Genomic DNA, 40,528 nt, shown 5'->3' on the forward strand with positions numbered 1-40,528 from the left:
GGGCGGTGCTCGCCGGGTCGGGGGCGGTGGCGCTGTTCGCGTTCGGCGGTCTGGGGCGCGGGCGGGTCGGCCGGGCCTGGGTGCTCTCGCTGTTCGGGCGGTACCGGGGGAGCGTCCGGCGCACCGGCCTTGTCTGGATCAACCCGCTGCTCAAGCGCCGCCGACTCGATGTGCGGCTGCGGCACTGGCGCAGCGACCCGCTGCCCGCGATGGACGCGAACGGCGCGGAGCTCCAGGTCACGCTCCTTGTCGTGTGGCGGATCGAGGACACCGCGCGCGCCACGTTCGCGGTCGGGGACCACCAGGCGTATCTGCGCCGGTGCGTCGAGGCGGCGATGGCCCGGGTGCTCTCGCAGCTCCCGGCCGACGCCTTCCACGGGGACGGGCCGACCCTGCGCGACGCGGAGGCGGTCGGCGACGCGCTGACCCGGATGCTCGCGGCGGACGTACAGCCCGCGGGTATCGAGGTGTTCTCGGTGCAGCCGACCCGTATCGAGTACGCCCCCGAGGTGGCCCAGCTGATGCGGCATCGCCGGGTCGCGGCCCTGGACGCCCGGCACCGGGACACCGTGCTCACCCAGTTGGTCGACTCAGTGGAGGACACGGTGACCCGGCTGACCGGGCGCGGTCTGGTCGACCTCGACGACTACGAGCGCAAGGCGCTGGTGAAGGATCTGACGGTGGCGTTCTATACGGGCCACGGAGGAGACCGGTGACGGGATGCCGATAGCCGGGGACAGATCACCGATGGCCGACGGAATTCGGTCGACTATTGGTCTGGACATGTTCAACTCTCATCAATAATCTGGGACTTGGTCTAGACCGCATCGCCGCACGTGCTCACGGAATCCCCCACCTCCACTCCAGGAGCACCAGGAGCATCAGCATGCGAACGAAGGTAGGCGCCGCCCTGTTCGGCGCGGCCGTCATAGGCATCTCCGCACTCGCCACCGGCAGCGCCAGCAGCCACGGCTACACCGACTCCCCCCTCAGCCGCCAGAAGCACTGCGCCAACGGCACCGTCACCGGTTGCGGTGGCATCCAGTGGGAGCCTCAGAGCGTCGAGGGCCCCAAGGGCTTCCCCGGCGCGGGCCCCGCCGACGGCCGGATCTGCTCCGGCGCCAACACCCGCTTCGGCGAACTCGACGCACCCAGGACCCCCAGCGGCGGCGAGTGGCCCGCCACCAACGTCACCGGCGGCCAGGGCTACACCTTCCACTGGACGCTCACCGCCGCCCACGCGACGACCGACTTCCGGTACTACATCACCAAGGACGGCTGGAACCAGAACGCGCCCCTGACCAGGGCCTCACTGGAGTCGCAGCCGTTCATGACCGTGCCGTACGGAGGTCAGCGGCCGCCGTACCAGGTGGCGCACCAGGGCACGATCCCGACACAGAAGTCGGGGCGCCACATCATCCTCGCGGTGTGGACGATCGCGGACACCGCGAACGCCTTCTACGCCTGCTCGGACGTGCGCTACTGACGCCGAGCGCCGGCCGGTGGTCAGAAGCACCCCGTGGGACCAGGTACGATTTACGGGTCAGCAGGCGCCGCTAGCTCAGTTGGTTAGAGCAGCTGACTCTTAATCAGCGGGGTCAGCAGGCGCCGCTAGCTCAGTTGGTTAGAGCAGCTGACTCTTAATCAGCGGGGTCAGCAGGCGCCGCTAGCTCAGTTGGTTAGAGCAGCTGACTCTTAATCAGCGGGTCCGGGGTTCGAGTCCCTGGCGGCGCACAGACGCAGCTGACTCTTAATCAGCGGGTCCGGGGTTCGAGTCCCTGGCGGCGCACAGACGCAGCTGACTCTTAATCAGCGGGTCCGGGGTTCGAGTCCCTGGCGGCGCACAGACGGCGAAAGGCCCCTCGCGAGAGCGAGGGGCCTTTCGTGTGCCGAGCCGGTGCTCAGCCGGTGCCCGGCCGTGTGCTCAGCGCAGCAGCTGGCCCCGGATGGCGCCATCGGGGAACTCCTTGTTGTGCAGGTTGAAGTAGAAGTTCTCGGAGTTGGCCGCGATGTGTTTCAGGCCCGCCGGGTCCAGCTTCCCCACGACGCCTGAGACCGCGAAGACGTTCTTGGGTATGGGTTCGGTGAACAGCGGGAACCGCACCTTGCCGTTGACGCCGATCTTGCCCTCGTGGACATGGGCGGCGGCCGGGGCGCCGATGTTCAGCCAGGCCAGCGAGTAGTGCACCTTGCCGTGCCGCGGCTGGATGAAGTTGACGCCGAACCCGTCCAGGTCGCCCACCAGCGGGCGGCCGTCCTCGCTGAACTCCTGGAAGCCGCTGGCCAGCGCGCGCAGCTTGCCCGCCTTGATGATGGCGAGCGGATTGATGTGCTGGGCGGAGCGGTGCAGCTGGCCGCGGACCGCCCCGCCGGGGAACTCCTTGGTGTGCAGGTTCACGTAGAACGCCCCGGGCTCGCTGGTGAGTGCCTTCGCCAGCTGGGCGTCCTCCAGTGTGGTCTGGCCCGCGGCGGCCCGTACCGTCTTGGGCATCGCCGACGTGAACAGCGGCACCTTGACGTCCCCGTTCTCGCCCTTGCCGCCGAGGTGGATATGGGCCGCGGACGGGGGCTTGATGCCGTGCCACTGCAGGGAGAACACGACCCGGCTCCCCTTGACCTTGACCTGTGCGACGGCCTTTCCGTCGGGGTCCCCGACGGCGGCGCCGTCGGTTCCGGGCACCTCCTGAGCGCCTGTGAGGGCGGCGACCAGGGAGGTCGCGCCCCCCTTGGACGGTGGGGTCGCCGTGGCGGGGGCCGCCCCCGCGGCCCCCAGCAGGCCCAGCGCGAGTGCCGTGGCCGACAGGCCCAGAAAACGCCTTCGCATGTGTCCGTCCTTTCACCAGCCATGGATGTCCGGCCGCACCCGGCGGCCGTACCCACATCCACGGGAGCGGGCGACGGATTACTCAGCGGACCCCCGTCTTTGAGGTGTTTGCCTCAACGCTGAGTCGCGGAGAGGGAGTTGTGCGTATCCCTCTGGAGACATCCCGCGACGGAGGACGAGGACGACCATCATGCGCGTACGCATCACCCTGCTCGCCGCACCGCTGGCGCTGGTCCTGGCCGCGTGTGGGGGAGGCGGGTCGGCCGACACGGCCGCGCCCCGGCCCTCACAGACGGCCGCGGAGAGGCCCGGCGCGGAGGCGCCCGCCGCGGAGGGCGGCGGCCCGGCTGCCCAGCCCGACGCCCCGGAGATCGAGGTGCAGGTGGTGAAGTCGAACTTCGGCCCCATCCTGGCCGACCAGGCAGGGCGGACGCTGTACGGATTCACCAAGGACAAGGACGGCGCGAGCAACTGCGACGCCGACTGCATCGCGGTGTGGCCCGCGCTGATCAGCCCGTCGAAGGTCGGCGCGGGGTCAGGAGCGGACGGCGACCTGCTCCGCCAGAGCGAGCAGGGCGAGGGCATCGTCCAGGCGGTGTACGGGGACTGGCCCCTGTACTACTACGTCGGTGACGCCGCGCCGGGTGACATCAACGGCCAGGGGCTGGACGAGGAGTGGTTCGTCGTGGCACCCGACGGAAAGCTGATCAAATAGCCCGGACTCCCGCTGGCCCGGATCCCCGCGAGCCCGGACTCCCGTGAGCCCGGACTCCCGCGGCCGGTTCAGATCGCCAGCGAGAGCAGTACCGGCGCCGCACCCCGGTTCAGCCTGTCCGCCGCCGCGCGCAGCCGGTGGGCGTGCTCGACCGGCAGCGACAGGGCGAGGCAGCCGACCATGGCGCCCGCGGTGATCGGGACGGCCGCGCAGACCGTGCCCACCGCGTACTCCTGCAGGTCGAGCATGGGCACCGACGGCGGCTGGGCGTCCAGCTTGCGGAACAGCAGCCGCTCGTCGGTGATCGTCCGGGAGGTGAGCCGGGCGGGCCTGTGGCGGGAGAGGTGGTCGCGGCGGCCGTTCATGTCGAGCTGGGTGAGCAGGCTCTTGCCGACCGCGCTGGCGTGGGCCGCGGAGCGGAAGTCCACCCACTCGTTCACCTTGGGGGCGCGTGGGCCGTCCGCGTACTGGGTGATCTTGACTTCGCCGTCGATGTACCGGCTGACGTAGACCGCCGCGCCGACCGTGTCGCGCAGCCCGTCCAGGGTCTGCTGGACCTGCTGCCGGATCGCCTGCTCGCGTCCGGCCGCGGAGCCGAGCCGGGTCAGCGCTTCGCCCGTGACGTAGGCCCCGTCGGCGACCTGCTGGACGTACCCCTCGCGGCGCAGCATGAGCAGCAGCGGGGTCAGGTGTCGTGCGGGCAGCCGCGCCTCGCGGGCGATCTGGACATCAGTCACGCCGGTGCTGTGCCGTGCCACGGTTTCGAGCACGCGGAGGGCGTGTTGCACCGAGTGGTTCGATGCGGTCGGCTCTGGTTTCAGCGCCACGTTATCCCCCTGCATGGACCGGTTCCGGACAGCTGGGCTCCGTACCACGATAGCCGCCAAAGGGGCCTTCTGTGGGGGGTGTTGACCAGATTGGTGACGCGTTCCCCGTCTCACGCATGCCGCGTAAGCTGGAACGCGCCACCCTGGCATATGCCACAGTCACACTATGGCGCCCCGAGCTCGGACGTTACCGTCCGTACTCAGAGAACTGCGCTCAGGAAGTCCCGGGTGCGCTGGTGGTCCGGCTCTCCGAAGATCTTCTCCGGAGTGCCCGATTCGAGTACCCGGCCCGAGTCGAACATCAGCACCTGGTCCGAGATGTCGCGGGCGAAGTTCATCTCGTGGGTCACACAGAGCATCGTGATGTCCGTGGTGTGCGCGATGTCCCGGAGTACGTCCAGGACCCCCGCGACCAGCTCCGGGTCGAGCGCGGAGGTGACCTCGTCCAGGAGGAGCACCTGCGGCCGCATGGCCAGCGCCCGCGCGATGGCCACGCGCTGCTGCTGACCACCGGAGAGCTGCGTCGGGTACTTGTCGATGTGCTCGGTCAGACCGACGAGTTCGAGCAGCTCGCGGGCGCGCTGGTCGGCCTCGTCCTTGGACAGGCCGAGCACATGGACCGGCGCCTCGGTGATGTTCCGCAGCACCTTCATGTTCGGGAAGAGGTTGAACTGCTGGAACACCATGCCGATGTTCTTGCGCACCTCTCTGACGTGCTTCTCACTGGCCGGGGCGAGCTTGCCGTCCTTCTCCTCGTGGGTGAGGTACTGGCCGCCGACCTTGATGGTGCCCTCCTCGGGCTTCACCAGGGTCATCAGCAGCCGCAGGATCGTGGTCTTGCCCGATCCGGAGGGGCCGATCAGGGTGACGTGCTTGCCCTTGTCCACGGAGAAGTCGAGCTGGTCCAGGACGACGTGGTCGCCGAAGCGCTTGACCACCTTGTCGAACCGGATCAGTTCGTTGCCGTCGGCCGCCGGGGTGGTGGACTCGTTCGGGGTGCTGCTGTCAGCGGACAAGACGACGCTCCAGGGCTCGGAGGGAGAGGGAAGCTGGGTAGGCGATGACAAGGAAGGCGAGGCCGACGATCGTGTACGCCTCCATGGTGAAGGTGGCGTTGCTGAAGCCCTTGGCCTCGCCGAGCATGTCCAGCGCCCCGATCGCCATGATCATCGGGGAGTCCTTCAGCATCGCCACCACGTAGTTGCCCAGCGCCGGGATCACCCGGCGGATGGCCTGCGGCAGGATGATCGCCCGCCAGGTGTGGCCGCGCGGCAGGCTGAGCGCGGTGGACGCCTCCCACTGGCCGACCGGCACGGCGTCGATGCCCGCGCGGTAGACCTCGGCGGTGTACGTCGAGTAGTGCAGGCCGAGGCCCACGATGCCCGTGGTCAGCGGGGACATCGACGGACCCCACTCCGGAACCACGTAGAACAGGAAGAACAGCTGCACCAGCAGCGGGGTGTTCCGGATGAACTCGGTGAACGCGGTCACCGGCCAGCTGATCCACTTCTGCGGCGACCGCTGCGCGATGGCCCAGACGAGCCCCAGGCTGAAGGCGATCAGCGTGCCCCAGGCCAGTGCCTGGAGCGTGACGAGCAGGCCGTCCCAGAACAGCGGCATGAACTCGTCGACGACGTCCCAGTCCCAGTTCACTTGACACCTCCGGTACCGGTGATGACGTCGGTGGTGGGCTTGGAGCGCAGACCGCTCAGCAGCCCCACCTTCGCGGTCGGCTGGCCGATCCTGGCCTTGGCGTGCCGCTCCAGCAGCCGCATCCCGCGGGTGAGGAGGAACGCGAAGACGAAGTACAGGACGAGCAGCAGCGTGTACATCGGCGCGCTCTCATTCGTGGCGAGCCGCAGCAGGTTGCCCGCGAAGGTCATGTCGGCCACGGTGATCAGCGAGACCAGTGCCGTGCCCTTGAGCAGCTCGATCAGCAGGTTGTTGAAGGCCGGGATCATCTCCGGCCAGGCCTGCGGGAGCTCGATGCGGCGCAGCCGCTGCATCCGGGTGAAGCTGAGCGCGATGCCCGCCTCACGCTGCGCGGGGGCCACGGCCGCCAGCGCGCCTCGTACGATCTCCGAGCCGTACGCGCCGTAGGTGAGCCCCAGCGCCACGATGCCCGCGATCATCGGCGACACGAACTGCCAGCCGAACATCAGGGGCAGCGCGAAGGCGAACCAGAACATCAGGATCAGCGCGGACGTGCCGCGGAAGATCTCGAAGTAGGTTCCGGACAGGAACCGCACCACCCAGAACTGGGACTTGCGCAGGATGCCGACGGGGAACGCGACCAGGAACGCCAGTGCCGAGCTCAGCAAGGTGACCTGCACCGTCACCCAGACGCCCGGCAGGAACCAGGTAGTGAAGAACTCCGATGTCATCATCAGCCGCACAGCTCCTCTGCGGTCAGGTCAGTCATCTCGTCCTTGGTGAACCCGAAGGGCTGGACGATCCGCAGCAGCTGGCCGCTGTCCTTGAGCTTGTGCAGCTCCCTGTTGAACGCGTCGCGCAGGTTCTTCTCGGACTGCCGGAAGGCGAAGCCGCCCGCGCCGTACGCGGGTTCGCCGCCCAGCTCCGGCTGGAAGGCCTCGGTGGCCTCGACCTGGTTGTTGCCCTTGACGACGCCCTGGACCGTGATGTTGGTGCCCGCGAAGGCGTCGACGCGGCCCTGCCGTACGGCGTCGAGACCGGCCACCTGGTCGGGCAGGATCAGGATGTCCTTCACGCCCGCGTCCTTGGCGTAGTCGATCTCGGCGTACGCGGTGCCGCTGGCGAGCTTGAGCCCCTTCTTGGCGATGTCCTCATAGCTCTTGATCCCGTGCGGATTGCCCTTCTTCACGATGAAGGAGTCGAGCATCAGGTAGTCGGGGTCGGAGAACAGCACCTGCGCGCAGCGGGTGGGGTTGATGTACATACCCGCCGACACGACGTCGAACTGCTGCGCCTTCAGTCCGGGGATGAGAGCGCCGAACTCCGTCGGAATGGCTCGGATGTTGTCCACGCCGAGGGACTTGAAGATGACTCGTGCGATCTCCGGCGCCTCCCCCGTGGCGATACCGTCCTCGTCGACGTACCCGAAAGGAGGCTCGCTGGCGATGCCGACCCTGACGGTTCCCCTGTCGCGGAGTCGGTCGAGCAGGCTTCCTCCTTCGATTTCGCCCACGTCCGGTACCCTGCTGCATCCCGCAGCGCCGAGCGCACCCAGCGCCGCTGCACCCGCGAGCAGGGAGCGGCGGCGTAGTGGCCTGCCTGTGAATCCCTCGTTGTTCTCATGTGGTGGAGCCATGGGCGCGCGACTACCCGGGACGGCGCGAGGTATGCGGCTTGATTTCGGCCCGTGATAGGAGTGAGATCTGCCCGGCCGCGGGGGAAGCATGGGGGCATGAGCGATCGCCACATCGAAGTCTCCCTCGACAAGCGGGGCGTCAGCTGCACGGCAAAGCTGCTCGACGACCGCGCGCCGATCACCTGTCAGGCGGTCTGGGACGCCCTGCCGTTGGGCTCGGACGTCTACCACGCCAAGTACGCGCGTAATGAGATCTACGCACTCTTCCCGGCCTTCGCCCCGGAGGAACCTCCCCTGGAGAACCCCACCATCACCCCCATCCCGGGCGACCTCTGCTACTTCACCTTCTCCGGTACGGAGTTGGGCACCAAGTCGTACGGATACGGCACCGAGCAGCGCGGCACGGTCGTCGACCTGGCGTTGTTCTACGAGCGGAACAACCTGCTGATCAACGCGGATGTGGGCTGGGTTCCGGGGATCGTGTGGGGCCAAGTGGTGGACGGCCTCGACCGGATGGCCGAGGCCTGTCACGACCTGTGGCGGGCGGGCGCGCTGGGCGAGTCGCTCAACTTCAGGCGGGCCTAGCCAGTTCAGGACGGGGGATATCGGCGGCCCCGGACTCGTACAGCGCGTGGGCCGCCCGCAGCACGAGCGCGTCCGCGTGCCGGGCGGCCACCAGCTGGACGCCGATCGGGAGCCCGTCCCCGTCGACCCCGCACGGCACGGTCGCCGCGGGCTGCTGGGTCATGTTGAAGGGGTACGAGAACGGGGTCCAGCCCGTCCAGCGGCGGTGGCCGGAGTCCTTCGGCACCTCGACCCCCGCCTCGAACGCGGTGATCGGCAGGGTGGGGGTGACGAGGAGGTCGTAGGTGGAGTGGAAGCGGCCCATACGGCGGCCCAGGTCCATCCGTACGTCCACGGCGGCCAGGTAGTCCAGCGCCGTGTATCGGGCGCCGCGCGCGCAGATCTCCCGCAGGCCGGGGTCCAGGAGTGCCCGCTGCTCGTCGCTGAAGTGCTCCACGACGCGGGCCGCGCCGCTGAACCACAGGGTGTGGAAGGCCTCCAGCGGCTCGCTGAAGTCGGGGTCGGCCTCCTCGACGTACGCGCCGAGGTCGGCCAGCCTCTGCACCGCGCCGCGCACCGCGGCCGCGACCGCGGGCTGCACCGCCACCTGGCCGCCGAGCGTCGGCGAGTACGCGACCCGCAGACCGCGTACGCCGCCCGTGAGGTCCTCGCCGAAGCTGCCCGCTGCCGGGCCGAGGCCCGACCAGTCGCGCGGGTCGGGGCCGCTGATCACGTCCATCACCAGGGCCGCGTCCGCCGCGTCGCGGGTCATCGGGCCCACGTGCGCCAGCGTGCCGAAGGCGCTCGCGGGATACAGCGGCACCCGGCCGTACGTCGGCTTCAGCGCGAAGATCCCGCAGAACGAGCCGGGGATACGGACGCTGCCGCCGCCGTCGGTGCCGAGCGCCACGGGCCCCGCGCCGAGCGCCACGGCCGCGGCGGCGCCGCCGCTGGAGCCGCCCGCGGTGCGCTCCGGGTCGTACGGGTTGCGGGTGATCCCGGACAGCGGGCTGTCCGTCACGCCCTTCCAGCCGAACTCGGGTGTGGTGGTCTTGCCGAGGAACACCGCGCCGTGTTCGCGCAGCCTCGCGACGGAGGGGGCGTCCTCGTCCCAGGGGCCCTCGGTACGGGTCGCGAGGGAGCCGCGTCTGGTGGGGCCGCCGCGCTGCAGCAGGATGTCTTTGACGGTGACGGGTACGCCGTCGACCAGGCCCTGCGGCTCGCCGCGGCGCCAGCGGCGGGCGGCGGCCTCGGCCTGTTCCAGGGCCTGCTCCTCGTCCACGCGCACGAACGCGTTGACGACCGGCTCGGTCTCCTCGATCCGGGCGAGCGCGGCCCGGACCGCGTCCACCGGGCTGAACTCGCCCTTCCGGTACCCGTCGATGAGCTGCACCGCGGTGAGGGTGGCTAGCTCGGTCATCGATCCTCCAGGTGGTTGGGTGGCGCGCGTCCAAGAAGCTCCCCCACCCCGCCCCTTCCCGAAACTGGGGGCAAGCCCCCAGACCCCGAACGCCCTCCGGGCGTGGCCTCAAACGCCGGCCGGGCTGAAAGTTTTCAGCCCGGCACATACCCCCGCGACTTGTCGATCACATTGGGCAGCGGCTTCCCCGCCGCCCACAGCTCGAAGAACTCCACGAACTGCTCCCCGAGAGCGTCCCGCCACCCCACGGTGTCCCCGCTCATATGCGGGGACACCAACAACCCCGGCACCCCCCACAGCGGGCTGTCCGAAGGCAGCGGCTCCTCCTCGAAGACATCGAGCGCCGCCCCCGCGATCGACCGCCGCGACAACGCGTCCACCAGATCCGCCTCCACCACCAGCTGCCCCCGCCCCACATTGATGAAGCGCGCCGACGGCCGCATCAGGTCGAACCGCCGCGCGGAGAACATCCCGCGCGTCGACGACGTCAGCGGCGCCACGGACACCACCCAGTCCGCCCCCGCGAGCAGCCGGTCAAGATCGTCCTGCCCGTGCACCCCCGCCCGCGCCGTACGCCCGACGACGGCCGTGTGCACCCCAAGCGCCGTGAGCGTCGCGGCGATCGCCTGCCCGATCGGCCCCGAGCCGACCACACACGCCCGGGTCCCCGCGACGCGCTCGGTCTCGCGGTGCTTCCAGCGCCGCTCCCGCTGGAGCTCCAGGCTGCCCGGCAGATCCTTTGCGAAGGCGAGGACCAGACCGGCTACGTACTCCGCGATGGGCCGGTCGAAGATGCCTCTGGCATTGGTCACCACTGTGTCGGAGGCGACCAGCTCGGGGCAGAGCAGATGGTCCGCGCCGGCGCTCGCGGTGTGCACCCAGCGCGGCCGGGGTCCCGGGCCGGGCCAGGCGTGCCGTACCGCCTGCGAGGAGAAGTCCCACACGAGCAGCACATCCGCGAGCGGCAGCTGCTCGGCCAGGGTGGAGGCGTCGGCGTGCAGGACTCGGGCGCGCCCGGCGAGCCTGCCGAGCCGCGGTGGAGGATCGGCGTCGAGTACCAGAAGAGTAGGCTCGGACACAGTGGGGAAACCGTTTCGCAATGCGTATCCGCTTCCCTTGGAAGGAATCAGTCAGGGCCGTCTGAGATGTGCGGATTGACCACGCTGGCACCTGAATCTACCTTCGTCAATAAGGGCACTCCACGAGTCCCTGAAGACGTCTCAGGACGTCTGCTCGCTCTTCTGTCCCGACGTCCCGGCGAGTGCCGGATCCACGTACCACCTCCGGCCGCCGGCCGGCCCTCCTTCATACCTGCTGAACCTGCTGGGGCCTGTCATGGACGTCTCTTTCCTGGGTGGTCCACACCCGCAACGCGGTATCGGTGTCGTCGCCCCTTTTGACTTCGCTCTCGATCGAGAGCTGTGGCGCTGGGTCCCCGACGAGATCTCCCTGCATCTGACCCGTACGCCCTTCGTGCCCGTGGAGGTCAGCCTCGACCTCGCGCGCCTGGTCAGCGAGCACGAGACGCTGCGGGACGCGGTACGGGCGCTGAACGCGGCCGAGCCCGAAGTCATCGCCTACGCCTGCACATCGGGCAGCTTCGTGGACGGCATGGTCGGCGAGCGCACCATGAGTGCGGCCATGGAGGCCGCGTCCGAGGTCTCGTCGCTGACCACGTCGGGCGCGCTCCTGGAGGCGCTGACCGAGCTGGGCGCGCAGCGGATCGCACTGGTCACGCCCTATACGGACTCGGTGACCGAGGCCCTGGAGGACTATCTCGGCGAGGCGGGCATCACGGTCGTGAGCCGGACGGGCCTCGGGCTGACCCGGCACATCTGGAAGGTGCCGTACCACGACGTGGTCGCCATGGCCAGGACCGCGGTGCACGAGGACGTGGAGGTGGACGCCCTCTTCATCAGCTGCACCAACCTGCCCACCTACGACGCGATTCCCCAGCTGGAGGCCGAGCTCAGGGTGCCGGTCATCTCGGCCAACCAGGTCACGATGTGGTCAGCGCTGCGCCGACTGGGTACGAGTGCGATGGGGCCCTACCAGGCCCTGATCGACGACTCGGCGCGGCGGATTCTGCGCGGGCCTGCCATCCCGGAGCCGCCGTTGCCGGAGCCGGTACAGGAGCCGCCGCTGCAGGAGCCGCCGGCGTATCCCGAGTACCCGAGCACCGAGTAACGACGAGCACGGAGGCCGCTGATGACCGCACTCGGATTCCTCTACCCGGGCCACTCGGCCGAGGACGACTACCCGCGGATCGAGATGCTGCTCGACAGCGACATCCGGCTGGCGCTGATCCACACGGACATCGGCGAGGACGCCCACCGGGTCGACGCGTTGCTCGAGATGGGTTCGGCCGGCCGGCTCGCGGCCAAGGTGGAGGAGCTGCGGCTGGCCGGGGCCGATGCCGTGGTGTGGGCCTGCACCAGCGGGAGCTTCGTCTTCGGCTGGGAGGGCGCGCACGAACAGGTGCGGAACCTGGCCAGGGCGGCGGGCATGCCGGCCTCCAGTACGTCCTTCGCCTTCGCCCACGCGGTACGGGAGCTGGGCGCGACCCGCGTGTCGATCGCGGCGACCTATCCCGAGGACGTGGCCGAGCACTTCACGGCCTTCCTCAAGGCCTCGGGCACCGAGGTGGTCGGGATGCGCGGCAGCGGGATCATCACGGCCGCCGAGGTCGGCACCTGGGGGAGGGACGAGGTGCTGGCCCTGGCGCGCGGCGGCGACCATCCGGACGCGCAGGCGGTGCTGCTGCCGGACACGGCGCTGCACACGGCGGCGTACATCCGCGACCTGGAGGCGGAACTGGGCAAGCCGGTGCTCACGGCCAACCAGGTCACGGTCTGGGAGGCGCTGCGGCTGGCCGACCGGCGCGCCAACTGCCCGGCGCTCGGACAGCTCTTCACGAGGGAGCCGATTGTCCAGGTGAAGTAGGGGGCTTCGGGGCCAGGAACAGACAGGGCCTGGGAATAAGCGGAGTGTGCCTCCTGTTCGTAGGTCGCAGAGCATCGTGACGTACGTACGTATCCAGGAGGCACACCGGTGAGCGACGAGCAGACGATCCGCGGCGAGGCCCAGGGCGACGCCCCGGTCCCCCTGTCCGTACTCGACCTGGCCACCGTCGGCGCGGGCCGCACCGCCACGCAGGCGCTGCGGACCAGCGTGGAGATCGCCATGCTCGCCGAGCGGCGTGGCTTTCACCGCTACTGGGTCGCCGAGCACCACTCCATGCCCGGTGTGGCCTCCTCGTCCCCCGCCGTCATCCTGGCCCATCTGGCCGCCCACACCCGGCGCATCCGCCTCGGCTCCGGTGGCGTGATGCTCCCCAACCACGCCCCGCTGGTCATCGCGGAACAGTTCGGCACCCTGGAGGCGCTCGCGCCGGGCCGGATCGACCTGGGCCTCGGGCGCGCCCCCGGCACGGACGGTGCGACGGCCGCCGCACTGCGCAGGACCGACCGGCTGAACGAAGGCGCCGACGACTTCCCGCAGCAGCTCGCCGAGCTGACGCACTTCCTGGACGACGACTTCCCCGAGGGGCACCGGTACGGCCGTATCCACGCGGTGCCGGGCCCGGTCCAGGCCACCTCACCCGGTGGCGTCCAGTCGACGGCCCGCCCCTCCCTCTGGCTGCTCGGCTCCTCCGGCTTCAGCGCCCGCCTTGCCGGTCAGCTCGGGCTGCCGTTCGCCTTCGCCCACCACTTCTCCGCGCAGAACACCGTCCCCGCGCTCGACCTGTACCGCGACTCCTTCCGGCCGTCGGCGGTGCTCGACGAGCCGTACGCCCTGATCGGCGTCTCGGCGCTGGCCGCTGACGACGCCCGCGAGGCCCGCCGCCAGGTGCTCACCGGCGCCCTGTCGATGCTGCGGCTGCGCACCGGACGGCCGGGGCTCATCCCGACACCCGAAGAGGCCGAGGCGTACGCCTTCAGCGACCTGGAGCGGGAGTTCGTCGACGGCTGGCTGGGCAACGTCGTGCACGGCACCCCGGACGAGGTCCGCACCGGCCTCGACGACCTGCACAAGCGCACCGGCGCGGCGGAACTGATGATCACGGCCAACGCGCACAGTGGCGAGGCCCGGCTGCGTTCCTACGAACTGATCGCCGACGCCTACGGGTTGCCCACGGCCGATGACGAGCCGAACGACGTCGAGCCGAGCAGTGTGGAGATACGATCCGGCGGCACCGCGCGCGAGTAGAGCCAGCCCTGCCCCGTGTCGCAGCCGATCCGCCGCAGCCGGTCGGCCTGACCCGCCGTCTCCACGCACTCCGCGGTGACGGTCAGGCCGAGCCGGTGCGCGAGCTGGACCAGGGCCTCCACGATGGTCTGGTCGGCGGGGTTGGGCTGCGCACCGCCGTCCGTACCGCCCTCGGCGTCGCCGTCGCCGTCCTCGTATTGGAAGCCGCGGACGAACGAGCCGTCCAGCTTGAGCACGGAGACCGGCAGCCGGCTCAGATACGCGAGGTTCGAGTAGCCGGTGCCGAAGTCGTCGATGGCGATGCACACCCCCATGTCGCTGAGCGCCTGCAACGCCTGCAGCGGGCGTCCGGCCGAGCCCATCACCGCGGACTCGGTGAGCTCCAGCTGCAGCAGCCGCGGCGGCAGCCCGGTCTCGGCGAGGATCTCCGCCACGTCCGCGACCAGGTCGGAGTCCCATACCTGGCGTACCGCGACATTGACGCTGACGAACAGCGGCCGGGCGTCCGGGTGCTCCAGCTGCCAGCGTCTGGCCTGCCGACAGGCGGTACGCAGCACCCAGCGGCCCAGCGGGACGATCGAGCCGTCCTCCTCGGCCAGTGAGATGAACCGATTCGGCGTCAAAGTCCCGAACCGGGGGTGATGCCAGCGCACCAGCGCCTCGACCCCGCGCACCCCGCCGTCCCCCATGTCCACCAGCGGCTGGTACTCCAGCGTGAACTCACCCCGCTCGACGGCCGGGCGCAGCGTGGACGACAGGGCCTGACGGGTCATCCGGTGGGCGTTGCGCTCCGGGTCGAAGAGTGTCCAGCGGGCCTTGCCGTCCGCCTTCGCCCAGTACAGCGTGGTGTCGGCGGCCTGCATCAGGCCGGTCGCGCTGGTGCCAGCGGCGAGTCGTTCCACCACGCCGATGGAGGCGGAGAGCGAGAGCCGGTGCCCGGACAGGTCGAAGGGCTCCTGGAGGGCGTTCAGTACGGACTCGGCGAGGTCGGACAGCTGCTCGGTGCCGGTGGAGTCCTCGACCAGCAGCGCGAACTCGTCGCCGCCGAGCCGGGCCACCAGCGGGGCACCGGCGCCGGGGCCGCTGTGCGGCGGGCCCCAGCGGTCGTAGCCCGCCTGGTCGGCGCAGTGCGTGAGGCGGGTGGCGACGGCCGCCAGGAGCCGGTCGCCGGTGCGGTGTCCGAGGGTGTCGTTGACCGCCTTGAACCCGTCGAGGTCGAGATAGCACAGGCCGATCCGCCCGGTGCCCGTGCCGTGGTACGCGGCCGCTTCGAGCGCGCCGGTGAGCCGCTCGAAGAACAGGGCGCGGTTGGGCAGCCGGGTCACCGCGTCGTGCATCTGCAGATGGCGCAGCTGTGCCTGGAGTTCGCGGCGGGCGCTGATGTCCGCGACGGAGAGCAGTACGGCGGAGCCGCCCGGCACCGGTGAGACGGTGATCTGGGCCCAGAGGGAGTGCCCGTCGGGGTGCTTGATCCGGCGCGAGCAGCGCAGCTTGGCCTGTCGGCCGCGGAGCACCTCGCGGTACGCGTGCCAGGTGCGGGCGTCCGAGGTCAGGTCCACCAGGTCCGCCGCGACCTGGCCGGCCAGCTCGGCGGGCGGGGCGCCGAGCAGGGTGCCGAGCGCGTCGTTGGCGGTGGTGACGAAGCCCTCCCGGTCGACGACGGCCATGGCGAAGTGGGAGGCGAGGAAGGCGGCGCGGTAGTCGTGCGGCTCGGGGCCGGCGTGACCGGACGGGGGCTGACCGGGCGTGGGCTGACCGGGCGCGAGGGGACCAGGCGCGGGGGGACCGGCCGCAGGCGGAGCGTGACGCTCCGTGAAGGCTGGTCGGACGGCATCGGAGGCCGGCGCTGCCGTGGGTGTCGGCCCTTCGGACGTTCCGCTCACCGCTTGCTCCCGCAGGGCAGTTGTTGTCGAACAGGTCTGGTCGGGGTGGACCGGCCGGAAAGTGTGCCGATCATAGAGGCTGGCTGGAGCGCCGATCCAGCTCCGCCACGGGACGTGGCACTCCGGAGGGACAGGGGCCGGATGGGGTTGCCGTCGACCGAGGCTGCCGAGCGATCGTTTCTGCTCGGTGCTGCCCGCGCTCGTTGTGTGCGTGAACGCCGCCCGATCGGTTGCGGCCTCCTTTGTGACTTTCCGTGACAGCCCCGCTCGTCACCCCCTCACTCGACTGGGGCATTTAAAGAGGGCAAACATCAACGAACCCGCACAGGGTGGGTGAGGTCTCGTAGTCCGCACCCGGAGGTTGACGTGGAGCGTCAGCTCCCCTCGTGGGATCTCCCCCGTGGAGGGGAGTGGTCCCCCCGCACCCGCAGCATCGCGGCCGCCTTCACCTCGATGGCCGCGCTGGCCGCCACCTCACTGGTCGCGGGTCCGGCCGTCGCCGAGCCGGTGGCGAACCCCTGCGCCCTGCGGCGCACGGCCGTGCACCACTCGGAGGGCCTGGACACCTGGAACGCCAACTACCCGCGTCCTGAGCGGAGCCTGGACGCGGTGATGATCTTCCTCTCGTTCCCGGACTCGGCGCCGCGTGCCACCCCGGACGAGCTGACCGCCGACTACTTCCCGGCCACCGGCCAGTTCTTCCAGCGGTCCTCGTACGGCAGGTTCGCGCTGCACCCGCAGCTGCTGCGGCGGTGGATCGAGATGCCGGACGACTCGGTCTCGTACGAGATACAGCGCGACTGGGCGCCCGCGAAACGGAGCGCCTATCTGCGCGACGCCATCGCGGCGGCCGACCCTTCGGTGGACTTCGGGCAGTACGACATCGTCTACCTGGTGGCCGACCCGGACGCGCCCGGTGTCGACTCGGACGCGACCAAGGTGGTCAACTTCGACCGGCCGATGCGCGCCGACGGCACGGACATCCGGCGCATCGTCACGGTCTTCGAGCGGCATCCCCCGGACCGCAACGTGCTGGCCCACGAGACCGGGCATGTCTTCGACCTGCCCGACCTGTACCACCGCCCGGTGGACGGCAAGGGCGACTGGGACACCCATGTCGGTGACTGGGACCTCATGGGCAGCCAGTTCGGGCTGGCCCCGGACTTCTTCGGCTGGCACAAGTGGAAGCTCGGCTGGCTTCAGGGGCGGCAGGTGGCGTGTATCGAGGGCACCGGCGACAGCATGGTCACCCTGGAGCCGCTGGCCGCACCGCCGACGCGGGGTCACGCCGGGGGGACCCGGCTGGCGGTCGTCCGTACCGGCAGGGGCAGCGCGCTCGCCATCGAGGCCCGCAGCGCCATCGGGAACGACCGCTCGACCTGCACCGAGGGCGTGCTGATCTACCGGGTACGCAGCGAGAAGGCGTCCGGGGGCGGTCCGGTGGAGGTGGTGGACGCCCACCCGGAGAGTGCGGCCTGCTGGGGCAGGTCCGTGTATCCGCCGCTGGCGGACGCGCCGGTGCGGGTGGGGGAGAGCTTCACGGTGCCGGGCGAGGGGGTCCGGGTGCAGGTGGCGGACCGTACGGCTTCGGGGTCCTGGACGGTGAAGATCACGACGTAGGGCCTTGCTCTGAGGTACACGAAAGGCCCCTCGCTTTCGCGAGGGGCCTTTCGTCGTCTGTGCGCCGCCAGGGACTCGAACCCCGGACCCGCTGATTAAGAGTCAGCTGCTCTAACCAACTGAGCTAGCGGCGCCTGCTGACGTCGTAGACCTTAGCACCCTGATCCGGGCGGGGAAAAATCGATATCCGTACCGCGGCACGAGCCGCCCTGACCCCGGCCCAGAGCAGCGCCTCGGCCCCCGGCAGCCACGGGTGCCGGGTGTCGGGAGCGACCAGCCAGCGGGAGTCCAGACGCCTGGTGGATGCCGCGTCCGGGTCTGTGACCAGGGGCGGGACCGTCACCGCGTCGCCGGTGCCATGGCAGAGCGGCAGCGGTACCTCGGGGCTCCACTCCTCCCACTCCAGGAGCGACGGCAGCCGCTGGGCGGTGCCGGGGGCGGCGAACAGCAGGGTCCGGCCGCGGTGGGCGGCCACCGGACCCGTACCGGGACCGTCGTCCCATAACCGGTCGAGCATCGCGCGCCCGAAGACCGCGGGCACGCTCACCACGTCGAACGTGGAGCCGCAGGGCAGGACGACGGGCGCGGTCGGACGGGAGTCCCAGAGCGCGAGCGTGCTGCGCGGGTACGGCGTCGCGGAGGCGAGCCAGGCCAGGCCGTCCGGGGTGACCAGGGTCGGGGCCGGGGAGGGGGCTGGAGCCGGGGCTGGGTGCATGCGGCTAGGTTTACCGTCGGTGAGGGGGGAGTTTCCCGGGGTTACGGGAAACGCGTACGCGGCGGGGTGTGGGCGAGTACCTTGCCCGCCGCGTCGTGTGCGGTGCGTGGTGGGTGGGTCGGGGGCCCGCCGGGGGGTACGTGCTCCCGGCGACAGACCACCCCGTGGTGGCGAGGGCGCCCGGCGGCGACTGTCGTCGCTCCGCGCACCCCCCCGCCGTGCCCCCTTCCGTCGTCGCGCGCGTGCGCGTCGGTGGGATTGAAGCACCTGCCTGAGGGTGCTGGCTTGGCTACACTCCCGCTGCATCGGCGCGACAGAGGGGGGCGGCGATGGCCGGGGGAGCTGGTGTGTCCTTCGCGGGCTGGGAGGACCCGGCGGACGAAGGGGTCTACCAAAGAACCGTCGAGGCGTGCCTCGATGATCATCGAGTGGTCCGGAGGCTTGACGCGCGGCCCACGGTGACGGCAGGCGCGGTCCGTGCCGCCATGGACACCGAGGAGAACACCGCGCGGGCCATGCAGCCGTGCGTGGGTTCGTACGCTGGTCACCGGGACGCGGTCGGAGATGTGCAGGGGGTCAGGGCGGCTCTGTCGCAGGCGTTCTCCGAGGTCGGCTTCGACCTTCGTACGGTGGTCGGTTGGCTGGCCTGTGTGGGGTGTGTCGGCTGGTTGTTCGTGCGCTTCAACCTGAGTTCGAGTTATGGCTACGTCTTCGTGACCGTTGCTCCGGTGTGCGTCGTGGGAGGTGTCGTTGGCTGGTGGATCTACGAGGCGGCGGCGTCGCTGCGGAACCTGCAGAACCAGGTGATGATCGTGGGGTACCTCCTCGTGCTCCCGATCTACTTGTGGGACGCCAGGGACAAGGCGAGGAAATGGGAGCACGACCTCACGGAGAACGGCACGGGGCCCGTGGTCCACCAGGTGATCAGCGCACTGCTGGGAGACGATCCCCATTCGGTCTTCCTGCCCGACAGCTACGACGGGCTGCGGGCCGCCGGCGGACGCGGGTATGTGGTGTCCAACAGTGCGACCCATCGGCTGGAGCGGAAGCTGGCCATCCTTGACGGCGGCACAGTCGCGGTGTGCGGTCCGCGCGGCGCCGGTAAGAGCACCCTGCTCGACATGGCCGTGAGGAAAGACGACTTCGCCGTCCGGACCCATGTCCCGGCCACGTACACCCCGCACGACTTTCTCGTCTCCCTGTGCGTCGCCATCTGCGAGGAGTACATGCGGAGCCTGAAGTACGAGGTTCCGTCCCTGACCCGGCTGTCGGGCTTCGTCCGCTCGTTCCGTCGGCTGCGCGGTTTCCTGAGCCGGTCCAGGTACCGCCTCTCCTTCGGAGTGCCCGGTGCCGGGCTTGTCGTCCTGGGCTCCTGGGCCGCCGTGCGCTCGGTGTGGCACGAGCGCAGGGGGCCCGTGCTGTCGTGGGCCGGTGATGTCGGTGACCGGTGCGGCGAGCTGGCCCGTGATGTCTGGCAGGGCGACAATCTCGGTGTCGGCCTTCTGATCACCTTGGTCGGCCTGGGGGTGTGGACACTCCGGAAGTCCGTGCGCTGGCGCAGCCGCCTGAGCGCCGTGCCCAGGGTCCTCTGTCTTCTGGCGGCCATAGCGCTGGTGTGCGGATCGCTGCTCAGTATCGGCCTCGATTCCGATGTGCGGCGGCATGCGCCTGAGATGGCGCGGGGCCTCTTCGTTCCGGGGGAGTTCGCCCTGCTGGTGTTGTCGGCGTCTGTGTGGGCGTGCGGACATCTCCTGAAGGAGACCCGGGTCCGTCGGGCACGGCGCGGTCTCGAGCCCTGGGCCGGAGCGCGGCACCTGCTCGGGCCCCGGCTGTTCACGCCGCTCGCCCTGTGCGGAGTGGCCGGGTTCGTGGCGGCCTGGCGGGCGAACGAGCACGCGACCGCGATCGTCCTGGACGACCACAACCCCGACCGGCTGGTCGGCCTCATCGCCGGATGGCTGCTGTGGCGCGTGGCGCGCTGGCGGCCCAAGCCATCGGCACCCCCCTTGGTCACTCTGTGCGGCGATCTGCTGTACCGCCTCAAGACAGTCCAGGCCACGTCGGGCGGGCTCAACCTCGGCGCCTCCCCGGTCGTCAGCCTCGGGAGCGCTCACTCGTCGTCGCTCTCCCTGGCGCCGGTGACCTTCCCCGAGCTGGTCAGCACCGTGCGGAACCTGCTGGCCAACGTCGCCGACGAAGTCGCCGTGCGGGGTCATCGGACGGTGATCACCATCGATGAACTCGACCGGCTGGGCACCGAGGCCCAGGCGCGGGACTTCCTCAACGAGATCAAGGCGATCTTCGGCGTGCGCCGCGTCTTCTACCTGGTGTCAGTGGCCGAGGACGTCGGTGCGGCCTTCATCCGCCGTGGGCTTCCGCACCGCGACGCCACCGACAGCTCGCTGGACGACGTGGTGCACGTCCAGCCGTGCACCATCCAGGAGTCACGGGACATCATCAGCAAGCGCGCTCCCGGACTCACCCCGCCGGGCGCCACCGCAACGTCTCCCTACGTCCTGCTGGCGCACGCCCTGTCCGGGGGCATCCCCCGCGACCTGGTCCGCTACGGGCGCCGCATCGTGGAGATCCGTGAGCGGACCGACTCCATCGAACTGGTCGATATTTCGCGCCTCCTCGTTCTTGAGGAACTGCGCGACACGCTCGCCGGCTTCCGTACGCTGCTGAGCAGGCACAGGTGGACGCCTGGGAACGCCGACGTACTGGGTCGTTACCGGGATCTGATGGACCAGCTGCAGTCCACCTGCGCCTGCCGCGCCGACGCCGTCACGCACGCGCTCGAACGGTTCGCCGCCGGTCCCACGCTGTCCTCATCCGGCTCTGGGGGTATGCCCGAGGACGCGGCCGTGCTGATCGACGAGGCCTCCGCGTACGCGTACTTCGGTCTCACCCTGCTTGAGGTGTTCAGCACGCCCGGTTTCGACCAGCGAAGCGCGCGGGCCGCGGGCCGCGGTACGGAAGGGCATCCGCAGTTTCTCGCCGAAGCCCGGCTGGAGCTGAGTGTCTCGCCCCACAGTGCGCGTCAGCTGATCAGCGACGTCCGCCTGGTGTGGAGGCTGCCCGCGGTCGTGCCACAAGCGTCCGCGGGCACCATCCCCGGACCGCGCGAGCCGCAGTGTCCCCTGCACCCGCGGAGTTGAGCGAAAGTGCGACGTCAGTCCGTGGTGTTCGCCCGCAGCAGCTCCCGGCCGAACTCGACCATCCGCTTCGCGTAGTCCTCGGTCCACTCCGCCCGCTCCGCGATCGCCGCGGGTGTCAGCCGGTCGAACCGCCGGGGGTCGGCCAGCTGCGCCGCCGCGATCGCCTGGAACTCCATGGACCTGTCGGTGGCGGCCCGGAAGGCGTGCGTCAGTTCGGTGGCTCGGGCCAGCAGCTCCCGGGGGTCCTCGATCGACTCCAGGTCGAAGAAGTGCTCCGGGTCGGCAGCCGCCTCCGCAGGCTCGAAGAGCAACGGTGCGGGTCGCAGCCGCGGCTCGGTCCGCTCGGGCTCCGCCATGGGTTCTCCTCCTCGTACGAGTGCGCTTCCATTGTCCAGGAGCGCGCAAGTACGCCTTGGCGGGGCGCCTCATGCCTGTTGAGAGCCTGTCTTTGAACCCCCGCCTGCGTCCCGACGCCCGGCACGCACCCTCGCCGCACGGCGCCGCAGGACAGGTGGCTCCGGCACATGACCTGCGACGCCGCACGCCGATGGCACGCACCGGCCGTATCCGACAGCCTTCCCCACTCTCGGCTTCGCTCGAGCGGGAGGTGCCCCCCTCGCGGCGGGCGCTGCGCCCGCCCTTCGGGCGAACGACGGGGGTTCAAAGACAGGCTCTCAGCGGCACCTGTCCGCCGCCTCGATGATCCGCGCCGCCTCGCCGAGGGCCGCCCGCAGTACGGCCGGGTCGGTGACGGGTCCCGTGTCGGTGGGCGGCAGGAGCCAGCCCGTGCCGGCGACCGGGGGTGCGGGGGCGAGGGGGCGGTCGCCGCCGAAGGTCTGGGTGCAGGCGCTGCCCGGCAGGTCCCAGGCGTCGGCGGTGCCGGGGGGTACCAGAAAGCCGAGGGTGTCGCAGCTGCCGTCGTGCAGGACGGGGCCGACGGCCGGTGCCGCGCCGCGCCGGAGGATGTCCACCGCCTCAAGCCCCTGTCGGGCTGGGACGGTGACCAGGTCGCATTCGCCATCGAGGTCGCCTGCGCGCTCGTCGCCCGCGACCGGCAGCGCGTGCGTGGCGGAACGGTCCTGCATGGGCTTGTGCTGTGCGGTCGAGTGCTGGGCGGGTTGGTGCTGTGCCGATGAGTGCTGTGCGGTCGAGGCGGTCGGGGGTGAGATCTGTGTCGGGGGTGACGTCTGCGTCGCCCGGGAGCCGCCGTTCTCCGTTCCGGCCTGCAACAAGGGAACCCCTCCTCGCTCGAGAGGACGCGGTGTAGCCCCCTCTCCGCATGGTCCAACGCCGGACCGCGTCAACAGCTACGGCGTTACACCGCCTCATTGAGTGGCAGTTCATGGCAGAACCTGGGTGAGATTTCCGGTTTGTAGCCAAACTCCGCATAGCGTCCCGGACCCAGCCGGTACGTTCATGCTCCGTCGGAGCCGGGGCGGCCCACGGGCCGCGCTCGCGTACTCCGGCACTGAACATCACGAGAGGCCGTGGCCAATGGCGTCGTCACCAACGGCATCGTCAGCGGGGTCCCCCCGACCGAACCTCGCCTTCCGGCGGCTGCGCGGACAGCTCTCACCGGGCGAGTTCGCCTCGGTGGTGCGCCGGGCGGCCCGGGAGATCGACGAGCACGTCGCCTGCGACGCGCGGTACATCGGCCGGGTCGAGTCGGGTGAGATCCGTTGCCCGAACTACGCGTACGAGCGGGTGTTCCTGCACATGTTCCCCGGCCGGACGCTGACCGACCTGGGGTTCGCGCCACGGGAGACGGTACGAGGGCGGGGGGCGCGCGGCGCTACCGTCACGCCGCCTGCGCACACCACGCTCCAGAACACCCACAGCACACAGAGCGATGAGGAGAGCGACGTGCTGCGCCGCGCATTCATGACCGGGGGCACGGCCACCGTGGCCGCCGTCTCACTGGGCCTGGCCGGCCTGGGCGCCGAGGCCGCCGCGGCCACCGGCCCGCGCGCCGCGGGCGGCCGCGGCAAGGCGGGACGGGCCGAGGCCGCCGCGGCCGAAGACGCCGTACGCCGCATCCGGCTCCTTGACGACCGGCACGGCGCCGACGGCCTCTACCAGCGGGCGGCGACCGAGCTGCGCACCGCCTACGCGCTGCTCGACGCCGGAACGTCCCGGCAGTCCACGGCCGACCGGCTGCACAGCAGCGCCGGTGAACTGGCCATCACCGTGGGCTGGCTGGCCCATGACTCGGGCCGCTTCGGCGACGCCCGCTCGCACTACGCGGAGGCACTGGCGACCGCGCGGATGGCGGGGGACACGGCCCTGGAGGCACACGCCTTCTGCAACATGTCCTTCCTCGCCCGGGACGCGGGCCGCCACCGCGAGGCGGTACGGGCCGCGCAGGCGGCGCAGCGGTCGGCCAGGGCCTGCGGCTCGGACCGGCTGCTCTCGCTGCTCGCGCTGCGCGAGGCGGGCGGCTGGGCGGGGCTCGGGGACAGTGCGGGGTGCGGGCAGGCGCTGGCCCGCGCGCGGTCCCTGTTCGACCGCGGCCCATCGGACGCGGACCCCGAGTGGATGACCTTCTACGGCGAGGCCGAGCTCTCGGGTCTTGAGGCGCAGTGCTGGTCGGCGCTGGGCAACTGGCCACGGGCCGCGCGGTACGCCCGGTACGCGGCCGCGCTGCAGAACCCGCACTTCACCCGGAACCTCGCGCTGTACACCTCGGAGCTCGCCGACGACCTGGCCCGCGCGGGGCACCCGGACGAGGCCGCGGCGGCCGGGCACCAGGTCCTCGACCTGCTGGACGAGGTCCAGTCCTCGCGGGTGCAGGCGATACTGGCCCGCACCAGCCGGATGCTGGCCGGGCACCGGCGTGCCGCGGGCGTCGACGGCTTCCTGGACCGGCATGCGGCTTTGCCGCGTACGGCCTGACGGGTCCGGCCGCGCACGGTCTGACCGGTCCGCTCGCGTACCGCCTGACCGGTCTGTGCGGCGGGGCGGGTGCTACCCGTCCAAGTGCCCCGTGTCGTTCCACGACTCGATCGCCGGCTCCCCGTACGCCCATCCCAGGATCGACAGCGAGGTCGGGTTGAGCCGGATACGGGCCGCGAAGTCGAGCGGGAGGCCGAGCCAGCGGGCCCCTATGGCGCGCAGCATGTGCCCGTGGGCGAAGAGCAGCACATCGCGGTCGGCGGAGCGCGCCCACCGTACGACCTCGTCCGCACGGGCCGTGAACTGGGCGAATGTCTCCCCTTCGGGGACGCCGTCACGCCAGATGAGCCACCCTGGGCGCAGCGCGTGGATATCGGCCGGGGCCAGTCCCTCGTACGCGCCGTAGTCCCACTCCATCAGCGTGTCCCACTCCTTGGCCCGGTCCCCGAAACCGGCGATGTCGCACGTCTCACGCGCGCGCAGGAGCGGACTGGTGCGCACCTCCACGTCCGGCAGGCCGTCCCACGGCGCGCCCTGGAGCCGGTCGCCCAGCAGCTTGGCGCCGCGCCGCCCCTCGTCCAGGAGCGGGATGTCCGTCCTGCCGGTGTGCTTGCCGGCCAGCGACCATGCGGTCTGTCCGTGCCGTGCCAGCAGGATGCGCGGTGCCATGAGGTCACTCCCAAAGGTGTGCAAAGTACGTTCTGCGGACAGGTCACGACAGCGCTGGCGTCCCGCCCCATCCATCATCGCGCACCTTGGTGAACTCCTCGACAAACAGCCCTGTGGCGCAACCCCGGACCTGATCTCCGCGTCTTTCCCGCACGAACCCGTACGAAGCCCCAGGGCGGTGGCGGCGCCGACCGGGGCGGCCGCGTCGCCCCGGACAGGTACCCGTAGGGTGGACGACCGGCCCGACCAGCCTTCGGTCGCCGAGCACACAGAGGGGGAGCGATCGGATGCCGCGTAATCGGGTGCCTCGCACCGACGGGCGGCCTCGCGTCTGGAGCGAGCTGCCGCTGATCGTCGTGGTGTATGTGGCGTACTCGCTGGGGCGGTTGGTCGTCCGCGGAGACGTGTCCACGGCCGTCGACAACGGCCTGGCGATCCTCCGGCTCGAGAAGTCCCTGACCCTCAACGCCGAGCACCCGCTGAACCGGCTCTTCACCGACCACGCCTGGCTGGGCGTACCCGCCGACTTCGCCTACGCCTCACTGCACTACCTGGTGACGCCCGCGATCCTCGTCTGGCTGTTCCGGAACCGCGCCGTGCACTACCGCGCGGCCCGCACCTGGCTGATGGGGTCCACGCTGATCGGCCTGGTCGGCTTCACCCTCATGCCGACCTGCCCGCCGCGGCTGCTCGACGCGAGCCACGGCTTCGTCGACACCATGGCCCAGTACAGCTCGTACGGCTGGTGGGGCGCCGAGGCGAGCGCGCCGCGCGGTCTGGGCGGCATGACCAACCAGTACGCGGCGATGCCCAGCCTGCACGTCGGATGGTCCCTGTGGTGCGGGGTGATGCTGTGGCGGCACGGGCGTACGCCGCTGATGAAGACCCTAGGCGTCGCCTACCCGCTGCTGACCACGATCGTGGTGATGGGCACCGCCAACCACTACTTCCTGGACGCGGTCGCGGGCGCCGCCGTGATGGGGCTCGGCCTGCTGCTCACCCGGCCCGCGCTGCGGCTCTCGCAGCGCGTGCGGTCACGGTTCGCACCGGTCGCGGCGGCCGCGTCCGGCGCTTCGGCCCCGGTTGTCAGTGGCGGATGCGAGACTTCCGCAGGTGAGCGAATTCCCCATCAGCGCGGGACCGGCAACCGCCCCGCCGACGCGGACAACGGGGCCAGGGACGGCACCGGCGACACCGCTGCGACAGCGGCTCGCTGAGCTGCGGGGCCCCGCGGCCCCGCCCAAGCCGCTGGACGCCCGCGCCCTGGCCGCACTCGCCGCCAACCCCGGCTGCCGACGGCGCGCGCTGCTGGACGGCGCGGGCGTGGACAAGTCCGTACTCGCCCAGGCACTCGGCTCACCGTCGGGGTTCGGCCAGTCCCAGTTCGCGTTCGTCCGGGGGAACGCCTTCGAGGCACGCGTGAAGGCGGACGGCGGCGCCGATCTGCTGCGCCTGGTGTACGAGCGCGTCGGTGGCGGCCCCGAGCCGGTGCCCGGCATGGCGGCCACCCCCGATCTCACGGCGGCTGGGCCCGAGGGCCGGGCCGCCCGTACCGCGCTCGCCCTGCGGGAGGCCGCCGGGGCCGGGGGCTGGACCCTGCTCGACCATCCGATGCTCGCGCTCGACGTCGCCGGGTCGGTGGCCTTCCTGGAGCCGGACGCGGTGGTGGTGCATCCGGACGGCCACTGGACGGTCGTCGAGATCAAGTCCTTCCCGATGATCGACGGCTCGGCGGACGCCGCGAAGGTGGGCGCGGCGGCCCGCCAGGCGGCGGTGTACGCCCTGGCCCTGGAACGGGTCGCTGACCGGATCGCCGGGCCCGCGGCTACCGCGCGCGTCCACCACCGCGTCCTGCTGGTCTGCCCCAAGGACTTCTCCAACCTCCCGACCGCGTCCGTCGTCGACGTCCGCAAGCAGCTGTCCGTGACCCGGCGCCAGCTGGCCCGGCTGACCCGGATCGAGGACATCGCCGCCGCGCTGCCGCCCGGCACGACCTTCGACCCCGAGCGCCCGGCCGACGAGCTGACGGCCGCGGTCGAGTCCGTTCCCGCCGCGTACGCCCCCGAGTGCCTGGCCGCCTGCGAGCTGGCCTTCCACTGCCGCGAGCGGGCCCGCGCCGAGGGCACCGTGACCGCGCTCGGCCGCTCCGTACGGGGCGAGCTCGGGGAGCTCACGACGGTGTCCGGGGTACTCGCGGCGGCCCGCGGCGAATCCGGCGATCCCGACGACCCGACGGTGGCGGCGCTGCGCCGCGCGGCGGCACTGCGCGCGGAGGCCATGGGAGGTCCGCGATGTCGCTGACCGCAACCCTCGCCCGCCTGGAAGCCGTACAGACGGGCCGGGCCCAACCCGTAGCCACCGTCCGGCACCGCCACCTAACCGACCGCCCACTCGTGTTCGTCCCGCTGACAACGGCGGGCGAGGCGGGCGCCCCCCTGGGCGCCCTGGTCGGCACCGACCGCGACGAACCCCGGCTCCTGGTCGTCCCCCAGCCCCGCGACCGCGACCTGAGGTTCGCGTTCCTCGCGGAGCTGGCCGAGGTCGTCCTGCCCTACGTCGACGGCTTCGCGGCCGACACCGAGGCCGCCGAACGCAGCGAGACCGACCCGGAGACCGGCAAGCGCGTCAAGGTCGAGGTCGAGCTGTGCACGGACGCCCCGCAGCTGGTCGTGCCCAGCAGGGCCGGCGTCGAGTACGTACGGCTGCTCGGCCGGTCCATGCGGTTCCGGCGCACCGCGGAACAGGACCCGGACACGCCCTACCCGGCGCCACCGCGCGTCCCCCTGCTCGGCCGCTGGCTCACCCACCTTGGGGAGCGGGCCAGAGTGCCGGGGTCCGCGCTGCTGACGGCCATGACGGACCTGCTGTCCCGGCACTGGGCCAGCGGCCAGTCCAGCCTGGAGGACCAGCACCTGGGCGCGCTGCTCGCCTGGATCGACCCGCCGCCGGGCGAGCTCGGAGCCGAGGCGGCCCTCCGTGCCGAGCTCGCCAGGGACACCCACGGCCAGCTCCTCTGCCCGCCCGCGGGACCGGCCACCGACCCGGCGTTCGACAACCGGCTCCTCGCCCCCGCCATCGAGCGCTACGACCACGCGCGTACGGCACTCGCGGCCGCCGAAGACGGCCTCGCCGCCGACCGGCAGCTGGCCGAACTCACCGCCGCCGAGCAGCAGATCCGCGTCCTCGTCGAGAGCCGGACCCGACCCACCTGGGACGCCGTCTGGCGCGGCCTTGACCTGCTGCGCGAGCTGCCCGAAGGCGACCGCGCGGCCGAGCGCTGGACGCGTGACCGCTGGTCGTACACCGGTCACCAAGGCCGCGTCCTGGCGGGCGAACCCCCGCAGCCCCGCCAGGACGACGCGGTCACCGCGGCGGGCAAACTCGCCGCGCGCGAGACCGCACAGGCCCGCCTCGAAGCCCAGGAGGCGCTGGACGACCCGCTGGTGATGGCCGGGCGCCGGCTGGCCGGGGAGGCCTTCGCCGGTGAGGTGACCGAGGTGGTCATGGCGTACAGCGAGAGCAAGCGGCCCAGCCCGCGGCCGTTGGTCACGGTCCGTACGGACGACCGGCCGCACCTCGGCGAGGGGGCCAAGGTCTACCGCTCGCTGGCGGGCAAACCCCAGTCGGCTCAGTTCGTGGCGTACGAGGCGGACGGCGCGGTGGTGTTGCGGCTGCTGGACAAGATGGGGCGCGGCAAGGAGCCGGAGGCCGGGTCGGTGCCGGACAAGGGCGACCGGGTCTGCTGGACCCTGTTCGACCACGCGCCGAGGGGCGGGCCAACGCTCCCCGAGCCGGAGGAGACACCGTGGACCCACGGCGGGCCCCCGGAGGCCCACGGTGACGCGGTGGCCGTGCCGCTTCCCGACCCGGTGACCGAGGAGGACCTGCTTTGAACCCTCCCCCAACTGACGCGAGGGGATTCCTGGCTCAGGAAGCCCCGAGGGTCAACGCCCGACAGGGTCTTACTCCCTCTACACCAGCCGGGACGGAACCTGCCCGGTGGGATACAGCGAACTCGGAGGTGCATGTGCTGTCTTGGCTCTCGATCAGCACGCGCGGGAGGCTTGGTTCTCGCAACCCGCGCCCGGCACGCTACCGGACGAGAGGGATCAGGTGACCGAGCCGTTCGACCCCGGCGCCGCCGCCGACGAGGCCACCCGTGCCATCCTGCGCGACACCCTGCACGGCACCGCACGCGGCGTGGTCGTGGACTCGCCGCCCGGCGCCGGGAAGTCGACCCTGGTGGTGAACGCCGCCCTGGAACTGGCCGCCGCCGGACGCCCGTTGATGGTGGTCGCCCAGACCAACGCCCAGGTCGACGACCTGGTGCTCCGCCTCGCCGAGAAGCAGCCCGAGCTGCCCGTCGGGCGGCTGCACAGCAGCGACGCGGACCCGTACGACAAGGCCCTGGACGACCTGGCCAACGTACGCAAGTCGGCGAAGGCGGCCGACCTCGCCGGGCTCGACGTCGTCATCTCCACGGCGGCCAAGTGGGCGCACGTCAAGGGCGTCGAGCCCTGGCGGCACGCCATCGTCGACGAGGCGTACCAAATGCGCTCGGACGCGCTGCTCGCCGTGGCCGGACTCTTCGAGCGGGCGCTGTTCGTGGGCGACCCCGGACAGCTGGACCCGTTCGCGATCGTCGGCTCCGAGCAGTGGGCCGGGCTCACCTACGATCCGTCCGCCAGCGCGGTGACCACCCTCCTCGCGCACAACCCGGAGCTGCCGCAGCACCGCCTGCCGGTGTCCTGGCGGCTGCCCGCGTCCGCCGCGCCCCTGGTCAGCGATGCCTTCTACCCGTACACGCAGTTCCGCAGCGGCACCGACCACGGCGACCGGGCGCTGACGTTCGGGGTCGCCGCCGACGGTTCCGCGCCCGACCGGGTCATCGACGAGGCGGCCGCGTCCGGCTGGGGTCTGCTGGAGCTGCCCGCCCGGCACACCCCGCGCACGGACCCCGAGGCGGTCCAGGCCGTGGCCCAGGTGGTCCGCCGCCTCCTGGACCGCGGCGGCGCGACCCTCAGCGAGCGCGCGCCCGACCCCACCCCGCTCACCCCCGACCGCATCGCCGTCGGCACCGCCCACCGCGACCAGGCCGCCGCGGTCCGCGCGGCCCTGGCCGACCTCGCGGTCAGCGGCGTCACGGTCGACACCGCCAACCGCCTCCAGGGCCGCGAATACGACGTCACCGTCGTCCTGCACCCTCTCTCCGGCCGCCCCGACGCCACCGCCTTCCACCTGGAAACGGGCCGCCTCTGCGTCCTGGCCTCCCGCCACCGCCACGCCTGCATCGTCGTCTGCCGCGCGGGCGTAGCCGAACTCCTCGACGACCACCCGTCGACCGAGCCGGTCCAACTCGGTGTCACGGTGAAGTTCCCGGATGGTTGGGACGCAATGATGACCACGTATGATCACCTGTCCAACCACCGGGTGTCATGGCGGCCGTAGCGCAGATAGGCCCCCTCCCACCCCACCAGGAAGGGGGCGACTCCTCAGGTCACTCCGGTGTGCGTGAGTACCGTTCCAAGGCGGCCTACGATGTGTTGGTGTCCAGGAGTTTCAGCTCCCAGGGACCGGTGTTCACGTCGAAGTCCTTGCCGAATCCGACCCACTTACCGGCCATGCGTCGGCCTGTCGGCTCGACGAGCATCTGAACGGCTCCGGCAGGTATGCCGCTGACGGACATTCGGCTGGCACTGGCTGGCTGGTCCAGTGCGGATACCGATCTTGTGCGCAAGCTGCTTCAGGCGCACCTGCGCCGTCTTGAACTGGGGCTGTCCGATGCCCGCATTGAGTTCTCCACGGTCCGAGCAATACTCGAACGCAGGGAGAATCCCATGGCTTTGCTCCACACCGACGCAGTCCGGATGGCCGTCTCCGCGCCCGAGCTGGCCGCCGCCCTCGACGCGGTCCGGTTCGCCGCCGGTACCGACCCGGAACTGCCAATGCTCGGCGGTGTCCTGTTCGACATCGAGGGTGAATCACTCCAAGTCGTGGCCACCGATCGGTGCCGGATGGCCGTCACGCATGCCGCTACCGCCGGCCACGGCGGGCCCCGCGTGCAGGTCATCGTGCCCATCCCGCTCGCCGACGCGATGCGCGCGCTGCTGAATGGCGAGGAACCCGTCCAGCTCGCCGTGGACGGTGGCCGCGTGACGTTGGAGACCGGGGACCGGGAGGCGGCCGGTCAGTGCCTCGATCACGACTTCCCCCATTACCGTCGCCTCGTCCGCCTGCCGACAGGGCGTCGGTCACTCGTCGATGTGCCGGCTTTCCGTGATGCGCTGGAAACCGGCCCTGTCCGGGCAGGCGGGGTGCGCAAGAAGGACGGCATGCCCTGCGACCTCAGCGTGCTCAAGGTGGCGGCCGACGGCTCGGTGACCGTTTGCGAGGACGGTGACGATGACCCGAACCACGTCGCCGTCAACCGCGAATTCCTGCTGCACGCGCTCGCTGCCGGAGCCCGAGACCAACTGATTCTGGAGTTCGGCGCTGCTACGGCGCCCCTGGCGATTCGCCGATCCGACACCGAGAACACGTTCTCGATACTGATGCCGGTCAGCCTGGACAACTAGCGGCAGAGGGGACAGGCGCCTCCGACTGCTCGCTCCTGCGTAAACCGGACGCGGGGGCGAGCTCGTAGGATCTTCCGCTTTTGGGTGCCAATTGGCACGGCTGCGGTGGGATTGTTGCGACCGACGGCCGTTGTGCACCATTGTCGGTGTCAATTTCGGATCACGCAGAATTCTGGATGCTTTCCAGCTCAGCTTCAATGACACCCTTGAAGATCTTCAGGGCTTGCAGATCCCATTCCTTTTCGTCGCTTGGCTCCACGGCGTCAGAAAGGGTATCGCTTTCCTTCGATGTCACATCATTCGGCGAGATGACGTAGATTTCCATGTCTCGGCTCTTGTCCTTCGAGTGCCCCCAGGCGAAGAGTCGAAATCCTGCCTTCCGGAGGAATGGCCCACGTTCCTTCCATTCCTCCATGGCGGACCACTTCGCGGCGTAGGTCTGTCCCGTACCAGTGACCTCCCACCTGCCGGGCACGAAAGGTTCCTCCTTCAACGCTTCGAGATTGACGGCATGCCGTTCCATGGTTCCCGTGATCGAGGCGACCACGGCAGGGGAGGACGCCAAGGAAATAGATTGCGCCAGGTTGTCGATGGCGTGCTCCAGTTCCTTGATTTTCTTCCTGTTGTCCTTGCCTGGGATGTAGCGGCGTTCCGTGATCTCGTCACCACCCAACTTGGAGAGGAACGCGTGCTCCGCGGTGGCGTAAATCTCGCCCTGCGGCCATGAGGTGGAAAAATCACACGCCTTCCCGTTGGACCACGACGAGCAACGGAAGTACTTGTGGTGCCGCACCTCCCCCGTGTTCAGCTTTCCTACTGAGCTGTTCTCGTACATCTTCTTTCCGCACGGGCAGTACAGAACGCCCGTCATGGGAGATGCATTGGACTTAATTCCCGCCCGGTGCTGACCGAGCTCCTTCACAGCCACTTGCAACTTGTCGAACTCATCGTCATCCAGGACCGGATCAGCCCACCGCACGGAAATGCCGTCACGCAGCAGAGGCTCACCTTTATGCATGGCGACTCCCTTCAGGATAGGCTTTTTCAGGATCTTCCCCAAGATGGAAGTCGTCCACTTGGTTCCTTTGAGTTGCGTCTTGACGCCGGCCTTTTTCTCGGCTGCGTTGACGCTCCGCTGGTAATCCTGCGATGTGAGGACGCTGCGCGCGTTCCAGTCGTTGCAAAGGCGACTCATGCTCCACCCCTGCTCCGCGATGCGCTCGTAAGCCTCTCTGATCAGAGGGCCAGTCACGGGATCAATCTCCAGCTTGTAGCGCTGCCCGCCCTGGTATTCCGTGAGCGTCGGACGATACCCGAAGGGCCATGTGCCGCCACCCCACAACGATTCGTCCCTGTAGTACTGAGTCTGATTCCTGCGCTTCTGCACGATGGCTTCCCGGTACTCCTGCGCTTGTGTCGCCTTGATGTAGGCGATCATTCGGCCGTTGCCCGGAGTGATATCCAGCGAAGGGTCATCAAGACAGATGACATCCTTTCCGCTCTGGTAGCACTTGTCCGCGAACATTTCCCAGTGGGTCTGATTGCGAGTGATGCGGTCAAGCGAAGTGACCATGATGGCGTCCCACTCGTACCAGAGCGGTTCACGCATCCACCTGCCCAGACCAGGCCGCTCCTCCGGGCTGATCGCTCCAGAGACGAACGAGTCCTCGACATCCCCCACGGCGTCGTACCGGCCTTCGATGGCCGCACCGTCCAGAGCCTCAGCTTGCCGCGCCAGGGCGGAGCTGTCCTCAGAGTCCCGACTGATGCGGCGCATCTTCAGAACACGGGTGCCAGGTGACGGTTTGTACGGCATGTCGTTCCCCCTCTATACAGCGGTCTCTCATGTACAGCGGTCTCTCAAAATTACATGGTGATCTTGGAATCTGAGGCCTGAAACACGAATCACGCGACCTGGCTGGCGGAGCATCGGGCTGTGTGGGGTGTGGCCGGGTTCGGGCGTGGCGTCCGTAGGGACGGTCAGGATCAACTGGTCTTTCCTCGTGGCTGATTGACGCCTAGGGTCGGGGTCAGGGGGTGACGCGTGGAGCTGGTGTGGAACGGGTTGTTGCTGGCCACGGCGATGGCCGGGGACGACGCCGCACGGTCACGCTGGGAGGCGCTGGACCGTCTCGTACGGAGTCCGCTGCCCCAGGGCGTCACCTGCCCGACAGGGGAGCGGGAGCTGTCCGCCCTCGCGGCCGCTCCCTCCGACGCCGCGCGCGCCGGTGAGCTGGCGGTGGCCCTGGCCGAACGCGCCCGGGCACAGGAGGGTTTCGGCGAGGCCCTCGCCGCCCTCTGGGCAGCGGGCGGCGGAGTGGGTGAAGGAGCGGCCGAGGGCGCGCACGTCAACCTGATGGTCGGCGGGCAGCACGGCACGGTCATGCAGATCGGCAGGGTCGGCGAGCTGACCGTCAGCACACCCCCGCCGCCCGACCCCGCCTACCTGCGGGACCCCGGGTACTGGCCCGGCGCCGGGACCTGGGACGGGCTCGCGGCCGGGGTGCACCGGGCCCGCCCGGGCGACGACGCCAGCACGCTTCCCCCGTACGTGGCGCGGGACTGTGACGAGACGCTGCGGGAGCGGCTGGCCACCGCCGCACACGAGGGCGGCCTGGTGCTGGTCACCGGCGACTCCACGGCGGGCAAGACCCGCGCCGCCTTCGAGGCGCTCAAGGCCGTCCTGCCCGGCCACCGTGTCCTGCGGCCCGCGACGGCCACGGACGTGGCGGCGGTGGCACGGGCCGTGGCCCGCGCGGAGGTCCCCTGTGTGGTCTGGCTGGACGACCTGGAACGGTACCTGGGCCCCGACGGGCTCACGCCCGGCCTGCTGGCCGAGCTGGCCCGTACCCCCGCACCCGTGCTGGCGACCATGCGGCTGAGGCAACTGGACGGGTTCGGCCCACGGGCACGGGCCTGGGACCCGCAGGACCCGCAGGACCCCGAAGCGGGCGACGCGCGCGGCGGGGCCGCAGCCCTCGGCGCCCAGGTCCTGAACGTCGCGGAGCGCGTGGACGTCGACCGGGTGTGGAGCCAGCCCGAACTGCGCCGCGCCGGGAGCGTCGACGACAGCCGTATCGCGGACGCGGTCGCGCACCACGGTCCGTACGGCATCGCCGAGTACCTCGCGGCGGGGCCCGCCCTGCTCCAGGAGTGGCGGGACGCCGCGCACCCCGGCGGCAACCCGCGCGGCGCCGCGCTCGTCGCCGCCGCCGTCGACCTGGCACGCGTCGGACTCGAGGGTCCCTACCCCCGCACGCTCCTGGTCGAGGTGCACCAGCACCACCTCGCCGAAGCCGGAGGCCACCGGCTGCGCCCCGAGGGCCTGGACGAGGCCTTCGCCTGGGCCGGCGAGCTGCGGTACGGGGCCACGAGTCTGCTGCTCCCCGCCGAGGACGGCGACGGCTGGGAGGTGTTCGACTATCTCGCCGACCACACCGAGGGGCCGGTGCCCGTCGTGGTGTGGGACGCGGCCCTCGCGTACGCGACACGGCCCATGGACCGCTTCGCCGTAGGACACGCCGCGGTCGCCGCGAGCCTGTGGCATGTGGCGGAAGCGGCCCTGCGCCCGCTGACCGCCGATCTGCCGGAAGCCGCCTACCTCCTCGGGTGCCTGCTGGACCTCCAGGAACGGGGGGAGGAGGCCGAGGAACTCCTCCGTTACGCGCTGGAGTCCGGGATGGTCCCGGCCGCCACCCAACTCGGGCTGTACCTGGCGCGTTTGGGACGCGAGCGTGAGCCCGAGGCCGAGGCGTGGCTGCGGCTGGCCGCGAAGCACGAGGACCGCCGCGCGATGTTCATCCTCGCCGAACTCCTGCGCCAGACGGACCGGGAGGAGGAGGCGGAGGACTGGTACCGGCGGGCCGCGGACGCGGGCAGCGTCCCGGCGCTGGCCGGGCTCGGGATGCTCCTGGCCGAGACCGGGCGCGAGGGCGAGGCCGAAGAGCATCTGGGCCGCGCGACCGACGCCGGGAACAGCGGCGCCGCCGCGGCCCTGGGCCTGCTCATGGCCAGAGCGGGACGGACGGACGACATCGCGGAGGTCACCCGGAGGTTCGGGGGCACTCCCCGGTTCGGGCTGATGCAGGTCGGGATGGCACTCAGCCTGGCGGCGATGGAAGGGAACCCCGCCAAGGTCGAACAGCTCTACACCCGTGCCGCCGTCACCAGCCGTATCGAAGCGGCCGACTCCCTTGATGCTGAGGTCCTCCTGGTCCGGCGCACCGGGACCGCGGACGACGCGTACTTCCACTGGCGGGCCACCCGAGGCGATGTGTACGCCGCGCTCCAGCTCGCGGGGCTCGTGGAAGACCGGAACCCCGGCTTCGAGGACGAGCTGCACCAGAGCATCCTGGACGCCGGCAGGTCGGGCGACAACGTGAAGGCGGCCGCACTCGCCCGCCCCGCCGCCGACGCGGGAGACAACACCGCCAGGTCTCTCCTGATCACGGCTCTCGCGCAGATGGGGTGTGCGGAGGAGGCCCTGCCTTACGCGCGGCAGGCCGTGGCGGCGGGCGAGGAGGCCAAGGGCGCGAAACTGGCCGTGCTGCTGCTTCTGACCGGGCGCGACGAGGAAGCCGAGCGCCACTGGCACACGCTTGGCGACAAGGACGCCGCGGACGCCTACAGCAGCAGCGGCTACTTCCGGGGCCTGGCGGAAGTGGCGCGTTACAGGGAGTCGGATGAGGCCTCGGACGGGGCCTTGGATGAGTCCCTGAAAGAGACCCGACTGAGCTCCTTGACCGCGCGCGAATGCCAGGAGCGGGTCGAGGGGTACCTCCGCGTGGCGGCCCGGCTCGGCCACAGCGAGGCCGCCGCCGAGCTGGCCGTACTGCTGGACGCGTCCGGGCGGAGCGAGCAGGCGACGCCGTACCACCGCCAGGCGGCCGACGGCGGTCATCTGGAGGCCGCCTTCACGACCGCCGTACGGCTGGAGGCCGCGGGCGACGCGGAGGCGGCCGAGCGGTACTACCGCCGCGCGGCCGACCGCGAGCACGCGGGGGCCACCAGGCGACTCCGCAAGCTGCTGGCCAGGACGGGGCGCCGGGACGAGTCCCGGAACTACCGGCGCCGGGCAGCCGCGACCGCCAGACGCCAGGGCCGCCTGGAGGCCGGAGCGGGACAGAAGGCCGCGTGGATCCTTGTGGTGGCGGGCTCGTTGAGCCTCTTCGCGTGGGTCCCCTTCCTGTACGCGGCGATCCGGCGCGGGAGACGTACGGACTGGTGGGCGTGCGGTGTGTTCCTGTTGGCCGCGGTCGTGGTCGTGTGGGGGGCTCTCACCGCGAACGGTCAGACCCCGCACGAATTCTTCGGATCGCTCATGTGGACCGTCATGGGAGCGGCCGGGTTGATGCTCTGGATGACGGTGTTCGACGAACCGAGCAGCTAGGGAGAACCGGCACCTAGGGAGACCGAGCACCTAGGGAGACCGAGCACCTAGGGAGACCGAGCACCTAGGGAAACCGGGCACCCGGGGAGACCAGGCACCTGGGGAGCGTGTCGCCCGCGCCCCCGCCCAGGTCGATAATGGCCCCGTGGCCAGGAGAAAGCGGGAAGTGGAAGCCGTCGTCGAGCGGGTGGACGGTGGGCTTGCCGAGCTGATGCCGGATCCGGAGCGGGGGCGGGCCTGGACACTGCTGGTGGACGGTGCGCCGCAGTCCCACGTGGACCTGGACGATCCGACCTATCTCGACTTCGCCTACCAGCGCAGGCTCGGACATATCGCCGATCTCGTCGCGCCGCCCGGCAAGCCGGTGCGTGCCGTGCACCTGGGCGGCGGTGGCTTCACGCTGGCCCGCTATATCGCCGCCACCCGGCCGCGGTCCACGCAGCAGGTTGTGGAGCGGGACGCGGCTCTGGTCCAACTGGTGCGGCGCGAGCTGCCGTTGGACGGCAACGCGCGGGTGCGGGTGCGGGCCACCGACGCCAGGGAAGCGCTCGCCAAGATCCCCGACGGCTGGGCCGACCTGCTGATCGCCGATGTGTTCAGCGGCGCCAGGACCCCGGCCCATCTGACCAGTACGGAGTTCCTCGCCGACGTACGCAGGGTCGTCAGGCCGGGCGGCTACTACGCGGCGAACCTCGCCGACGGTCCGCCGCTCGCCCATCTGCGCGGCCAGATCGCCACCGCCGCCGCCGTGTTCCCCGAACTCGCGCTCGCCGCGGACCCGGCCGTGCTGCGCGGCAGGCGGTTCGGTAACGCCGTACTGCTCGCATCCGACCAGGAGCTGCCGATCGCCGACCTGACCCGTCGCATCGCCAGTGACCCGCACCCCGGACGGGTCGAACACGGCCGGGCGCTGAAGGACTTCACCGGGGGAGCGGCCGCCGTGACCGACGCGGGCGCGGTCGCCTCACCGGCACCGCCGCCGGGCGTGTTCCGGTGACGGGCGTATTCCGGTGATGTGACCGCACGGCCGGTCAGCGTTCGTCGATCTCCACCAGTGGCGATCAGCGTTCGTCGATCTCCACCAGTGGCGCGTGGTCGTGCCAGGTGCAGAACACCGAGATCTCGCGGTCGCCCTGCGTGAAGGTGACCCTGATCCACTTCGGCTGCTTCCACACCTGCATCTGCCAGCCGGAGTTCGGCGTCGCGGAGACCAGTTCGGCCGATGACGCCTTGATGTCGAAGACGACCCGGCCGCCGTCGACCGTGTAGCCCTTCACCTTGCCGCTGGGGGCCTTGGCCGTAGGCGTGCCGCCGCCGTCCGGGGTGCGGGACGGGGCGCCGGAGGCGCTTGGCGTGCTGCTCGACGGCCGGTCGGTGGCGGGGGACTTGTCGTCCTCGGGCTTGCCCTGGTCCTTGTCCGTCGCGCTGGGCTTCGGGGACTCCTTGGGGCGCTGTGTGGACGCGGACTGCGGGCGGTCGTCGCCCGCCGACCCGTCCGTGGAGCCGTCCTGCGGCAGGCCCGCGATCGGCAGCGCGCGGGGCCGGTCGTACGCCGTGCCCGACATCACCGTGTGCACACCCCACCAGGACAGCGTGACCGCTGCCGCGGTGGCGCAGGTCCAGGCCGCGCCGTGTATCAGTCCTCTTCGCATCGCGGGGCCATACTGCACCATGTGCGCCAGCCCTGTGCAGAGCTGGCCTGAAGACGACCCCGGTCGCCCGTATGGCGTACGGTGCCGCCCATGGCAAGTGTGCTCGTCGTCGAGGACGACCAGTTCGTGCGCTCCGCCCTCATCCGGCATCTGACCGAGGCCTCGCACACGGTACGGAGCGTCGGTACGGCTCTTGAGGCGCTGCGCGAGGTCGCCCATGTCCGTTTCGACCTGGTGATCCTGGACCTCGGACTACCCGACCTGGACGGGGCCGAGGCGCTGAAGATGCTGCGCGGCATCACCCAGGTACCCGTGATCATCGCGACCGCCAGGGACGACGAGGCCGAGATCGTCCGGCTGCTCAACGACGGCGCCGACGACTATCTGACCAAGCCGTTCTCGGTGGAGCACCTGTCGGCCCGGATGGCCGCGGTGCTGCGGCGCTCGGGCGGCCAGGGCGGCGATGCGCCCGCGTCCCGGGCGATCCGGGTGGGCGGGCTCTGTATCGACCCGCTGCGCCGCCAGGCCGAGTTGGACGGGACGACGCTCGATCTGACCCGGCGCGAGTTCGATCTGCTGGCGTTTCTCGCCGGGCGCCCCGGCGTCGTCGTATCGCGCAAGGAACTCCTCGCCGAGGTGTGGCAGCAGTCGTACGGGGACGATCAGACCATCGACGTACATCTGTCGTGGCTGCGGCGGAAGTTGGGCGAAACCGCCGCCAAACCGCGCTATCTGCACACACTGCGGGGTGTGGGGGTCAAGCTCGAACCACCGGAGCCACCGCGATGAGGTGGGCGTTGGTCAGGGTCTGCCTGGCGGTGACGGCGATGGTCGTGATCGCCTTCGCGGTCCCGTTGGGCCTGGTCATCAAGGAGATGGCCAGCGACCGGGCGTTCTCCAGCGCCGAGCGGCAGGCCGCCGCGATCGGGCCGACGCTCTCCATCACCACCGACCGCGACCAGCTGACCCGCGCGGTCGCCTCCACCCAGGCGGGCGCGGACGGCCGGATGGCCGTGCACGTACCGGCGGCGGGCGACGCGTCGGCCGTGGAGATCGGCCAGCGGCGGGCCACCCAGCGCGACCTGGCCACCACCCGCGAGACGGGCAGCGCCGCCATCGCGGACGCGCCGGGCGGCTCCGTCCTGCTGCAGCCCACCGCCCTGAACACCGGGAAGATCGCGGTCGTCGAGGTCTTCGTACCCGAGGACGAGGTCACCAACGGGGTGACCACGGCCTGGGCGGTGCTCGCCGTGGTCGGGGTCGCGCTGATCGTCGGCTCGGTCGCGGTCGCCGACCGGCTGGGCGTACGGATGATCCTCCCGGCCAAACGGCTTGCGGGCGCGGCCCAGGACCTGGGCGAAGGGCAACTCAACGCGCGGGTCCCCGAGGAGGGGCCGACCGAGCTGAAGTCGGCGGCCGTCGCCTTCAACTCGATGGCCGACCAGGTGGTGCGGCTGCTGGCCAACGAACGGGAGCTCGCCGCCGACCTCTCGCACCGGCTGCGGACCCCGCTGACGGTGCTGCGGCTGAACGCGGCCTCGCTCGGCGACGGGCCCACCGCCGACCAGACCCGGGCCGCGGTCGAGCAGCTGGAGCACGAGGTCGACACGATCATCCGCACCGCGCGCGAGGCCAAGCCGCAGCCCGGGCAGGGCGGCATCGGCTGTGACGCGGCCGAGGTGATCCGGGAGCGGATGGACTTCTGGTCGGCGCTCGCCGAGGACGAGGCCCGCGAGGTACGGGTCGCGGGCGTGGACCGTCCGGTACGCGTCCCGGTGGCGCGGGCCGATCTGAGCGCGGCGCTGGACGCCCTGCTCGGCAACATCTTCCGGCACACGGCCGAGGGCACCGCCTTCGCGGTGGATGTGCACAGCGCCGACGACGCGGTGATCGTGCTGGTCTCGGACGCCGGTCCCGGCATCACCGACCCGGAGGCCGCGCTGGCACGCGGCGGCAGGCCCGGCACGTCCCAGGCCGTGGGGTCGACCGGGCTGGGCCTGGACATCGCGCGGCAGCTGGCCGAGAGCACGGGCGGCGACGTCCGGATCGGCTCGTCGGTGCTCGGCGGTACGGAGGTCCGGATCTGGCTGCAGCTGGACGGGCGGCGGGCGGTGTCGGGGCGGCGGG

33 protein-coding genes, 2 tRNA genes and 2 pseudogenes are annotated in these 40,528 nt (G+C 70.9%); 20 read left to right on the forward strand and 17 right to left on the reverse strand.

From position 1 onward, the window contains the following. The 3 genes from U9R90_RS32950 to U9R90_RS32960 all read left to right on the forward strand — a co-directional run. The coding region (locus U9R90_RS32950; RefSeq protein ID WP_411060762.1) for an SPFH domain-containing protein at positions 1–716 on the forward strand (716 nt) is incomplete at its 5' end. A gap of 170 nt (positions 717–886) precedes the next feature. Continuing rightward, positions 887–1,486 carry a lytic polysaccharide monooxygenase gene (locus tag U9R90_RS32955; protein WP_411060764.1) on the forward strand — a complete coding sequence of 200 codons (600 nt, stop codon included), beginning with the start codon at positions 887–889 and terminating at the stop codon, positions 1,484–1,486. Positions 1,487–1,660: 174 nt separating this feature from the next. Next, positions 1,661–1,734 (forward strand) — tRNA-Lys (locus U9R90_RS32960). 190 nt (positions 1,735–1,924) lie between these two features. Here U9R90_RS32960 and U9R90_RS32965 read toward each other — a convergent pair. Then, a complete protein-coding gene (locus tag U9R90_RS32965) occupies positions 1,925–2,824 on the reverse strand; it encodes a CHRD domain-containing protein (RefSeq protein ID WP_411060766.1) in 900 nt (299 codons plus the stop codon). Positions 2,825–3,014: 190 nt separating this feature from the next. Here U9R90_RS32965 and U9R90_RS32970 point away from each other — a divergent pair, with 190 nt between their 5' ends. Then, a complete protein-coding gene (locus tag U9R90_RS32970; RefSeq protein WP_411060768.1) occupies positions 3,015–3,539 on the forward strand; it encodes a hypothetical protein in 525 nt (174 codons plus the stop codon). A gap of 68 nt (positions 3,540–3,607) precedes the next feature. Here U9R90_RS32970 and U9R90_RS32975 read toward each other — a convergent pair whose 3' ends face one another. From U9R90_RS32975 to ehuB, 5 genes are all read right to left on the reverse strand, one after another. Beyond that, positions 3,608–4,366 (reverse strand): IclR family transcriptional regulator, encoded by a 759-nt coding sequence (locus U9R90_RS32975; RefSeq protein ID WP_411060769.1) that lies wholly within the window; start codon positions 4,364–4,366, stop codon positions 3,608–3,610. 200 nt (positions 4,367–4,566) lie between these two features. Then, positions 4,567–5,382: an ectoine/hydroxyectoine ABC transporter ATP-binding protein EhuA gene (gene ehuA / locus U9R90_RS32980; RefSeq protein WP_411060771.1), complete on the reverse strand. Its 816-nt coding sequence runs from the start codon at positions 5,380–5,382 to the stop codon at positions 4,567–4,569. After that, positions 5,372–6,019, reverse strand: a complete 648-nt coding sequence (ehuD, locus tag U9R90_RS32985) for an ectoine/hydroxyectoine ABC transporter permease subunit EhuD (RefSeq protein WP_411060773.1) — start codon at positions 6,017–6,019, stop codon at positions 5,372–5,374. Before ehuD ends, ehuA begins: the two co-directional genes overlap by 11 nt. Next, positions 6,016–6,753 (reverse strand): ectoine/hydroxyectoine ABC transporter permease subunit EhuC, encoded by a 738-nt coding sequence (gene ehuC, locus U9R90_RS32990; protein WP_411060774.1) that lies wholly within the window; start codon positions 6,751–6,753, stop codon positions 6,016–6,018. The genes ehuD and ehuC overlap by 4 nt, the downstream gene beginning before the upstream one ends. Continuing rightward, positions 6,753–7,655: an ectoine/hydroxyectoine ABC transporter substrate-binding protein EhuB gene (ehuB, locus tag U9R90_RS32995; RefSeq protein ID WP_411060775.1), complete on the reverse strand. Its 903-nt coding sequence runs from the start codon at positions 7,653–7,655 to the stop codon at positions 6,753–6,755. The genes ehuC and ehuB overlap by 1 nt, the downstream gene beginning before the upstream one ends. 96 nt (positions 7,656–7,751) lie before the next feature. Between ehuB and U9R90_RS33000 the strand changes: the two genes are divergently transcribed. Next, positions 7,752–8,240, forward strand: a complete 489-nt coding sequence (locus U9R90_RS33000; protein WP_411060776.1) for a DUF3830 family protein — start codon at positions 7,752–7,754, stop codon at positions 8,238–8,240. Here U9R90_RS33000 and U9R90_RS33005 read toward each other — a convergent pair. Together U9R90_RS33005 and U9R90_RS33010 are read right to left on the reverse strand one after the other, a co-directional pair. Next, positions 8,227–9,639, reverse strand: coding sequence for an amidase (locus U9R90_RS33005; protein WP_411060777.1), 1,413 nt, complete (start codon positions 9,637–9,639; stop codon positions 8,227–8,229). The two genes, U9R90_RS33000 and U9R90_RS33005, sit on opposite strands and share 14 nt — an antisense overlap. 134 nt (positions 9,640–9,773) lie before the next feature. Further along, positions 9,774–10,718 carry a D-2-hydroxyacid dehydrogenase gene (locus tag U9R90_RS33010; RefSeq protein ID WP_411060779.1) on the reverse strand — a complete coding sequence of 315 codons (945 nt, stop codon included), beginning with the start codon at positions 10,716–10,718 and terminating at the stop codon, positions 9,774–9,776. A gap of 256 nt (positions 10,719–10,974) precedes the next feature. Between U9R90_RS33010 and U9R90_RS33015 the strand changes: the two genes are divergently transcribed. The 3 genes from U9R90_RS33015 (at position 10,975) to U9R90_RS33025 (ending at position 13,848) form a co-directional block, all read left to right on the forward strand. Then, positions 10,975–11,826 carry a decarboxylase gene (locus tag U9R90_RS33015; protein WP_411060781.1) on the forward strand — a complete coding sequence of 284 codons (852 nt, stop codon included), beginning with the start codon at positions 10,975–10,977 and terminating at the stop codon, positions 11,824–11,826. 21 nt (positions 11,827–11,847) lie between these two features. Further along, complete coding sequence (locus U9R90_RS33020; RefSeq protein WP_411060783.1) at positions 11,848–12,582, forward strand: decarboxylase; 735 nt, start codon at positions 11,848–11,850, stop codon at positions 12,580–12,582. A gap of 108 nt (positions 12,583–12,690) precedes the next feature. Next, positions 12,691–13,848, forward strand: a complete 1,158-nt coding sequence (locus U9R90_RS33025; protein ID WP_411060784.1) for an LLM class flavin-dependent oxidoreductase — start codon at positions 12,691–12,693, stop codon at positions 13,846–13,848. Here U9R90_RS33025 and U9R90_RS33030 read toward each other — a convergent pair. After that, the gene (locus U9R90_RS33030) at positions 13,761–15,731 is read right to left on the reverse strand and encodes a putative bifunctional diguanylate cyclase/phosphodiesterase (protein WP_411060785.1); all 1,971 of its coding nucleotides are present in this window, start codon (positions 15,729–15,731) and stop codon (positions 13,761–13,763) included. The genes U9R90_RS33025 and U9R90_RS33030 overlap by 88 nt on opposite strands. A 366-nt stretch (positions 15,732–16,097) precedes the next feature. Here U9R90_RS33030 and U9R90_RS33035 point away from each other — a divergent pair, with 366 nt between their 5' ends. Then, entirely contained in the window at positions 16,098–17,351 is a 1,254-nt protein-coding gene (locus U9R90_RS33035; RefSeq protein ID WP_411060787.1) for a M6 family metalloprotease domain-containing protein, read from the forward strand. Positions 17,352–17,411: 60 nt separating this feature from the next. On the opposite strand, the gene U9R90_RS33040 is transcribed toward U9R90_RS33035, so the two are convergent. Continuing rightward, positions 17,412–17,485: transfer RNA gene (locus U9R90_RS33040), tRNA-Lys, on the reverse strand. Next, a complete protein-coding gene (locus U9R90_RS33045) occupies positions 17,476–18,066 on the reverse strand; it encodes a bifunctional DNA primase/polymerase (protein ID WP_411060789.1) in 591 nt (196 codons plus the stop codon). Before U9R90_RS33045 ends, U9R90_RS33040 begins: the two co-directional genes overlap by 10 nt. A gap of 329 nt (positions 18,067–18,395) precedes the next feature. Between U9R90_RS33045 and U9R90_RS33050 the strand changes: the two genes are divergently transcribed. Beyond that, positions 18,396–21,224 carry a hypothetical protein gene (locus tag U9R90_RS33050; protein WP_411060790.1) on the forward strand — a complete coding sequence of 943 codons (2,829 nt, stop codon included), beginning with the start codon at positions 18,396–18,398 and terminating at the stop codon, positions 21,222–21,224. A gap of 14 nt (positions 21,225–21,238) precedes the next feature. Here the strand turns inward: U9R90_RS33050 and U9R90_RS33055 are convergent, their stop codons facing one another. Further along, positions 21,239–21,580, reverse strand: coding sequence for a hypothetical protein (locus U9R90_RS33055; RefSeq protein WP_411060792.1), 342 nt, complete (start codon positions 21,578–21,580; stop codon positions 21,239–21,241). Between the two features lie 318 nt (positions 21,581–21,898). Continuing rightward, positions 21,899–22,309 (reverse strand): hypothetical protein, encoded by a 411-nt coding sequence (locus tag U9R90_RS33060; protein WP_411060794.1) that lies wholly within the window; start codon positions 22,307–22,309, stop codon positions 21,899–21,901. Positions 22,310–22,718: 409 nt separating this feature from the next. Between U9R90_RS33060 and U9R90_RS33065 the strand changes: the two genes are divergently transcribed. Next, the gene (locus tag U9R90_RS33065; protein WP_411060795.1) at positions 22,719–24,116 is read left to right on the forward strand and encodes a hypothetical protein; all 1,398 of its coding nucleotides are present in this window, start codon (positions 22,719–22,721) and stop codon (positions 24,114–24,116) included. Between the two features lie 72 nt (positions 24,117–24,188). Here U9R90_RS33065 and U9R90_RS33070 read toward each other — a convergent pair whose 3' ends face one another. Further along, positions 24,189–24,785 (reverse strand): histidine phosphatase family protein, encoded by a 597-nt coding sequence (locus U9R90_RS33070; RefSeq protein ID WP_411060797.1) that lies wholly within the window; start codon positions 24,783–24,785, stop codon positions 24,189–24,191. A 287-nt stretch (positions 24,786–25,072) separates the two neighbouring features. Between U9R90_RS33070 and U9R90_RS33075 the strand changes: the two genes are divergently transcribed. From U9R90_RS33075 to U9R90_RS33090, 4 genes are all read left to right on the forward strand, one after another. Beyond that, positions 25,073–26,002 carry a phosphatase PAP2 family protein gene (locus U9R90_RS33075; RefSeq protein WP_411060799.1) on the forward strand — a complete coding sequence of 310 codons (930 nt, stop codon included), beginning with the start codon at positions 25,073–25,075 and terminating at the stop codon, positions 26,000–26,002. Further along, a complete protein-coding gene (locus tag U9R90_RS33080) occupies positions 25,899–27,086 on the forward strand; it encodes a hypothetical protein (RefSeq protein ID WP_411060801.1) in 1,188 nt (395 codons plus the stop codon). Before U9R90_RS33075 ends, U9R90_RS33080 begins: the two co-directional genes overlap by 104 nt. Beyond that, complete coding sequence (locus U9R90_RS33085) at positions 27,077–28,678, forward strand: hypothetical protein (protein WP_411060802.1); 1,602 nt, start codon at positions 27,077–27,079, stop codon at positions 28,676–28,678. The genes U9R90_RS33080 and U9R90_RS33085 overlap by 10 nt, the downstream gene beginning before the upstream one ends. A gap of 220 nt (positions 28,679–28,898) precedes the next feature. Next, positions 28,899–30,233 carry an AAA domain-containing protein gene (locus tag U9R90_RS33090; protein WP_411060804.1) on the forward strand — a complete coding sequence of 445 codons (1,335 nt, stop codon included), beginning with the start codon at positions 28,899–28,901 and terminating at the stop codon, positions 30,231–30,233. A gap of 85 nt (positions 30,234–30,318) precedes the next feature. Here the strand turns inward: U9R90_RS33090 and U9R90_RS33095 are convergent. Next, positions 30,319–30,447: pseudogene (locus tag U9R90_RS33095) on the reverse strand (XRE family transcriptional regulator); the annotation flags it as partial. Between the two features lies 1 nt (position 30,448). Between U9R90_RS33095 and U9R90_RS33100 the strand changes: the two are divergent. Next, a pseudogene (locus U9R90_RS33100) lies at positions 30,449–31,360 on the forward strand (DNA polymerase III subunit beta); the annotation flags it as partial. 160 nt (positions 31,361–31,520) lie between these two features. On the opposite strand, the gene U9R90_RS33105 reads toward U9R90_RS33100, so the two are convergent. Beyond that, positions 31,521–33,176, reverse strand: coding sequence for a recombinase family protein (locus tag U9R90_RS33105; RefSeq protein ID WP_411060806.1), 1,656 nt, complete (start codon positions 33,174–33,176; stop codon positions 31,521–31,523). Positions 33,177–33,404: 228 nt separating this feature from the next. Here U9R90_RS33105 and U9R90_RS33110 point away from each other — a divergent pair, with 228 nt between their 5' ends. Beyond that, on the forward strand, positions 33,405–36,749 hold the full coding sequence (locus tag U9R90_RS33110; RefSeq protein ID WP_411060807.1) for a hypothetical protein: 3,345 nt from the start codon (positions 33,405–33,407) through the stop codon (positions 36,747–36,749). A gap of 145 nt (positions 36,750–36,894) precedes the next feature. Beyond that, on the forward strand, positions 36,895–37,746 hold the full coding sequence (locus U9R90_RS33115; RefSeq protein ID WP_411060808.1) for a spermidine synthase: 852 nt from the start codon (positions 36,895–36,897) through the stop codon (positions 37,744–37,746). A gap of 64 nt (positions 37,747–37,810) precedes the next feature. On the opposite strand, the gene U9R90_RS33120 is transcribed toward U9R90_RS33115, so the two are convergent. After that, entirely contained in the window at positions 37,811–38,401 is a 591-nt protein-coding gene (locus tag U9R90_RS33120) for a hypothetical protein (protein WP_411060809.1), read from the reverse strand. A gap of 90 nt (positions 38,402–38,491) precedes the next feature. On the opposite strand from U9R90_RS33120, the gene U9R90_RS33125 reads away from it, so the two are divergent. Both U9R90_RS33125 and U9R90_RS33130 read left to right on the forward strand, forming a co-directional pair. Further along, positions 38,492–39,190 (forward strand): response regulator transcription factor, encoded by a 699-nt coding sequence (locus U9R90_RS33125; RefSeq protein ID WP_411060810.1) that lies wholly within the window; start codon positions 38,492–38,494, stop codon positions 39,188–39,190. Continuing rightward, on the forward strand, positions 39,187–40,528 hold a 1,342-nt coding region (locus U9R90_RS33130), incomplete at its 3' end, for an ATP-binding protein (RefSeq protein ID WP_411060812.1). The genes U9R90_RS33125 and U9R90_RS33130, both read left to right, overlap by 4 nt.

Origin of the sequence: Streptomyces sp. E11-3, from assembly GCF_046540415.1 — a bacterium.
Taxonomy (GTDB): Bacteria; Actinomycetota; Actinomycetes; order Streptomycetales; family Streptomycetaceae; genus Streptomyces.

What these genes read in the sequence shown, in the direction of transcription:
- ehuB (WP_411060775.1), bottom strand. Translation starts at nt 7,655, where the DNA reads ATGGCTCCACCACATGAGAACAACGAGGGATTCACAGGCAGGCCACTA.
- U9R90_RS33000 (WP_411060776.1), top strand. Translation starts at nt 7,752, where the DNA reads ATGAGCGATCGCCACATCGAAGTCTCCCTCGACAAGCGGGGCGTCAGC.
- U9R90_RS33105 (WP_411060806.1), bottom strand. Translation starts at nt 33,176, where the DNA reads ATGCCGTACAAACCGTCACCTGGCACCCGTGTTCTGAAGATGCGCCGC.
- U9R90_RS33015 (WP_411060781.1), top strand. Translation starts at nt 10,975, where the DNA reads ATGGACGTCTCTTTCCTGGGTGGTCCACACCCGCAACGCGGTATCGGT.
- U9R90_RS33085 (WP_411060802.1), top strand. Translation starts at nt 27,077, where the DNA reads ATGTCGCTGACCGCAACCCTCGCCCGCCTGGAAGCCGTACAGACGGGC.
- U9R90_RS32970 (WP_411060768.1), top strand. Translation starts at nt 3,015, where the DNA reads ATGCGCGTACGCATCACCCTGCTCGCCGCACCGCTGGCGCTGGTCCTG.
- U9R90_RS32965 (WP_411060766.1), bottom strand. Translation starts at nt 2,824, where the DNA reads ATGCGAAGGCGTTTTCTGGGCCTGTCGGCCACGGCACTCGCGCTGGGC.
- U9R90_RS33120 (WP_411060809.1), bottom strand. Translation starts at nt 38,401, where the DNA reads ATGCGAAGAGGACTGATACACGGCGCGGCCTGGACCTGCGCCACCGCG.
- ehuC (WP_411060774.1), bottom strand. Translation starts at nt 6,753, where the DNA reads ATGATGACATCGGAGTTCTTCACTACCTGGTTCCTGCCGGGCGTCTGG.
- U9R90_RS33060 (WP_411060794.1), bottom strand. Translation starts at nt 22,309, where the DNA reads ATGCAGGACCGTTCCGCCACGCACGCGCTGCCGGTCGCGGGCGACGAG.
- U9R90_RS33045 (WP_411060789.1), bottom strand. Translation starts at nt 18,066, where the DNA reads ATGCACCCAGCCCCGGCTCCAGCCCCCTCCCCGGCCCCGACCCTGGTC.
- U9R90_RS33075 (WP_411060799.1), top strand. Translation starts at nt 25,073, where the DNA reads ATGCCGCGTAATCGGGTGCCTCGCACCGACGGGCGGCCTCGCGTCTGG.
- U9R90_RS33050 (WP_411060790.1), top strand. Translation starts at nt 18,396, where the DNA reads ATGGCCGGGGGAGCTGGTGTGTCCTTCGCGGGCTGGGAGGACCCGGCG.
- U9R90_RS32955 (WP_411060764.1), top strand. Translation starts at nt 887, where the DNA reads ATGCGAACGAAGGTAGGCGCCGCCCTGTTCGGCGCGGCCGTCATAGGC.
- U9R90_RS33065 (WP_411060795.1), top strand. Translation starts at nt 22,719, where the DNA reads ATGGCGTCGTCACCAACGGCATCGTCAGCGGGGTCCCCCCGACCGAAC.
- U9R90_RS33005 (WP_411060777.1), bottom strand. Translation starts at nt 9,639, where the DNA reads ATGACCGAGCTAGCCACCCTCACCGCGGTGCAGCTCATCGACGGGTAC.
- U9R90_RS33020 (WP_411060783.1), top strand. Translation starts at nt 11,848, where the DNA reads ATGACCGCACTCGGATTCCTCTACCCGGGCCACTCGGCCGAGGACGAC.
- U9R90_RS33055 (WP_411060792.1), bottom strand. Translation starts at nt 21,580, where the DNA reads ATGGCGGAGCCCGAGCGGACCGAGCCGCGGCTGCGACCCGCACCGTTG.
- U9R90_RS33070 (WP_411060797.1), bottom strand. Translation starts at nt 24,785, where the DNA reads ATGGCACCGCGCATCCTGCTGGCACGGCACGGACAGACCGCATGGTCG.
- U9R90_RS33125 (WP_411060810.1), top strand. Translation starts at nt 38,492, where the DNA reads ATGGCAAGTGTGCTCGTCGTCGAGGACGACCAGTTCGTGCGCTCCGCC.